This window comes from Rhizobium leguminosarum bv. trifolii WSM2297, from assembly GCF_000271845.1.
The window spans coordinates 2,387,624-2,442,683 of record NZ_JH719395.1; the positions used below are offsets into that span (position 1 = coordinate 2,387,624).

At 55.8% G+C, this 55,060-nt stretch carries 51 protein-coding genes and 16 pseudogenes (1 of these 67 only partly in view); 40 read left to right on the forward strand and 27 right to left on the reverse strand.

Annotated features, from left to right (window positions below; all coding sequences use genetic code 11):
- Positions 1-194: 194 nt before the first annotated feature.
- From RLEG4DRAFT_RS47265 to tnpA, 3 genes and pseudogenes are all read right to left on the reverse strand, one after another.
- Positions 195-314: pseudogene (locus RLEG4DRAFT_RS47265) on the reverse strand (IS66 family insertion sequence element accessory protein TnpB); the annotation flags it as partial.
- Entirely contained in the window at positions 278-550 is a 273-nt protein-coding gene (gene tnpB, locus RLEG4DRAFT_RS47270; RefSeq protein ID WP_003581540.1) for an IS66 family insertion sequence element accessory protein TnpB, read from the reverse strand. The gene tnpB and the pseudogene RLEG4DRAFT_RS47265, both read right to left, overlap by 37 nt.
- Positions 547-927 (reverse strand): IS66-like element accessory protein TnpA, encoded by a 381-nt coding sequence (tnpA, locus tag RLEG4DRAFT_RS26935; protein ID WP_003581542.1) that lies wholly within the window; start codon positions 925-927, stop codon positions 547-549. Before tnpA ends, tnpB begins: the two co-directional genes overlap by 4 nt.
- Positions 928-1,015: 88 nt before the next feature.
- Between tnpA and RLEG4DRAFT_RS39330 the strand changes: the two are divergent.
- The 13 genes and pseudogenes from RLEG4DRAFT_RS39330 to RLEG4DRAFT_RS26995 form a co-directional block, all read left to right on the forward strand.
- Positions 1,016-1,217, forward strand: a pseudogene (locus RLEG4DRAFT_RS39330) (transposase); the annotation flags it as partial.
- Between the two features lie 155 nt (positions 1,218-1,372).
- Entirely contained in the window at positions 1,373-2,047 is a 675-nt protein-coding gene (locus RLEG4DRAFT_RS26945; protein ID WP_003581543.1) for a type IV secretion system lytic transglycosylase VirB1, read from the forward strand.
- Positions 2,048-2,095: 48 nt separating this feature from the next.
- Positions 2,096-2,464, forward strand: coding sequence for a pilin major subunit VirB2 (gene virB2 / locus RLEG4DRAFT_RS26950; protein WP_003581545.1), 369 nt, complete (start codon positions 2,096-2,098; stop codon positions 2,462-2,464).
- The gene (locus tag RLEG4DRAFT_RS26955; RefSeq protein WP_003568051.1) at positions 2,461-2,787 is read left to right on the forward strand and encodes a type IV secretion system protein VirB3; all 327 of its coding nucleotides are present in this window, start codon (positions 2,461-2,463) and stop codon (positions 2,785-2,787) included. Before virB2 ends, RLEG4DRAFT_RS26955 begins: the two co-directional genes overlap by 4 nt.
- On the forward strand, positions 2,787-5,156 hold the full coding sequence (locus RLEG4DRAFT_RS26960) for a VirB4 family type IV secretion/conjugal transfer ATPase (protein WP_003581547.1): 2,370 nt from the start codon (positions 2,787-2,789) through the stop codon (positions 5,154-5,156). Before RLEG4DRAFT_RS26955 ends, RLEG4DRAFT_RS26960 begins: the two co-directional genes overlap by 1 nt.
- Positions 5,157-5,169: 13 nt before the next feature.
- Entirely contained in the window at positions 5,170-5,838 is a 669-nt protein-coding gene (locus RLEG4DRAFT_RS26965; protein WP_003581548.1) for a hypothetical protein, read from the forward strand.
- A 65-nt stretch (positions 5,839-5,903) separates the two neighbouring features.
- Positions 5,904-6,791: a type IV secretion system protein gene (locus tag RLEG4DRAFT_RS26970; protein WP_003581549.1), complete on the forward strand. Its 888-nt coding sequence runs from the start codon at positions 5,904-5,906 to the stop codon at positions 6,789-6,791.
- 31 nt (positions 6,792-6,822) lie between these two features.
- A complete protein-coding gene (locus RLEG4DRAFT_RS39335) occupies positions 6,823-6,981 on the forward strand; it encodes a type IV secretion system lipoprotein VirB7 (protein ID WP_003581552.1) in 159 nt (52 codons plus the stop codon).
- Entirely contained in the window at positions 6,978-7,691 is a 714-nt protein-coding gene (locus RLEG4DRAFT_RS26975) for a type IV secretion system protein VirB8 (protein ID WP_003581554.1), read from the forward strand. Before RLEG4DRAFT_RS39335 ends, RLEG4DRAFT_RS26975 begins: the two co-directional genes overlap by 4 nt.
- On the forward strand, positions 7,688-8,569 hold the full coding sequence (locus tag RLEG4DRAFT_RS26980) for a TrbG/VirB9 family P-type conjugative transfer protein (protein ID WP_003581556.1): 882 nt from the start codon (positions 7,688-7,690) through the stop codon (positions 8,567-8,569). Before RLEG4DRAFT_RS26975 ends, RLEG4DRAFT_RS26980 begins: the two co-directional genes overlap by 4 nt.
- The gene (gene virB10, locus RLEG4DRAFT_RS26985) at positions 8,566-9,654 is read left to right on the forward strand and encodes a type IV secretion system protein VirB10 (protein ID WP_003581558.1); all 1,089 of its coding nucleotides are present in this window, start codon (positions 8,566-8,568) and stop codon (positions 9,652-9,654) included. The genes RLEG4DRAFT_RS26980 and virB10 overlap by 4 nt, the downstream gene beginning before the upstream one ends.
- A gap of 44 nt (positions 9,655-9,698) precedes the next feature.
- Complete coding sequence (virB11, locus tag RLEG4DRAFT_RS26990; protein WP_003581560.1) at positions 9,699-10,739, forward strand: P-type DNA transfer ATPase VirB11; 1,041 nt, start codon at positions 9,699-9,701, stop codon at positions 10,737-10,739.
- A 515-nt stretch (positions 10,740-11,254) separates the two neighbouring features.
- Positions 11,255-12,031, forward strand: a complete 777-nt coding sequence (locus RLEG4DRAFT_RS26995) for a winged helix-turn-helix domain-containing protein (RefSeq protein WP_003581561.1) — start codon at positions 11,255-11,257, stop codon at positions 12,029-12,031.
- On the opposite strand, the gene virD4 is transcribed toward RLEG4DRAFT_RS26995, so the two are convergent.
- Together virD4 and RLEG4DRAFT_RS64490 are read right to left on the reverse strand one after the other, a co-directional pair.
- The gene (gene virD4 / locus RLEG4DRAFT_RS27000) at positions 12,028-13,737 is read right to left on the reverse strand and encodes a type IV secretion system ATPase VirD4 (protein WP_003581563.1); all 1,710 of its coding nucleotides are present in this window, start codon (positions 13,735-13,737) and stop codon (positions 12,028-12,030) included. The two genes, RLEG4DRAFT_RS26995 and virD4, sit on opposite strands and share 4 nt — an antisense overlap.
- 274 nt (positions 13,738-14,011) lie before the next feature.
- Positions 14,012-14,158: pseudogene (locus RLEG4DRAFT_RS64490) on the reverse strand (transposase); the annotation flags it as partial.
- 1,385 nt (positions 14,159-15,543) lie between these two features.
- Between RLEG4DRAFT_RS64490 and RLEG4DRAFT_RS47275 the strand changes: the two are divergent.
- Positions 15,544-16,053, forward strand: a complete 510-nt coding sequence (locus RLEG4DRAFT_RS47275; protein ID WP_141651644.1) for a hypothetical protein — start codon at positions 15,544-15,546, stop codon at positions 16,051-16,053.
- Between the two features lie 332 nt (positions 16,054-16,385).
- On the opposite strand, the pseudogene RLEG4DRAFT_RS27010 reads toward RLEG4DRAFT_RS47275, so the two are convergent.
- The 3 genes and pseudogenes from RLEG4DRAFT_RS27010 to RLEG4DRAFT_RS39355 all read right to left on the reverse strand — a co-directional run.
- A pseudogene (locus RLEG4DRAFT_RS27010) lies at positions 16,386-16,973 on the reverse strand (IS110 family transposase); the annotation flags it as partial.
- A gap of 5 nt (positions 16,974-16,978) precedes the next feature.
- Complete coding sequence (locus RLEG4DRAFT_RS27015; RefSeq protein ID WP_003581569.1) at positions 16,979-17,851, reverse strand: S49 family peptidase; 873 nt, start codon at positions 17,849-17,851, stop codon at positions 16,979-16,981.
- Between the two features lie 90 nt (positions 17,852-17,941).
- Entirely contained in the window at positions 17,942-18,652 is a 711-nt protein-coding gene (locus RLEG4DRAFT_RS39355; protein WP_085061969.1) for a GntR family transcriptional regulator, read from the reverse strand.
- 732 nt (positions 18,653-19,384) lie between these two features.
- Here RLEG4DRAFT_RS39355 and RLEG4DRAFT_RS64495 point away from each other — a divergent pair.
- Positions 19,385-20,058: pseudogene (locus tag RLEG4DRAFT_RS64495) on the forward strand (DDE-type integrase/transposase/recombinase); the annotation flags it as partial.
- Between the two features lie 208 nt (positions 20,059-20,266).
- Here the strand turns inward: RLEG4DRAFT_RS64495 and RLEG4DRAFT_RS39360 are convergent.
- The 3 genes and pseudogenes from RLEG4DRAFT_RS39360 to RLEG4DRAFT_RS27035 form a co-directional block, all read right to left on the reverse strand.
- Positions 20,267-20,392: pseudogene (locus RLEG4DRAFT_RS39360) on the reverse strand (DUF2269 family protein); the annotation flags it as partial.
- Positions 20,393-20,426: 34 nt separating this feature from the next.
- A complete protein-coding gene (locus tag RLEG4DRAFT_RS27030) occupies positions 20,427-21,149 on the reverse strand; it encodes a helix-turn-helix transcriptional regulator (RefSeq protein ID WP_003581574.1) in 723 nt (240 codons plus the stop codon).
- Between the two features lie 190 nt (positions 21,150-21,339).
- Complete coding sequence (locus tag RLEG4DRAFT_RS27035; RefSeq protein ID WP_003581576.1) at positions 21,340-21,993, reverse strand: acyl-homoserine-lactone synthase; 654 nt, start codon at positions 21,991-21,993, stop codon at positions 21,340-21,342.
- Between the two features lie 178 nt (positions 21,994-22,171).
- Here RLEG4DRAFT_RS27035 and RLEG4DRAFT_RS27040 point away from each other — a divergent pair, with 178 nt between their 5' ends.
- The 4 genes from RLEG4DRAFT_RS27040 to RLEG4DRAFT_RS27055 all read left to right on the forward strand — a co-directional run bounded on the left by RLEG4DRAFT_RS27040 (position 22,172) and on the right by RLEG4DRAFT_RS27055 (position 24,683).
- A complete protein-coding gene (locus RLEG4DRAFT_RS27040; RefSeq protein WP_003581578.1) occupies positions 22,172-22,522 on the forward strand; it encodes a helix-turn-helix domain-containing protein in 351 nt (116 codons plus the stop codon).
- A gap of 179 nt (positions 22,523-22,701) precedes the next feature.
- Positions 22,702-23,373 carry a hypothetical protein gene (locus RLEG4DRAFT_RS27045; protein ID WP_003581580.1) on the forward strand — a complete coding sequence of 224 codons (672 nt, stop codon included), beginning with the start codon at positions 22,702-22,704 and terminating at the stop codon, positions 23,371-23,373.
- 169 nt (positions 23,374-23,542) lie between these two features.
- Entirely contained in the window at positions 23,543-24,211 is a 669-nt protein-coding gene (locus tag RLEG4DRAFT_RS27050; protein ID WP_245277988.1) for a hypothetical protein, read from the forward strand.
- Between the two features lie 67 nt (positions 24,212-24,278).
- Positions 24,279-24,683 carry a hypothetical protein gene (locus tag RLEG4DRAFT_RS27055; protein WP_003581583.1) on the forward strand — a complete coding sequence of 135 codons (405 nt, stop codon included), beginning with the start codon at positions 24,279-24,281 and terminating at the stop codon, positions 24,681-24,683.
- On the opposite strand, the gene RLEG4DRAFT_RS64500 is transcribed toward RLEG4DRAFT_RS27055, so the two are convergent.
- Complete coding sequence (locus RLEG4DRAFT_RS64500) at positions 24,650-25,249, reverse strand: thiamine pyrophosphate-dependent enzyme (RefSeq protein WP_125869663.1); 600 nt, start codon at positions 25,247-25,249, stop codon at positions 24,650-24,652. The genes RLEG4DRAFT_RS27055 and RLEG4DRAFT_RS64500 overlap by 34 nt on opposite strands.
- A 43-nt stretch (positions 25,250-25,292) precedes the next feature.
- Between RLEG4DRAFT_RS64500 and RLEG4DRAFT_RS39365 the strand changes: the two genes are divergently transcribed.
- Positions 25,293-25,547: a transposase gene (locus RLEG4DRAFT_RS39365; protein ID WP_125869697.1), complete on the forward strand. Its 255-nt coding sequence runs from the start codon at positions 25,293-25,295 to the stop codon at positions 25,545-25,547.
- Positions 25,480-25,983, forward strand: a pseudogene (locus RLEG4DRAFT_RS38150) (IS66 family transposase); the annotation flags it as partial. The gene RLEG4DRAFT_RS39365 and the pseudogene RLEG4DRAFT_RS38150, both read left to right, overlap by 68 nt.
- 45 nt (positions 25,984-26,028) lie before the next feature.
- On the opposite strand, the pseudogene RLEG4DRAFT_RS27065 reads toward RLEG4DRAFT_RS38150, so the two are convergent.
- Together RLEG4DRAFT_RS27065 and RLEG4DRAFT_RS27070 are read right to left on the reverse strand one after the other, a co-directional pair.
- Positions 26,029-26,345: pseudogene (locus RLEG4DRAFT_RS27065) on the reverse strand (IS6 family transposase); the annotation flags it as partial.
- Between the two features lie 23 nt (positions 26,346-26,368).
- Positions 26,369-26,995, reverse strand: coding sequence for a virulence protein (locus RLEG4DRAFT_RS27070; RefSeq protein ID WP_245277989.1), 627 nt, complete (start codon positions 26,993-26,995; stop codon positions 26,369-26,371).
- A gap of 855 nt (positions 26,996-27,850) precedes the next feature.
- On the opposite strand from RLEG4DRAFT_RS27070, the pseudogene RLEG4DRAFT_RS47285 reads away from it, so the two are divergent.
- A pseudogene (locus tag RLEG4DRAFT_RS47285) lies at positions 27,851-28,153 on the forward strand (transposase); the annotation flags it as partial.
- 183 nt (positions 28,154-28,336) lie between these two features.
- Here the strand turns inward: RLEG4DRAFT_RS47285 and RLEG4DRAFT_RS27075 are convergent.
- From RLEG4DRAFT_RS27075 to RLEG4DRAFT_RS47290, 4 genes and pseudogenes are all read right to left on the reverse strand, one after another.
- Positions 28,337-29,266, reverse strand: coding sequence for a LysR family transcriptional regulator (locus RLEG4DRAFT_RS27075; RefSeq protein WP_003581513.1), 930 nt, complete (start codon positions 29,264-29,266; stop codon positions 28,337-28,339).
- A gap of 55 nt (positions 29,267-29,321) precedes the next feature.
- Positions 29,322-29,555, reverse strand: a pseudogene (locus RLEG4DRAFT_RS27080) (nodulation protein NodJ); the annotation flags it as partial.
- Positions 29,552-29,857: pseudogene (locus RLEG4DRAFT_RS39370) on the reverse strand (nodulation factor ABC transporter ATP-binding protein NodI); the annotation flags it as partial. The pseudogenes RLEG4DRAFT_RS27080 and RLEG4DRAFT_RS39370, both read right to left, overlap by 4 nt.
- 382 nt (positions 29,858-30,239) lie before the next feature.
- Positions 30,240-30,657, reverse strand: a pseudogene (locus tag RLEG4DRAFT_RS47290) (FCD domain-containing protein); the annotation flags it as partial.
- Positions 30,658-31,622: 965 nt separating this feature from the next.
- Here RLEG4DRAFT_RS47290 and fdxB point away from each other — a divergent pair.
- Positions 31,623-31,955, forward strand: a complete 333-nt coding sequence (fdxB, locus tag RLEG4DRAFT_RS27090) for a ferredoxin III, nif-specific (protein WP_037094845.1) — start codon at positions 31,623-31,625, stop codon at positions 31,953-31,955.
- Positions 31,956-32,093: 138 nt separating this feature from the next.
- Here the strand turns inward: fdxB and RLEG4DRAFT_RS27095 are convergent, their stop codons facing one another.
- The 7 genes and pseudogenes from RLEG4DRAFT_RS27095 to RLEG4DRAFT_RS27125 form a co-directional block, all read right to left on the reverse strand.
- Positions 32,094-32,672, reverse strand: a complete 579-nt coding sequence (locus RLEG4DRAFT_RS27095; protein ID WP_003581594.1) for a hypothetical protein — start codon at positions 32,670-32,672, stop codon at positions 32,094-32,096.
- Between the two features lie 32 nt (positions 32,673-32,704).
- Complete coding sequence (locus tag RLEG4DRAFT_RS40475) at positions 32,705-33,316, reverse strand: hypothetical protein (protein ID WP_003581597.1); 612 nt, start codon at positions 33,314-33,316, stop codon at positions 32,705-32,707.
- A 123-nt stretch (positions 33,317-33,439) separates the two neighbouring features.
- A complete protein-coding gene (locus RLEG4DRAFT_RS27105) occupies positions 33,440-33,847 on the reverse strand; it encodes a hypothetical protein (RefSeq protein ID WP_003581600.1) in 408 nt (135 codons plus the stop codon).
- A gap of 713 nt (positions 33,848-34,560) precedes the next feature.
- Positions 34,561-35,466: pseudogene (locus RLEG4DRAFT_RS47295) on the reverse strand (methyl-accepting chemotaxis protein); the annotation flags it as partial.
- Positions 35,467-35,601: 135 nt separating this feature from the next.
- Positions 35,602-35,862 carry a hypothetical protein gene (locus RLEG4DRAFT_RS27115; RefSeq protein ID WP_003581602.1) on the reverse strand — a complete coding sequence of 87 codons (261 nt, stop codon included), beginning with the start codon at positions 35,860-35,862 and terminating at the stop codon, positions 35,602-35,604.
- A 20-nt stretch (positions 35,863-35,882) separates the two neighbouring features.
- A pseudogene (locus RLEG4DRAFT_RS27120) lies at positions 35,883-36,434 on the reverse strand (dihydrodipicolinate synthase family protein); the annotation flags it as partial.
- Between the two features lie 17 nt (positions 36,435-36,451).
- Positions 36,452-37,687: an aminotransferase class I/II-fold pyridoxal phosphate-dependent enzyme gene (locus RLEG4DRAFT_RS27125; protein WP_085061943.1), complete on the reverse strand. Its 1,236-nt coding sequence runs from the start codon at positions 37,685-37,687 to the stop codon at positions 36,452-36,454.
- 81 nt (positions 37,688-37,768) lie between these two features.
- Between RLEG4DRAFT_RS27125 and RLEG4DRAFT_RS27130 the strand changes: the two genes are divergently transcribed.
- The 7 genes and pseudogenes from RLEG4DRAFT_RS27130 (at position 37,769) to dgt (ending at position 45,017) form a co-directional block, all read left to right on the forward strand.
- A complete protein-coding gene (locus RLEG4DRAFT_RS27130) occupies positions 37,769-39,283 on the forward strand; it encodes a PLP-dependent aminotransferase family protein (protein WP_003581607.1) in 1,515 nt (504 codons plus the stop codon).
- 211 nt (positions 39,284-39,494) lie between these two features.
- The gene (locus tag RLEG4DRAFT_RS27135) at positions 39,495-39,986 is read left to right on the forward strand and encodes an MOSC domain-containing protein (protein ID WP_003581609.1); all 492 of its coding nucleotides are present in this window, start codon (positions 39,495-39,497) and stop codon (positions 39,984-39,986) included.
- A gap of 219 nt (positions 39,987-40,205) precedes the next feature.
- On the forward strand, positions 40,206-40,943 hold the full coding sequence (locus RLEG4DRAFT_RS27140) for a PDR/VanB family oxidoreductase (RefSeq protein ID WP_245277990.1): 738 nt from the start codon (positions 40,206-40,208) through the stop codon (positions 40,941-40,943).
- A gap of 14 nt (positions 40,944-40,957) precedes the next feature.
- Positions 40,958-41,203 (forward strand): annotated as a pseudogene (locus tag RLEG4DRAFT_RS27145) (transketolase); the annotation flags it as partial.
- Positions 41,204-41,914: 711 nt separating this feature from the next.
- Entirely contained in the window at positions 41,915-43,330 is a 1,416-nt protein-coding gene (locus tag RLEG4DRAFT_RS27150; RefSeq protein WP_003581614.1) for a hypothetical protein, read from the forward strand.
- Positions 43,331-43,485: 155 nt separating this feature from the next.
- Positions 43,486-43,632: a hypothetical protein gene (locus tag RLEG4DRAFT_RS41025; RefSeq protein WP_171898240.1), complete on the forward strand. Its 147-nt coding sequence runs from the start codon at positions 43,486-43,488 to the stop codon at positions 43,630-43,632.
- Between the two features lie 8 nt (positions 43,633-43,640).
- The gene (gene dgt, locus RLEG4DRAFT_RS27155; RefSeq protein WP_003581617.1) at positions 43,641-45,017 is read left to right on the forward strand and encodes a dGTP triphosphohydrolase; all 1,377 of its coding nucleotides are present in this window, start codon (positions 43,641-43,643) and stop codon (positions 45,015-45,017) included.
- 20 nt (positions 45,018-45,037) lie between these two features.
- Here dgt and dut read toward each other — a convergent pair whose 3' ends face one another.
- A complete protein-coding gene (dut, locus tag RLEG4DRAFT_RS27160) occupies positions 45,038-45,472 on the reverse strand; it encodes a dUTP diphosphatase (protein WP_003581619.1) in 435 nt (144 codons plus the stop codon).
- A gap of 152 nt (positions 45,473-45,624) precedes the next feature.
- On the opposite strand from dut, the gene RLEG4DRAFT_RS27165 reads away from it, so the two are divergent.
- The 6 genes and pseudogenes from RLEG4DRAFT_RS27165 to RLEG4DRAFT_RS64510 all read left to right on the forward strand — a co-directional run bounded on the left by RLEG4DRAFT_RS27165 (position 45,625) and on the right by RLEG4DRAFT_RS64510 (position 50,837).
- Positions 45,625-46,509: a phosphoribosyltransferase-like protein gene (locus RLEG4DRAFT_RS27165; RefSeq protein WP_003581620.1), complete on the forward strand. Its 885-nt coding sequence runs from the start codon at positions 45,625-45,627 to the stop codon at positions 46,507-46,509.
- Positions 46,506-48,377: a hypothetical protein gene (locus tag RLEG4DRAFT_RS27170; protein ID WP_003581622.1), complete on the forward strand. Its 1,872-nt coding sequence runs from the start codon at positions 46,506-46,508 to the stop codon at positions 48,375-48,377. The genes RLEG4DRAFT_RS27165 and RLEG4DRAFT_RS27170 overlap by 4 nt, the downstream gene beginning before the upstream one ends.
- Positions 48,374-49,312, forward strand: a complete 939-nt coding sequence (locus RLEG4DRAFT_RS40480) for a hypothetical protein (RefSeq protein ID WP_003581625.1) — start codon at positions 48,374-48,376, stop codon at positions 49,310-49,312. Before RLEG4DRAFT_RS27170 ends, RLEG4DRAFT_RS40480 begins: the two co-directional genes overlap by 4 nt.
- Positions 49,239-50,327, forward strand: a complete 1,089-nt coding sequence (locus RLEG4DRAFT_RS39385) for a methyltransferase (protein WP_171898241.1) — start codon at positions 49,239-49,241, stop codon at positions 50,325-50,327. The genes RLEG4DRAFT_RS40480 and RLEG4DRAFT_RS39385 overlap by 74 nt, the downstream gene beginning before the upstream one ends.
- Before the next feature lie 65 nt (positions 50,328-50,392).
- Positions 50,393-50,530, forward strand: a pseudogene (locus tag RLEG4DRAFT_RS64505) (hypothetical protein); the annotation flags it as partial.
- 115 nt (positions 50,531-50,645) lie between these two features.
- Positions 50,646-50,837, forward strand: a complete 192-nt coding sequence (locus tag RLEG4DRAFT_RS64510; RefSeq protein ID WP_051040919.1) for a CHAD domain-containing protein — start codon at positions 50,646-50,648, stop codon at positions 50,835-50,837.
- A 152-nt stretch (positions 50,838-50,989) separates the two neighbouring features.
- Here RLEG4DRAFT_RS64510 and RLEG4DRAFT_RS27185 read toward each other — a convergent pair whose 3' ends face one another.
- Complete coding sequence (locus RLEG4DRAFT_RS27185) at positions 50,990-51,178, reverse strand: hypothetical protein (protein WP_037094254.1); 189 nt, start codon at positions 51,176-51,178, stop codon at positions 50,990-50,992.
- A gap of 181 nt (positions 51,179-51,359) precedes the next feature.
- Here RLEG4DRAFT_RS27185 and RLEG4DRAFT_RS27190 point away from each other — a divergent pair, with 181 nt between their 5' ends.
- From RLEG4DRAFT_RS27190 to RLEG4DRAFT_RS27210, 4 genes are all read left to right on the forward strand, one after another.
- Positions 51,360-51,929 carry a PIN domain-containing protein gene (locus RLEG4DRAFT_RS27190; RefSeq protein ID WP_003581630.1) on the forward strand — a complete coding sequence of 190 codons (570 nt, stop codon included), beginning with the start codon at positions 51,360-51,362 and terminating at the stop codon, positions 51,927-51,929.
- A 421-nt stretch (positions 51,930-52,350) separates the two neighbouring features.
- The gene (locus RLEG4DRAFT_RS27195; protein ID WP_003581632.1) at positions 52,351-52,845 is read left to right on the forward strand and encodes a hypothetical protein; all 495 of its coding nucleotides are present in this window, start codon (positions 52,351-52,353) and stop codon (positions 52,843-52,845) included.
- Between the two features lie 26 nt (positions 52,846-52,871).
- Positions 52,872-54,061 (forward strand): IS3 family transposase gene (locus RLEG4DRAFT_RS27205; RefSeq protein WP_088941441.1). Its coding sequence is split into 2 segments (ribosomal slippage): positions 52,872-53,124 and positions 53,124-54,061, totalling 1,191 coding nucleotides; the frame shifts between segments, so codons are not numbered across the junction.
- Positions 54,058-55,060 carry the 5' portion of a DNA cytosine methyltransferase gene (locus tag RLEG4DRAFT_RS27210; protein ID WP_003581634.1) on the forward strand. It continues 1,001 nt past the right edge of the window, so 1,003 of the gene's 2,004 nt are visible here — the first part of the coding sequence; the start codon lies at positions 54,058-54,060; the stop codon falls past the right edge of the window. The genes RLEG4DRAFT_RS27205 and RLEG4DRAFT_RS27210 overlap by 4 nt, the downstream gene beginning before the upstream one ends.

Sequence of the window (55,060 nt, forward strand, 5' to 3'; positions counted from 1 at the left end):
CCGATAATGGAGTCGCGCTTGATGACTTCGGCTTCCTGGCTCTCAAGTTTCGCCGCCTGTTCAGCGACGAGCGCGCGCAATGCAGATAGCTCGTCATGACTGTCCAGCGGCGTTGTTTCCATACCCGCATACATAGCCGATTTGCGCCGGAAGTGCCAGCTTTATGCCCCGGATGTCCTTGCAAAATATAGCTTTTAACCCGTTCGTCCGGGAGCAGAAGTCCACGCAGGTCGGCGCCAATCGATCCCCTCAACAAGCATCGACAACTGAGCTTGCGTCAGATGCGCAACCCCATCTTTCGCCGTCGGCCAGGGAAAGTATCCGCGTTCCCAAAAATTTTTGTAAAAACAGGCAAAAACCCCTTGGCCATCCCACCATAAAAAGTTTTGATCCGATCAGCGCGTTTTCCGCGGAAGCCGAAGATTGCGCCGGAGCCCGGCACCTCCTTGATAGCCGTCTCGACAAGCGCCGACAGTCCATCAATGCCACGCCGCATGTCGGTCACCCCGCAGGCCAGATAAACCCGCACATTCCCCGAAGGCCCGATCATGCCGCCTCCACACAAGCGACCAGTGACGATAGCACTTCGAGATCCATGTCCGCTGCAATTCTCAGTAAGCGGCCATTCCTTAGGACGATCTCAACGTCTTTGCATCTCGACCGAGCACTGCTCCTCTTGGAACCGTCACTCACGCTCTCCGACGCTCCGATAAGCGATACCGGGATGAACGATGCGGCCTGGGGAGATTCGGGTGGCAAGAGCTTCTTTCGCCAGGCGTAAATCTGCTGCGGAAGAACGTCGTGCCGGCGCGCTACATCCGAAACGGTGCCATCCGCGCTGAACGCTTCTTGCAATATCGAAAGCTTCAGTTCCATCGACCAGCGACGTTGTCGCTCGGCACCCGTCAGGATCTCAACCTTGCCCATTCATACCCTGTTACGTCACAAATGAATCATCTGTGTCGTAACTTGCGCCAATCCCGCACCTAACCAAAATCCGATCACCGGACGCTCACAGATCATCAAGCGTTCCGACAAGGCGAAGGGTTTCAAAATCCTGCCGCAACGCTGGGTTGTTGAGCGGACCTTCGCATGGATGGGCCGATGCAGAAGACTGGCCAAGGACTTCGAAAAATCCATCGCTTCAGCAGAAGCATGGATAACCATCGCCCACATCCGCATGCTCACCAGACGCCTCGAGATACGGATATCGTTAAGCCTTTTCGAGTCCGACTCTGAGCATGCCATTTCGCTTCAAATGAAATCAAAATGCAGAATTGAAACATCCTTTCGTAACAGAACATGACCAATAAGCACCAGTGGCAACTGGCGCCGACTCTTTCGGCAACCCGCGACCGTAAGGCGATACGAAATGTTCACTGCACCTTGGCCCCTGACGATGGCCTTCTTGACCTCGAGTTTGCTTTCTACCGAGGCCGCCCAAGTATCCTTCCATGAATTTGATCGACTTGCCCGCGATTGCGCACCATCGGTCGATTCGACCACGTTAGCGGCTATTGCGAAGGTCGAGAGCGGCTTTGATCCGCTTGCGGCACATGACAATACTACGGGTGAGACCCTTCACTGGGATGATCAGACGCAAGCACGCCACAGTGTCCGTGACCGTCTAGATGCGCATCATTCCATTGATGTCGGGCTTATGCAAATCAATAGTAACAACTTCTCGGCTCTCAACCTCACGATTGAAAATGCCCTGCAGCCCTGCAAGTCGCTTGCTGCTGCAGCGTATCTGCTTGAAAGCCGCTATGCCGGAGGTGAGACCGCTGTGGCGAAGCAAATTGCGCTCCGAAGGGCAATCTCCGCCTACAACACCGGTGATCTGCAAACCGGGTTTGTAAACGGTTATGTGCGGAAAGTTGAGGCGGCCGCTCAAGAGATTCTGCCGCGGCTTGTCGAAGTACCCCAAGCGGCCGACGAAAAGCAGAACCCCGATGAGACTTGGGACGTATGGGGTTCATATGAGCAAATGCATTCGCAAGAGGACTCAGCGCGTCTCCCAAAGCTTCAAAAAGGGGCGCTCCCTTGAATTTAACAGCGATCACAAACATCGGGTCAACCAATAGGAGATACAACAATGACGTCATCCGTTAAAAATCGTGCAGGTTTTCGCTCCTCTCCTCTTCAGCTGCGTGAAACGTTGCGTTCTCTAAGTTCCTACGCGCCAGCCGTCGGTGGAGGAGCAGCCTGGAGTATCGTCTGCTCTGCGCCAGCGATGGCACAAGTGACGGGCGGGGCCAATCCCGCCGCGATGGTGGATAATATCTGCGCGTTCATCCTCGGTCCATTCGGTCAGTCTCTGGCCGTGCTCGGTATCGTTGCAATCGGCATATCGTGGATGTTTGGTCGTGCTTCGCTTGGTCTCGTTGCCGGCGTCATCGGCGGCATCGTTATCATGTTCGGCGCCAGCTTTCTTGGTAAAGCACTCATTGGCGCAGGCGGATGAACGAGCGACTGGATGAGAGTGTTCTTTACGTGGCGGCGACACGCCCTGCGTTGTTTCTCGGCGTGCCGCTTAACTTAGCCGGCTTGCTCATGATGTTAGGCGGCCTGATCATCGTCATCGTTCAGAACCCTCTTTATGAAGTTGTTCTTGTTCCACTGTGGTTCGGAGCAAAGGTCGTTGTTGAACGCGATTATAACGCCGCGAGCGTAGCGCTGCTTTATCTGCAGACCGCTGGCAGAAGCGTCGATGGTTCGATCTGGGGCGGGGCAAGCGTCAGCCCCAACCCGATCAAAGTACCAAGACGCGGAAGGGGGATAGTTTAATGTTCGGCACAAGTGGCAAGACCGAGAGGTCCGGTGAAATATATCTGCCGTATGTTGGCCACCTCAGCGACAAGGTAGTCCTTCTGGAAGACGGTTCAATGATGGCCATGGCACATGTCGGAGGTTTGCCTTTTGAACTGGAAGACGTGGCCATCAGAAATGCACGCTGCCGAGCATTTAATACGCTCTTACGCAACATTGCCGATGATAATGTGTCGATATGTGCCCATCTCGTGAGACACAATGACGTTCTTCCACCCCCTGCACGGCAGTTCCAAAGCAAATTTGCGGGAGCGCTTAGTGAAACCTATGAGCAACGTGTGCTGCTCGGAAAGCTCTTTCGCAACGATCACTTCCTCACCTTGATCGTATATCCGTGCACTTCGGTCGGTAAATTCAGGGGGCGGTTTCTCAAGCGCTACCAAGGCAAAGAAAACGATCTCGAGAGCCAATCGCGCAACTTGGAAGATCTGTGGCAAATGACTGCTGGCGCCCTCGATGCTTACGGTCTCCGCCGGCTTGGTATTCGCGAGAAAGATGGCGTGATCTTCTCCGAAATCGCGGAAGCGCTCCGGCTGATATTAACGTGTCGTTTGACTGCAGTTCCAATGGTGAGCGGTTCACTCGGCGCATCAATTTATACTGATCGTGTGATCTGCGGTAAGCGTGCGGTGGAGATTCGCGCCCCCGCAGATAGTTACGTCGGCTCCCTGTTTTCGTTTAGAGAATATCCAGCGAAGACTAGAACCGGCATGCTCTCTCCGTTACTGTCTACGAATTATCCACTTGTTTTAAGCCAGAGTTTCTCGTTTCTGACGCGTGCCCAGGCTCACGCCAAACTTAGTCTTAAGTCCAGTCAGATGACGAGTTCTGGTGACAAGGCCGTCAGCCAGATCGCCGAGCTCGCCGAAGCAGAGGACGCACTAGCGAGCAACGAATTTGTGATGGGGGCACACCATCTGAGCCTCTGCGTCTATGCCGATGATCTCAATAGCCTAGCAGACCGCGCCGCATCCGCCCGCACTCGTTTGGCGGATTCGGGTGCCGTCGTCGTCCAGGAGGGTATTGGCATGGAGGCGGCTTACTGGTCTCAACTTCCGGGGAACATCAAGTGGCGCACGCGACCCGGGGCAATCACCTCCCGCAATTTCGCCGACCTGGTGTCATTCGAGAATTTCCCCAGCGGCAACAGTTCGGGTCACTGGGGCAATGCAATTGCACGCTTCCGAACCAACGGCGGCACCCCTTTCGACTATGTCCCGCATGAAAACGATGTTGGAATGACTGCAATATTCGGACCGGTCGGAAAAGGCAAAACAACGCTGATGGCCTTTATCCTTGCGATGCTCGAGCAGAGCATGGCGGAACGTAACGGCGCGATTGTTTTCTTTGACAAGGATCGCGGTGGCGAACTGTTGGTACGCGCCACCGGAGGGACATATCTTGCGCTTCGCAGGGGCGTTCCCAGTGGTTTGGCGCCTCTGCGGGGCCTTGAAAATACGTCGGCGTCGCGCGATTTTCTGCGAGAGTGGATAGTCGCTGTGATTGAGAGCGACGGCCGTGGCGCAATTTCGCCGGAGGAAATTCGGCGCTTAGACCGCGGCATCTCGCGGCAGCTTTCGTTTGAGCCGGGTATGCGGTCAATTGCTGGGCTGCGTGAATTCCTCTTGCACAGCCCCGCAGAGGGAGCAGGTGCCCGGTTGGAACGGTGGTGTAGAGGAAGCGCACTCGGTTGGGCTTTTGATGGCGAGACAGACGAAGTCAGACTGGACGCTACCATTACAGGCTTCGATATGACGCAGCTCCTGGAGTACGAGGAGGTCTGCGCCCCGGCAGCGGCATATCTACTGCACCGCGTGGGTTCGGTCGTGGATGGTCGTCGCTTTGTCATGAGCTGCGATGAGTTTCGGTTTTATTTGCTAAATCCTCAATTCGCCGCGGTCGTCGACAAGTTCTTGCTTACTGTTCGCAAGAACAACGGCATGTTGATACTCGCAACACAACAACCAGAGCACGTTCTTGAATCGCCTGTGGGAGCCAGTCTTGTTGCACAATGCATGACGAAGATTTTCTATCCTTCACCCACGGCCGACCGGTCAGCCTATATCGATGGCTTGAAGTGTACTGAAGGTGAATTTCAGGCTGTTCGCGAGCAAATGGCAATCGGCAGCCGTAAGTTTTTGCTCAAGCGCGAGAGCGGGAGCGTTGTCTGCGAGTTTGACCTCGCCGATATGCGCGAATATGTCGCCGTACTATCCGGTCGTGCTAACACGGTGCGCTTCGCCGATCAGCTCCGCGAAAAATACGGAGAAGCCCCCGCTGCGTGGATCGATAAATTCATGGCTCGTTACCATGAAGCGCGGGATTGAAGGAGAAACCTTGATGAAAATTGTCCAACTGACAGCAACGGCGCTCGCAACTTTATTAGCGCTGCAGGGACCAGCTCGCGCGCAGGGCATGCCTGTCATTGACATAGCGGCAATTGGTGAGGCCATCATTCAAATTGAAAAGTCAGCTGCGATACTCGAACAGACCATCCAACTGGTGACCGTGTTCTCGTCGTCTTTCGGCGTCACCGGTTTGTTGAGCTCGCTCAACCAGCCAAACCGGTACCCCTTGAGGAATGCGCTAAGCGAGAAAATGTTTGGTGACCCGAAGGTACCAAATGGCACCACTGCGAGAGCGATCATTAGTGAGCGCAAGGTCCAAGGTTCCGACGCGGAAGCGGTGTTGCTGAATCAGCAGATTACCCGCGCTGCCAATGCTGCGGACATTGCGGCCGAAAATCTCGACATGATGGGCAAACGGCTTGCAGAAAACAGCAAGACGCTCGGTCAGCTATCGGGTTCAAGAAACATTATGCAGGCGACCGTCACGAATGGCCTGCTTCTCAAGCAGATCCACGATGCAATCATCCAGAACAGCGAGGCGACGAGCCTGCTTACGATGGCGACTGCACAGGCTAGCCTCCAAGCGGCAGAAGAGGCGGCAACGCAGCGACGAGAGCGGAATGAAACGGCGCGCATGTTTGGGTTTGTCAAAAAAAGGTAACATCCATTGGCAGATATTTAAACTCGGCCGACCTTCGGTGAAAAGAACCAGATGGGGTTAGAGCGATGAACTTCGGCATTCTTACGCCGTTTACGGCTATACATTTGGTTTTTGATCAGGCCTTCACACACGCACTCAATTCTGTGCTCCAGAAGATCCAGAACGCAATGAACGCGCCTCTGGTGGCATGTGTCACCCTTTGGATAATCGTGCAAGGTGTCTTGGTGATGCGGGGCGAAATAGATGCCCGCGGTGGGATCACGAAGATCATCAAGGTGTCAATCGTGATCTCCCTTATCTTAGGTCAGGCGAACTACCATGACTTCGTCGTGTCATTCTTTCATGATACGATTCCGAGCTTCGTTGACCAAATCAGCGGCAGTAAAATTCCACTCATTGATATTCCGCAAAAGCTTGACTTCATGTTCGTTACGAGCCAGGCCGTCTTCCTGAGCATTGCGGCCGAAATCGGACCGATGAACAGCCAAGACATCCTCGCCTTTGAAGGCGCACAGTGGATTTTCTACGGTTCACTTTGGGTAACATTTGAAATCTTCGACGCCTGTGGAATTCTATCCAAGCTACTCATAGCAATTGGTCCGTTAGTCCTTGTAGGTTATCTTTTTGATCACACCCGCGACATGGCTTCCAAATGGGTCGGACAGCTACTATCCTACGGGCTGTTACTTCTTCTTCTGAATATCGTGGCTACTTTGGTCGTCGCAACTGAAGTCGCGGCTCTGACAGTGATGCTCGGCGTAATCAAATTCGCGGGCACGACAGCAGCCAAGATCATTGGGCTTTATGAACTTGATATGCTCTTTCTGGCCGGTGACGCCCTGATCCTCGCTCTTCCAATGATCGCCGGCAATATCGCAGGCGGCACCTTGGCGAGTACAAGTCAATCTCTTAGCAGTCTCACTCGCCGGTTCGCCCAAACCACACGCGGTTGATGCAGTAACACGAAAAATTCAGGCGAATGACATGAAGTATTGTTCTTGGTTTCTACTCCTCACTCTAGCCGCATGCAGCGCAAGTGATACACTCGCGACTTGCAAGGGCGCCGCTTTCCAGCTGAATACGGAGCGGTGGCAGCCCACCACATCAGATCTCGACGTCAATTGTGTGGGAGAGCCCAAATGAAGGCGCCCGAATATAGTCTGCAAGTGAGCCGGGAAACCCTATCCGCGCATTATGAGGAGGTAGAGGCCTTCCAAACTTCCCGCGCGAGATCGGCAAAGCGTCTTTCCAAAGTTCTTGTCGTGATCGCGGCTGCTGCTGTTTTTGGAAATATCGCGCAGGCGTTTACTATCGCCACAATGTTTCCCTTGATCAGGCTTGTGCCCATGTATCTTTGGGTAAGACCGGATGGGACGGTTGACAGCGAAGTGTCGGTATCTCGACTGCCAGCCACGCAAGAGCAAGCGGTTATTAATGCCTCCCTTTGGCAGTATGTGCACTTCCGAGAGGGCTATACGGCGGATACTGCTCAATACGCTTACGATCTCGTATCAGCTTTCAGCGCACCATCAGTTCGCCAAGAATATCAGCAGTACTTCAACTACCCGAGTCCGACCTCGCCGCAGGTCACAATTGGCAAGCGAGGTCGACTTGATGTCGAGCATATCTCATCAAACGATATTGCCCAGGGGGTACAGCAGATTCGTTACAAAAGGACTCTCATTTTGGATGGTCAAACGCCCGTGGTGAGCACTTGGACTGCAACCATCCGCTATGAAAATGTCACAAGCTTACCTCGTCAAGCCAGGCTGACTAACCCAGCAGGGCTGGTGGTTACCTCCTATACGGCCTCGGAAGATAGCGTCTCGAACGCAGGAGGAACGCAGCCATGACAGCAAGAGCTGCTTTGACGCTGGTCTGCTTGATTTCCGTTGCGATGGGCGTTCGTGCGGAAGACACTCCTACTGCCGGCAAACTGGACCCGCGCATGCGCTATCTGGTCTACAACCCCGACCAAGTGGTTCGTATGTCAACTGCTGTCGGCGCAACCCTCGTTGTCACATTCGGAACTGGCGAGACGGTAACAGCGGTCGCCGTGTCGAACAGTAAAGATCTGGCAGCGCTCCCGCGAAGCAACTATCTCTTTTTTAAGGCCAGTCAAGCTCTCTCCCCGCAGCCAGTCATCGTGCTTACTACGAGTGAGGCTGGTGCGCGGCGATATGTATTCAGTATTTCCACGAGGACTATGAATCGACTTGATACCGGACAACATGACCTCTACTACAGCGTACAATTCGTGTATCCTGAAGACGGCGCCGCTGCTCGGCGGAAGGAAATAGAAAAGCGATCACTATTAAATCGGATGCGGGCGACCGCGCAGGCTCAACAAGAAGCTGAAGATTTATTGAGCCAACCAGCTGAGGTCGCCGATCAGGATAGTAACAATTTTCACTACGTCGCGAAGGGCGACCGCTCGCTAACGCCGCTGGAAGTCTTTGATGACGGAGCCACCACGGTTTTCCGGTTTCCAGGGAACATGCGCGTTCCCTCCATCTATATCATCAATCCGGATGGCAAAGAAGCCGCTGCCAATTTTTCGATTAAAGGAGATTACATCACGGTTTCGGCAGTCGCCCGTGAATGGCGGTTGAGGGATGGCCATACAGCATTAGGGATTTTCAACAGCGCATATGACCCCATTGGAAGAAATCCGGGCACGGGTACGGTCAGAGCCGATGTGTGGCGTGTCGTGAAAGGTGCCAGCCGATGAGTGACGTCAAGGAAGAATCGGCGCACGGCGTAGATGTGTCAGGATCGCTTGTTACTGAGCCAGCTCGTCGAAGTCTTTCGGGATCGAAGAAGTTGATGATAGCGATCATGATTCTGGCCTCATCTCTGTCCATTATCTGGACCATCGGATTTTCAAAGAAAAAGGAAGCCCCCCCTCTGCCTCTTGCAACGGTCGATACTAACGCCGAGCCTTTTCGCCCGGTACCGATTGAGGTTGTTCCCAATCCTCCAGCCGAACAGGTTGCTCAACCGTCAGCACGCACGCTAGCAGACAGTTCTTCAGAGGTGGATGATCCGCAGGCCGCGCAATCAGCAATATTCGCCTATAATAGCGGTGATCAATTGGCGAGCCATCCACAAAAAGAGGAACAGAATGGAACATCGTTGCATTTGGACGAAGCTGCACTAGAAAATGATCTTTCAACTCGCATGAAACCCGGTGTGGCGGAGCCAAGCCGAGCTACGCTCCTGCCGCACCCTGATTTCATGATTACCCAAGGAACAATTATTCCCTGTGTTTTACAAACAGCGATAAATACAAATTTGCCAGGTTACGTGAAGTGCGTGCTGCCCCAAGACGTTCGCGGGGCAACGAACAATGTGGTGCTTCTTGATCGCGGTACGACTGTTGTCGGTGAGATTCAGCGTGGTCTACGGCAGGGGGATGCGCGAGTCTTTGTAATTTGGAACCGCGCAGAAACTCCGAATCATGCCCTCGTTTCGCTCGTGTCACCGGGCGCTGATGAACTCGGCCGCTCCGGTATGCCCGGTATTGTTGACAACCATTTCTGGCAACGGTTTGGAGGCGCAATGCTCTTGAGCGTGGTTCAGGGTACGTTCCAGGCCGCCAGCCAGTACGGTGAGAGTTCAGGCGGGCCCAAAGTCAACATCCAAGGGAACGGTGGACAAACGGTTGATACTGCGCTTGAGGCGACCGTAAATATTCCGCCGACTTTGAAAAAAGACCAGGGGGATGCTGTATCAATTTTTGTCGCTCGCGATCTTGATTTCTCAGAAATATACGAACTCAAGGCGACCACTGCTCCGAAGAGGAGAAGTCGATAACCTGAGCTCCGACAAATTAATGAAAATGAAGACTGGAGACTTCAGTGCAAGCTGCAGCACAACCACAATTGTATTTCCTCCTCAAACCCGTTTTAAAATGGCTTGAGGATCCAAGGACCGAAGAAGTAGCGATCAATCGGCCTGGGGAGGCATTCGTCCGCCAAGCCGGCGTGTTCACCAAATTTCCTTCACCTCTTTCATACGAAGACTTGGAAGACATCGCGATATTGGCCGGTGCGTCGCGAAAGCAGGATGTAGGACCACGGAGCCCACTTTGCGCCACCGAGTTGCCGGGCGGAGAGCGACTGCAGATCTGTTTACCTCCCGCGGTGCCGTCAGGTACTGTCAGTCTGACAATTCGGCGCCCGTCCCCTAGTGTTCCCGAACTCGAGGAAGTTTCAGCCCGCTATCAAGCATCACGCTGGAATAAATGGCAGTCGCGCAACGAGCGCCGTGCTCATGAAGATACGGAAATTCTGAAGCACTACGCTCGTGGTGACTTGAAAGAATTCCTTCAAGCATGCGTGACCGGGCGACTGACAATGCTGCTTTGCGGACACACAGGAAGCGGTAAAACGACGATGAGCAAGACGTTGATCAACGCTATTCCACGGGAAGAAAGGCTAATTACTATTGAAGATACACTCGAACTCGTAATCCCGCACGAGAATCATGTCAGGCTGCTCTATTCGAAAGATGGAGCAGGTTTAGGTTCGGTAACTGCAGAGCAGCTTTTACAGGCTAGTCTACGCATGAGGCCGGATCGAATATTGCTGGGCGAGATGCGGGATGACGCGGCTTGGGCGTATGTGAGCGAAGTCGTTTCTGGCCATCCAGGATCGATTTCCACTGTTCACGGAGCAAATCCTGTCCAAGCCTTCAAGAAGCTCTTTTCGCTCGTCAAGAGCAGCCCCCGAGGATCTTCAATGGAAGACCTTACGTTAATCGATATGCTGTCTGCGGCAATCGACGTTATAGTGCCATTCCGGACAAGCGGTGACGTGTACGAAGTTGGCGAAATATGGCTGGCGGCAGAAGCCCGCACACGCGGTGAGACAGTGGCCGATCTTCTAAAGCAGCATTAACGTCTCGACCAGAACAACGGCCGCTGGCATCCATTCTCTCGATGGTGATTATCAATATTATCAATTTTACAAATGTACGTGACCTACTAGGAAAGGGAGCCCGGCGGGAATGACGGAGGTACGATGCTTCAGAGCGGTTGAAATTGCCGCACCCCCCCTCTCGACATGGATGTCATCATTGGTCCATGTCAATCACTGCTCAAGCTTGCCTGGAAAGCAAGCCCGTTTCGATTGAACAAGCACCGGAACGGAACTTCAAGCTCCAACCCACACGCACCAAGATCCGCCGTATCCGAGAGGCGCGCCTCAGACAAACCGCGTCGCTCATACCGATTTGCTAGGAGTGCTCTGGGCACTGTGGTTGCACTAGATCGCCAGTCAGCGTCTCTCGCTAGCTAGAGTGCGAACTTCTCCGGGTCGCCTCGTAAGTGCCGAGAGCTACCTGCGCGCCAAGGGATTGATGCCACACGATCGCCCGGAGGCTCCAACTCAATTCTGAACTGAAAGGTAAGCTGTTGAAACACATTCTTGTCGTTGATAAGGACGCTGCTATACGGCATCTCATTGTCGAATATCTCAGTTTACACGCCTTTAGGTCGACCGCTGTCAGTAATAGCCGGCAGCTGAATCGTGTGCTGGCGTGTGAGCCGGTCGATCTTGTGGTTCTTGATCTTAATCTGGGTCGTGAAGACGGCTTGGAGATCCTACGTGACCTCACGACAAAATGGGCAATTCCCATCATCGTCATCAGCGGAGATCGCCTTGAGGAAGCGGAGAAAGTGGTGGCACTGGAGCTCGGGGCAACTGATTTCGTTCCAAAGCCTTTTGGAATGCCTGAATTCTTAGCCCGCATCCGCGCGGCAATGCGGCGCCGGACTATCAGTCCAGGGGCAAAAGATCGGCGTTCCTTTTATTTTTCAGGATGGTCATTGAACCTTAGACAGCGTCGGCTGATGTCCAGAAAAAGCGGCGAGGTCAAACTTACCTCTGGGGAATTCAATCTTTTGGTTGCCTTTCTGGAACACCCACGTGACGTGTTAACGAGGGAGCAACTTCTGTCGGCGAGCCGAGTGCGTGGAGAAGAGGTGTATGATCGCAGCGTTGATGTTCTCGTTTTGCGCCTGCGTCGAAAGCTTGAGGCGGATCCCGCCAACCCTTGTCTAATCATAACGGCAAGGGGGGCAGGTTATAAGTTCGAGGCTGACGTGGAAATCCATTACGGTGACAACCGGTCTCTTAACAGTAATCTCTACGAGGACCGGGGCCGTGGCTCGCAGGACCCATTCGTCTAAAGCGGCGATCCAGCGTCCGGCGCGACTTTGTCTTCTTCTACCTCCGCCAAGGCCGCAGGCTCCGGCAGGGGGCCCCTCTGGCTCTCGAAGATGCGCTTCAGTGCGCGATCAGAGTAATACCGGACTTTTCTCAGCTTCAATGGCGCGAGACCCTTTATGAGAACGATCTCGTTATCGTCATCTAGCAGCCGAACCTGCTCAGGCCGCAAGAGAGGGGCACCTTGGTTCGAATTTTGAATATTGCGATCGAACAGCTTACCTTGGCTATAGGAGGTGGAGCGCGCTACAAACGTATATTCACCAATTGCTTTCGAAATGTAGAGGGGTGTCTCGTCGTCAGCAGTTGCCATGAAGACTTGCACGCCCGTATTGCTCAGGAAGTTTTGCTTGCCGGCCTCGTCGTAAGTTCCAGACAGCGCTGAGAGGCTTTGGATTATGAACATAAAACGGCCCCTGTAGCCAGCGATCGTCGTGATCGCTGTCTCAATTGTTTCGAGTTTGCCGAGGTGCTTGAATTCATCGAGAAGGAACAGCACCTCGTGCTTCTCGCCATCGTCCGGCAGGGATCGCTGCAAAACAGAAACGATCTGCTGGAAGAGGAGCCGCATAAGTGGTGCGACAACCTCTAGATCGTTCGGGCTGACGCAAAGATAAAGGCAGGTCCGCCGACGGCGAAGATCATAAATTGAAAAGTCAGACCGGCTCGTCGCCGCTTTGACCAAGGGGTCCGCCCATAAATTGAGGCCGCCGTCGCCCAAAACAGAGGTGTAGGAGGTGAGGATTTTTGTATCGTTGCCTGCCATATCGTTGAAAACCCGCTGAGCTTCCTTGCTCATAGTCTCTTCCGCGAGACGCCCAAAGAGCTGATATTTCTCACCTGGTTGAGCAAAGAGATCGTAAACAGCGCCAATGGTCGGCGTACCGCGCTCGATACAAGCAAGAATTCCAGCGACAAATAAATCCCGTGCGCCGTTGATAAATCCCTCCGCCCCCTCACCTTTCGCCGTGATAAGATTTGCAGCCAGGCGACGCGCTTCGGTGAACTGCCGACCTGACGGTAACGCCGCGATATCTAATAGCGGATTGTAACAAGACGTCCGCCGTTCTGGGTCTAGCGGTGCAAACTTAAACACGATGTCTCCGGAATTTTTCCGCGCCCTGGACGTGAGCTCAAATAGCTCGCCCTTAACATCTAGGGCTATAATTGAGCCTTTGAACGTGAGCAGCGTTGGAATGACAACGCCCACGCCTTTTCCCGCTCTGGTAGGGGCAACGATAAGACTGTGAGGCTGCGCGCCATTGGTGAGATAGTAGTCAGACCAGAATGGGCCGCCGGTCTTTCCGAATACTGGGCCACTGATGCAGTTGTACCGCTGGAAATAACCAGCCCGTCGCATCTCACCCACATGAGCCCAACGCGCTGTGCCGTGATGGTCGTGCTCAGATCGGCATAAGACCTGCTGCGCTAGCAGAACGATTCCCGACGTTGCAATGATGATAGCCAAACCTTGATAAAAGATTAGCGTTGTGTAGCCAAGAAAAAACGGCGTCTGGTACCAAAAGGCGAATATATCGAAAGTCATCAAAGCACGGCCGCTAAAGCCGGAATCAAACGTTGAGTAGATACTAGCGGCACAAAAACCCACCGCCAGTGAACACACCGTACTCAGTGCTATCTTCAAGAGCGTTGTTCTTGTTGGTATCATCGGTCCACCATATATCGTTCGATGCCAATACGGCACGCTACCCCATGAATCGATCGCACATCAGGCGATTTGCCGTCAGATCGCGGCGGCACCTCAAAGGAACGAAAATGTCGAGCATGCCTTGCGAAATCGGCGCGGAAAACTGCTACGCGCCAGAAAGAATTGAAGCAACTAATAATGCTGGCATTAGTGTTAGGGGTTAAATCGCTTTGAAATGATGTTGTAACACAGGGTAGCATGGCAGCCCGGACCATCCGACGTGCATATCCCGATCAATCTGAACCGGAACGAACGCCGAGACCAAAGGCAAAGAACGCTCCTCTCTGGCCTTCTTCATCCACTTCCGAACGAGATAAGCATTGACGCCGTGCTCCAGCGCCAGCCGCGAGACCGAAACGCCGGGCTCTAAACACGCTGCGACTGCGCTTCAGAACGTGTGACCCTGCCACTGCGAATTTCCTCCAGAACTGATTAGAGTCCGTCCATCATGTTGAACCGCTCCCAAACGTTGGACCAACGGAAGGTAGAGTTTTCCGCCTTCATTCAGGGAGGCGGGCTGGTTGCGCCTCCGGAATTCGTCAGCGAGATCGGCGGCTTATTACCGATTGCACCATGAAGCCGTTCTTCGTTGCACAACACGACGACAGAACACCCACGGGACCAAGGTTCGCGAGCTTCTGTATCCCTGGCATCCCTGGTCGGAGCGGATCGTTCACGTCCATAAGGCGCTGTCCAAGGGGATACGTTTTTTTCCGCTGCAGCTTTTCTTGTGCTGCCTCTGATCGATTTTCTTGAAGTCCCGTGGTGGATGTTCGACCGATGGGCGAGTGGTTGTTGGCGCAGCCTGGCGGTTCCGCACGTCGATCTCGCAAGCCCTGCATACTTTGGCAAGATTGCTGAAGGACACTGATGCCTCATCACAATCTTTGGTAATGGGCGCATTGGTCTCTCACGAAACGTGTCGGAGTGCAGCGCGACAAAACAAACTAAGACGCGTATTGCCTCATCCAGATTGTCGCTTCAAATCGGAGAGATGTCTCGTTGGAATTACAACTGTAACCCAATATCGGTTCAGCAGAGCCACTGTCCGATGCTAATCTGTAGCTGCAAAAACAACGTGAGATATGATGACCAACAACGCTACAACGCAGCCGCCAAGCAGGCGACTGCTAATTTATTCGGCCACTCAAATATTTTGCCGTGACGGTTAGGCGGCTTCTCGCGTACCTCACCCTCGGTGATCAGAAAAGGTGAAAAGATATGGGAATTTGCTTCTCCAAATCCTCCGGATCGCCTCCACATGTAGCGCAGACGGTCTCCCTGGGCACGCCTCCCGAGAGGTTGCAATGGCCCCCAAGAGAGGCTCTCGAGCAATATCAGATCCAGCAGGCCGCCTACCACATGGGGGCGTCTGTCCTCGGCGAGCCGGTCAGTAGCCCGAGAAGACTTGCGACAGCCGGGCAAACGGTTCACGACGTCCGCCTGCTGCTCAAGCATGGCCGGGGAAACGTTAAGGCGGACGACATTCCCTCGCATGGCCACAACGGCATCGGATCGTCGGCTGCATCTTATGCTCGCAGCTACGAACACCAGGCTGCGCGGGCCGTGCTCGTGGGAGCGGGAATCTGCGATCAGCACGCTCCCCTTTGCGCCATCGTCCACGCCCCACACATGGCGGTCGGCGAGATCAGTACCGTCACTGCTTCTAGCGCAGTTCCACTGAGAGAGATAACGGACGAAGGTGCTACGAACGACGTCAGTGCGGGTCACGTCTGGAGCGAACTGCGGCGCGGAGACCGCGACCAGATGTCGACCGTGGTCATGGATGCCTGGGCCAACGGTCCCGCTGTTCGGTTGCAAGACAGCGCGTGGGTTGCAGCGCCTATCCAGGACAAAAGGTTAATGGACAAAATCACTGCCCAAATCGAGAAAAACGGTGTTGAGGAAATGGCTCCGTTGCAACGTCAGCTAGTTGACGAGCGGGTGCGGGATAAGCTGGAAGCACCCACTTCGTGGACAAAATACGCAGAACCACAAGTGATCTCACCGGAGTTCGCCGGAAGGGTACGCGAGGCATTGGGGCGTTGTTCTGAGGACGAAAAAGAGAAAATCGCATCAGATATGATTCGCGATACATACGGAATCGAACGTGGATCGCGCAATCACCGATCCGCAGTGATATCCGTTCTGCAGGCAGTCAGCCGACTGGACGCGCTGTCCCGGCCTGACGTCGTGCCGTCGGAACACATAACGGCAATAGGATCTAGTTTACCGTCCTCCTCGAGAAGCAGAGCACGCTCAAGTCAAAGTCGATAAGCTTTAACGACGATCGTTCTTTGAATATGGCCACGTGAGGACGAGCGTGCGCTTTTCAGGCAGGCCGTGCACTACGGCTTCCCACGCGGCCATTGCCTGGCGTCGATGGGTTCGAATTTGTGCTGCGGAGCGGTCGGTCTGGGTCAACCGCTCTCCACAACCAGATGCGCACCACCGAAACAACGAGGTCACCACAACCACCGTCCCGGCGGGGACATCGCAGGCCTGTGTTACAGACCTACAAAGGTGTTGCGTTGATCAGGCTTCCTTCCCGGTGCAAAATTGGATGCCGACATGGGAGGTGCGGGGGTGAATTTTGGGACGCCGATTGACACGGCGGTTAACCCGACGACGAGGAGAGCGCGGAGTTCCGGATTTCCCATCTTCGATATTCGTCCCAGCCTCTCCTTACCTCCGCTTGAATGAGGTCGCGGTGTCAATCCGAGCCAGGCGGTAAAGTGGCGCGCCGGGATCCGGTACAAGCGCCTTCATGGTCGCTGCCGTAATGGCACCTACGCCAGGAAATCGCTGTCAACCGACGCATGTCCTCGTCGCGCTTGGCCTCCACGAGAATTGCGCGCTCGAGCCTGCCGATCTGGTCGGCTGAAGCTTCAATCACATGGGCAACAGCCATCACAGCGAAGCGCGCTGCTGCAGGTAGTCGAGTATCTGTCTCATCCGGCACGATCGAAAGCAGCGCCTCAACCTTTGCCACGCCGGTGGTGGCGATGATGCCCAATTCGGCCAGATGCGCGCGCAGGGCGTTGACCGCCTGCGTTCGCTGCCGCACCAGAAGCGCGCGGGTCTTCAGCACCATCGCGGCGGCCAGCGGCTCGGCCGTCTTGATCCGGACGAAGCGCATGGTCTCGGACTACCGCTTCGCTGATGGCCTCCGCGTCAGCCGCATCCCTTTTACCTCGCCATTTCATTCTTTCGCTGAAAGCCCGAAGCGGCTCCACAATGCTCTCTCTTCCGCCGCTTCGACAAGCCCTGTCGCGAGACCGGATGCGGCACTTTCGAGCGAGACCGGCGACACGCCCGGAACACGGCGGCCGAACAGGCCGCGGCCGGCGGTGACAAGCTCCAGCTTGGTCTTCTGGCCGTAGCGCCGCTTCAATTCCTGGCGCATGTCGCCGAGGCCGTCGATGAGGCCGAGTTCGAGGCCGCGAGTGCCGCTCCAGAACAGGCCAGAGAAGACCGCTGCATCGTCCCGCAGCTTGCCGGCGCGGCGCTCGCGTACCATCGAGATGAAGACCTGGTGGATTTCGAGCTGCAGGCTCTTCAGGTACTCTATGTCCTTTTCCTTTTCCGGCTGGAACGGATCGAGGATCACCTTGTTTTCGCCCGCGGTATAGACGCGGCGCTCGACGCCGATCTTCTTCAACAGTTCGGGAAAGCCGAAACCGCCGGAGACGACGCCGATCGAGCCGACGATCGAGGTGGCGTCGGCGATGATCTCGTCACCGGCGAGCGCAATCATATAGCCGCCGGAAGCCGCCACATCCTCGACGAAGACCAGGACCTTCTTCTGCTTCTCGCGGGCGAGTTCGCGGATGCGGTTGAAAATCAGGCGGGACTGGACGGGCGAGCCGCCCGGCGAATTGATTGTTATGGCGACCGCCGGCGCGTCCTTCATGGCGAAGGCCTTTTCCAGAACCGGAGCGACATTGGCGAGATTGAGAGCCGGGCGGAACGGACCGCCGCCGCCGACGATCGCCCCCCGCAATCTGACGACCGGGATGGTAATGCCGCCCTTGCGGAACCGTTTCGGCAGCAACTTTCTCAAGAATCCGGCCATCTCTCATCCTTCGCTTCGGGTCGCGCGATCTTCACCGCAACGAAAATTCGCATTTGCCCCCGTCGGGCTGGCTCTCAGTTTTCTGCTCTATCACGAGCTCCACGGCGGCCGAGTTACCCCTGTGAATCCACGTCCATTCACTTCTTGAACGACCCTTGAGACGGCACCCTCTTCTAGATCAAGGTGGTTCATCAACGCAGACTGCACCCGGTCCGTTGCCATGCCCTCTTCAGACATTGCGGCACTTAGTTTTTCGAGGCTTTCGACAAACGCTGATCGAAGATCCGACGCAATGATTTCCATTCGTATGGGGTGAGTACGAAAACAGAATCGTTGGATGGATTTGCAACCCTCACAGCTGGCCCCTTCTTTGGCGATTTTTAGGAACATCGCTTTTGCCATAAAGGCCGGCTCATCAGGGGACGACTCGTCCAACACTGCCCAGCTTTCTGTGACCCGCGGTATTCTATTTAGTGCCCAAGTTAGGGTCTGGCGTCCGAAAGAATAAGAATCCAGCTGATCTTCTTCCAACATCGGCCTCGTGAAAAAGCCTCTTTGAGGGATGCATTTAATGTTCCCTTCCGCTGCTAGTCGCTGCAGTGCTTCGCGGACAGGCGTTCGACCAAGACCAAGTCTTGACGCGAGATCCTGTTCCCTGAGGTGTTGCTCAGGCACACGGCAATGAGCGTAGAGCAATTGCAGAATATCTTCGTACGCAATGTCGGCCTTTGCAGGCTCTGGTTCAGTAGAAAAATTTGTGTCAGGCCCACCACGTTGGGGTGCGTTCTTACAGCAAGGCAATTGATCGTTTTCCTCCCGGTGTAGGACTTCAAATATTTTCGGTTCTAGATCGCGCATCGAAAGAGCACGCGTCTCGGCACGATCGAGATACCGACCTGCATTACAGCCGCAGTTGGCTGCTATCGCATTCTGTCGCCGGTGGCTTTAGATGCCATTTACAGGAGGTCGCTGTCACTTCCCCAAGTAGGGGCCGACCTTCATTTCTGGCACTTAAATTCTGGCGTCGGGGTGTTAGGTCGGATCATTTGGCCTCTTGTCGCTACCCGGGGGCACACTCCGGCCGCGCGTGTGCCACATCTAAACGGCACCTTGGCGTAGATCAATATACCGCAATAATATATTTTTTGATATACATGATTGCTGCGCGGGGATGCGATTTTGTATTCTAGTCGTCCACGAAATACTCAGGATTGTTCAGTTATTTAAAGTATTAATCCAACTATGGCGAACATTCGCGCGGAAGAGCAATAGTTGGTCCGTGGGAAATTTTAAAGCGATTATGTTCGCTTACTAACCTTTCAAACAGCCCGATGAGTTTCCCCCACTTGCTAGACAACGCCCACAAATTACGTGGATAGATTAGATCCTCACCTCGGAAAAGATGACCAATATCGAAGAACATTAAAACCGCAATGGAAGTGCAGGCGTTGTCACGTGTCTGTGGCTTAACGGTTGGCGAGATAGTTGCGGGAGATGAGCGCCTCTTCCGTCAGCTAAAGGAACTACCGCTCTCCACCACTGATCATCGCCAGTGCGGTCTGGCTGTATTTCCGGTTCCCTACAAGCCTGCGGATGGTCGGGAAATGCCGTTGGAACGCGGCATTGTGGTCGCCTCTGAAACGATCCGGCGATGGGGCCGCAAATCGCGACAGGGCCAGGCAGTTGCGCGGAAAAAAGCCGTCGCGAAAGGACTCTGGCATCCGGACGAGGTGGTGATTTGTATCGGCGGCCAAATACATTGGCTTTGGTGTGCCGTTCACCAAAACCGTGATTTTCTCGAGGAGATCTCCAGGCCCGCCCGATACAAAGCTGCCAATCGATTGCTGATCAGACTGCTGAAGAAACACGGCCTGACGCCAAAACGTATATCATGACCTACAACCTGCGCTCGCATAGCGCTGCAAAACGAGATGTCATGCTCGCTTTTCAAACATTAATCCCATAGGGCCTGAACCATCGTCCGGAGAACTTACGTGGACTTCGAAACAAGAACGGGTGATGCTTGATCGATCTTTTCAGCAATCCGAAATCGCTTCGTTCTCTTGCATTGGAAACGTTCAGCCCTTTCCACTCACATTCGTCGGATCCGCGCGATGGCGCAGCGGAAAGCTGTGACCGGGCGCAACATGAAACAACGCGACATCGCTGATGAAAGCCTTCGCGAAATGGGGAGTCGCCGAGCATGAGGATCGCCGCATCCGGAAGTCCATGGAATGGGGAAAGGCCGAGCACCGAGCATCTGAGCGTTACGAGGCTCACCGTGGCCAAATCAAGGAAGCATATCGACGATCTCGACATGCAGGGAGATGGCACGCGCGATCAAAAGCACCGCGATGCCGTCGCCGGCCCTATCCCTGAGGCAGCGTTTCTTGCGCTCGACTATAGACTACGGTGCACGAAATCAGCAGTCACCACGATGCGAGCGATGGCGGCCGTGATCGTGGCATTGCCGGCGCGGTGCGCGACCAACATGAAGAAAGCGATGCCCGCGCCGGTCCCGACCAGACGAACACTCGTCATCGAGCTCCTCGTAAAAGATTCGCCAGCCGCACGCTCATATCAATTCAAGAGCGGTGGCCTTGGCGACTGCTTCACTCGTCGTGGCGACGGTGAGCTTCCGGCGTGCGGAAGCGAGATAGAGCTGCACCGCACTCACGGAAATTGACAGGCGAGCGCAGATCTGCTTTGCCATTAGGCCGCTGGCCGTCATTTCAAGACATTGCAGCTCGCGGCCCGACAAATTCGCAATCGCAGGTTTTCTTAAGCCCGATAAAATCATGGCCCTGTCGTGGAGATGGTGCGCGAGAAACTGGAGGTCGCGCATACTGTCCGTACGAAACTGCCGCCAGTAGAGGTCAGGGTGGTTGGACGTGACCGTAAACAGCGATCGCTCCCCATGAGGTCCCCGCACCGGCAGAGTCACACCTTGACAGCCGATACCGAAGCCCATGGCCTCCTTGAAGAAGCCATGGGCACGGCCTGAATCCCATTTTGAGGCGGACCATTCCAGGGGTAAAAAGCCGCGCCGACCGAGCCGCACGACGGGATCGATGCTGAAGTAATCGCGGTCGAGATATTGTTTTACCCACTCTGGCGGGTAGGTCAGCATCAGCAATGGGTTGTTGTCCGCCCCTGCCGATGAACGGGTCACATGCAGAACCATATGCGATATCGCATAAATATGGCGGACTTCATTCAGCGTTGTTTCCAGATCCTGCAACGTCGGCGATGCGGAGATCCGGTCCAGACAGTCGAAAAAACGAGAACTGCTCTGCATGAGATGGACTCGTGGTTGCACGGTACATTTTGTGCTCGCAATGCTATCATTTAGCGATTGCTGATAATAGCCTGTTCCGGGCATGACGTGAAAAATAAGTTAAGGCTCGGCGCCGCAAGTCGACCGCCAAGGGATAACCACTTTTCAGGCCAGATTGCCGGGGTGGCGATCGGGCGGCCGCCTGCTGCGTTCACCGCATGCCGCCATGTCCTTCAACGATGACCGTTGCCGCAGGAGTGGGGGACACCTTAGCCAGAAGTCGGGACAGGTTGGCTTGGAGTATCCTGCTATTGTCTCCCGTCACGTCCCATAAACCGACATAAAGGTTGCCAATCTCGGGCCTCGATCGGGCTAGCGGCGTCGGTCTCCAGCCGATCCGGCGATAGACGCCGATCATGGCGGCGTCATAAACGCCGACGACTCTTTCGATACCGGTGTCGAGCGCCAGGTCGGAAAGCCCCGAGAGCAGTTCAGTCGCCACCGTGCGCGCCGAATGTGGATCGGCGTCTTGGGTAGGCGGATGAACGCAAAAGCGGGTACACTCCCAGCATCCCGGGCTCTCGACGTCGATGGGCTGATCAAAGAAACCCCGGAACTCGCTTTTAAGCATCGTTGCCCCCGTGGTCGGCAGCAGGCGCAGCGAACCTGTCAGTGTGCCGGAAGGCCGTTGCGCAACGAGGTAGACGGGGTCTTCCGTCTCGTCGTACCGGTCCCTTTCGCACTGGTCCCTGACATCGACCTGCCATCCCAGCCGATCGCGAAAAACGGCGGCGCGTGCTCGAAACATCTCGTCGAAAGCCCGTCGATCGGTCTCGAGCATGTCTTTGGTGAGTATCCGCAACATATCCGTCCCTCCTGATGTGGCGACGTTTCAACAGGAGGTCGATTCCCAGCAATCTGGATATTTCACCAGGTTGACTAGTGCTTAGCTTTGCCGTCCCTTCCATAAGACGTTTCAGATATTCGTCGATCCAAAGCTCTTGGTAATTGCCAATTTTGACGCAACGACGGGAGGATTCTTGATGACCCACGACATGGCACGCGGCAAACGTATTCGAGAGGCGATATCCCGGGGCAAGTTCCGGAAAGTGCACGCTCTCGCGGTGGAACTGAATGTATCAGTAGCGGCCGTCTCACGCTGGCAAAATGGCGGCCACACGTCCTTGGAAAGCGCCTGCGCTCTCGCGCGCCTTCTAGACGTCTCCCTCGACTGGCTACTCCTCGGGCGGGGGGCCATAGAGGCACATAAGAACAGCACGATTTCCGCAACGGAGTTGCTGTGGGTTATGGCTCTACGCGAACGGTCTGCGGCCGCCCAATCCGATCTCATCGGGCCGCTCGAATATATCCCTCGGGAGCATTCATTAAGCTAAGCAAACATCCCCACGGTTTTTTACCTTGCGCTCAACAACTTCAGATTGCCTATTTCTGAGGAATAACGGATATTTCTAGTCAGGGTTTCAATGACGCTACCGTTAGGAAGGCAGGCAAACCTACCCTCGCCGCGCCGAAGACCCTCGTTTTCACTCTCGAACCAGAAGAGCTGCCGACCATGTCTACAATGCTGACCATCAACGTAAAAAACTACGAATCTCAGACGCAAAGCTTCTACTTCTTTCAGCAGCCGGCGATCTATACCGGCGGCGGGCAAGTCTATTCGAACAGCCTGTTCTCGCAGTCGCTCGGAAACTACGATAACACTGGCGCGATCCTGACCTTCCAGGTCAACCTGCAATACTTTGCGGGCATTCAGCAGGCAAATACACCGCCACAGATCGGCGCCTCATCCGGCTATTCGTCAGCCAGCCGCGCCATCGATCTTGCCCCGAGTCCAGGAGGCAGCGGTAAACCGAACGACTGGACGACCGCGACGGTGAACCCGCTCGGTCTTTCCTCGCCGATCTATGGCGAAGGTGTGCAGCCTGGCGCGTTTCGCATCACCACGCCGGTCTTCAACTCGCCGCCCTATTTCAATGTCGGCTCGGCGGTTGCCGTCAATGGCGGCATCGTGCTGTCCAACTTCGTGCAAGCGAACCCGGCCAGCAACACCGATTGCCAGCCGATCCTGAAATATTATGTCCAGACCGGCGCCTACACCCCAGGTGTCGTCATGAATTTCACCCAATCGAGCGTGAACGCGGCGCTTTCCGATTTCACCGGCGGCTATTCCGTCTGCAACGTCAGCTTGAAATCTGACGGGACCTGGACGACGCAGCTCCAGTAACCACCCAGCCGGCACGCAGGTGAGGAACCGACCTTCTTCACCTGCATGCAAACATCCGCGCGATTGCCACCGCCCGTCCGGGCGACCGGGAAATTTGGTCTCAGAGGGGATTGTCACACACATGACGAGTTCGTCCTACCAGATCGTCGTTCGGAACTTTTCGCAGACGATGCAATATTTCTATGTCTTCCAGAAGCAGGCCGCATTTCCGTCGCTGCCGAGCCCTGTCCCCATCCTCAGCGGCAGTCTCGGCTGCCAAAGCGTCGGCAATTACGCAACTACGGGAGCGCAGATCAATTTCGGTTTGGACGGTCAGGTCTATGCAGGTGCGCTCAGTACCAAACCGGTGTCGGCCTGGCAGCTTATCGCGCTTCTCGCACTCAATGCCGCCACGCTATCAGTGGTCGGCAGCACCTCGGCGTTCCGACCGGTTATGCTCACCACGGCCGACGGTTCGCCGGACAATTGCACGACCTTGACGCTCGACCCGATCGGACTTTCCGCGCCGGCCTATCAAAGCGGAATTGCGATCGGAGGGTTTGGCGTGAACGTACCGTCCTATACGCCGTTGCCGCGTCCCGAACTCTATTGCGGCGTCGTCGCCCTGAACGACAATCAGGCGATCATACTCTCCAGCTTCGTCGCTCCTGTCCCCAATGCCGTCGTGACCTGCATACCGAAGCAGATCTTTTTCGTGAAGTTGGGCTACCAGCCGGTCGGAAGCATCGTGGGATATGAAGAGAGCAACGCCGCCTGCTGCGATTTCACCACCGGCTATGTGACCTACACCGTGACTTACAACGCCGACGGAACGTTTTCGGCGACGGGAGGACCATAAACCCAGTAGTCCAGAGTATCCAGACGCTTGACCGAACCTCTCAATCCCTGCAATCAGGAGAATAGCCATGTCAACCACAAAGACGTTTACTGGCCAAACAGCACCTAGCGGCAAAAAGATCGTCGCAAGACTTGTCATTGCGATCTCGTCCACTATCGCAACCGCGCTACCCGCCGCCGCACAACTCGTCTTTTCGTCCGATTGCCGGAACCATCAGCCTATCGCAGTCGTGCCACCACATAATGCCATCCTGTTCACCAAGCAGCCTGTGCCCCATCCGAATGGAACAGCCTCGGTCTTTGCGATCAACGGATTGGACACCTACGTCATCCCGGCTGGGGCCAACTCGTGCGTCGTTGCAGCTCCCCATGCCAATGACAGTTACTGCTTCATCGCTCGCAACGACAACACAATCGACGGTGTCGGTTTCGCCCCCATTCAAAATCCCGGTGGCCTAACTGCCTGCCAATGAGGGAGATTACCTGGGCCGAACGAATCCCTCCCCGTACATAAGGGAAGGTGACGAGCACGACATGGACGGCCGTGCATCCCGTCAGCAGGGGCGATCTTGCTGGACCCGCCTGCCGCGAAAGGGATGTTGGGCGAGGTATAGAAGGAAAATGATTTCATGTTGCAATCCTCCTTGTTCTTTCTCGGGGGGCAGGGCGACCTGCTCCCCGCTCCGAAATCCCCATCCTTGCTGTTGGCGCCCCCCGCGCCGAGACGGTCTATCTCGGGGCGCTGAGGCAGTTTCGCCTTGCCGAATGCACGCGTCGAGCACTGAGTTACCGGCATCTTTTTCACTTCGATCAACTGCACTCCGCCTCCTTGGATAGCGGCTAGCAGTGCCGGCACCAGATCGTCCGGCTTTTCAACGTGAGTGCCCTTGCCGCCATAGGTCGGCCAATTCCACGAAGTCCGGATTGCCCGCGGTGGTGCCGTAATTCGCGAACCTTCGGCGGCCTGCTTTTGACGGATCATGGCGTAGCCGCTGTTATTCAGGGTAAGCGCTGTCCTAATCCCCACCTTCCGGATCATCGCTTGATCATTGATGTTCCACCTCGAAAGAGGGCTTGGACATATGTGGATTTCAGAGCTTACGCTTAAAACCAAGGATGAGCCGGTACGCCGGTTTGAGGTGTTGACTGGCAATGGCCGTCGTCGCGAATGGAGCGACGATCAGAAGGCGCAGATCATTGCGGAGAGTTGCGAGCCTGGCGTGACAGTGTGCTCTGTGGCGCGGCGTCATGGGTTGACCCCGCAGCAATCGTTCATCACGAACCGGGTTCGCGCCAGCACACCTGCCTCGCATCGAGGTCGTGGTCGATATCGATGACCATGCCTGTCCTTGCTGCCGCCATAACCTGCATCGGATCGGCGAGGATGTCAGCGAGAAGCTCGACATTGTGCCCGCCCAATTCCGCGTGCTGGTGGTGCGTCGCCCAAAGTGCGCCTGCCGATCCTGCGAGGAGGTCGTTGTCCAGGCTCCGCCGGCAAGGCTGATCGAGGGCGGCATTCCGACAGAGGCAACCGTTGCCCAGGTTCTGGTCTCTAAATATGCCGATCACCTGCCGCTGTACCACCAGGCGCTAATCTACAAGCGTCAGGGCATCGACCTCGACCGTTCGACGCTCGCCGACTGGGTCGGTCGCGCGGCAAAGAACACCGTGTCGCTGGCCTTCTGCTGGTCTCACGTTCGACGCCGCTTCGATGAGCTGGCTGCCGGCGGTCCCGCACCCATCGCCAGCGAGGCGCTCAGACGCATCGCAGCTTGGCCCCGCCGTCTCGGAACTTCTCACGCCTTCGTCGCACGGCATCGGCAAGAACAAAAGCTCGTCCTTCTTACGGAAGAAGCGCTTGGCGGCATCTAGATCGCGCTTTGCATTCAGAACGAAGTCGATTAGGTGACGCCAAGAGCCTCGGATGTCTCGTCGATCATGACCGAACCGCAATGCGGGCGCCAGAACTGGCGCAGCCGCTTCTCGATCCTCGGAGCATAGGCAAGTACCCAGCGGATAACCGTGCCGTGGCCCAGTTCAAAGCCCCGCTCTTGGAACATCTCCTCAAAGCCTCTTAAGCTGAACAGATAGCGCAAATACCAGGCCACCGCCTGCACGATGAGCCATGCCCCGAAAGCCGGACTTTGAATGATGAAGTTCATCGCCCCCGATCTGAACGCTCTCTGCTCCTGAAAGATGCTAGATCTGCTCGTGCTTCATTCTCGGCCCTGTTGAGATGCTCTGCTGCCGAACGCATCGCGCCTAGGTGCGCAATGGGGCCGCCCTGTCCTACTGTGTGGTTAAAAGGCGAGGGCTCTACTACGTGTCGAGCTGTAGATGGCGCAAGCGGCTCCTGACCGGAAAGCGCGCTGACGCTCTGCAAATAGTCGACCGTTAATTGCGCCCGTTGCTGTGTGTTCAGGAGATAGTACCCCTTTAAGAGGGCATTGGCAGCATTGCTCTGAGCAAGATCGTCTGGCGGATCTCTGACGAACTCGACTGCCCGATTGATGACACGAGCTCGATTTCCACTGTCCAGATCGCCTAGGTAGTTTGCTACCCTGGAGAGCGCCAACGCTTGTAATCTGGGGGGATCTATGGCCAAAATTTCATCGACGGCATGCGTTTTTCTCTCGAGAGTTTGGAATTTGAATGTTGGCGCGATTACGGGAGCTACAAACCGGGCCAGCATACGGTCGTACTGGCCCTGGCTTTCGCTAAACGCAATCGCGTCAAAGGCCATGCTGTGCAATACCGAGGCACCGCTGCCGATACTATTGATCATCTGGTGAAACTCCCCAACGGGGCTTTCCTGAACCGCCTCTCGCATGGAACGGTTCGCTAGTTCAAAGTTTGCGAGGTTATGAGCCGTTTCCACTGTCTCGTGGGTCACTAATCGGGCCGCAATGTCAGCTATTAACCCATTTGGAAGGTCACTGCTTCGTTCAGCGCTGTCGCTGCTTTGGGAGTTGCCATCGATACGTCTTCGCTGCCTGTCGCGTTCCATTGTCAGATCTCACGTTGTTTTTACAGCTACAGGTTAGCATCGAATAGTGGCTCTGCTAAACCGATATTGGGTTACGTTTGTAATTCCACCGAGGTTTGAAGCCGTGGCCGCTAGAGGAATACCGTCCAAAGTACAACGCCTATGTGATCGAGGACGACTACGACAGCGAATATCGCTACGACATCAATCCGGTCCCTCCGCTGCACAGTCTCGAGGATGATGGATACGGAGCGCTGTCGCGCAGGACGTCAACGATATGCTGCCCGGAATAATCGGAACAGTGGCGTCAGCGCTTGTGTCGTCATCGTGCGCAGCCGCAGGTTTCGTGATCTCTCGTTTGGTGCCCAGGCTTAGGGTACCCGGGGTCGGTTCTGAGCGGGTTGGCCAGCACCGTTCCGTCGATTTGCCGGTCTTGATCTTCGCATCGGCGGTTGCTTTGACTTGTTGCGTTCTATCTCCGAGCAATTGAAGCTTCAAGCCGCGACGCTTGCCCCATTGGCTTGCGGTCGGCGGGGCCCCCAAGACGAGAATACTCTTTGAAGAGACCACGGGCGACTGGATCGGCTGGTCGTTGGGGTTGGACGGGTAACTTGCAGCTTGGCGACCCCTCGATGAACGGCGTGGCCTTCCTGGGCTTATCTCGATGAGGTTCTCGTTCCGAGACTTGGTCCGGGTGACATTGTCATCATAGACAACTTGCCTGTTCAGAGGGGTACGCAGGCTATCGAAGCTGCGGGCAGTCGGCTACTTTAACCTTCCGCGCTACAGTCCAGATTTCGACCCAATAGAAATGGCATTTTCCGAACTGAAAGCGCTTCTGCAAGCAAAGGCCGAGCACTCCTTAGGATGCGCTGTGAGATACCGTCGGGAAATATCGTTACGCTCTTGCCGCAGGAATGTGCAAACTATTTCGCAGCAGCTGGATATGAACCCGATGAGTGGACGCCCTCTTTGTCTTTGAGCGCGATCACGTTTGCGAGCTGTAACTGCCCACTGCCGCTAGAATAAGCCTCTCGGAAACATTGAAAAGGATTTAGCAATCCACCCACGGCAGAGTCCCCGCTGCCTAAATCGAAAAATTCGACGGCAGCTCGACCGGGATTATGTCGCTCCGGTCTCTTAAGAGTCACCATCGGCAGAGGCCTCGATGCGCGAAGCCTCCTCGAATATTATCGTGCGCATCCAGATATTCCCGGGGTCGGAATTGTGAAGCGACGGCCACTGTATAGCCTCTGTAAACGAAAGAGGAGGTAGCGGATGATCGACGGTCTGGAGGGGGATCGTAGTTGCGAAATGTCTGACCAGCAGCGAGGGAAGGGTTGCTATCCGATTCGTCCCCTGTAGTAGCATCGGGATTGAATTGAAGCCAGGGACCACGATTTCGATACGCCGTTTAAAACCGTGCTCCAGCAACAGCCATTGTTCAACGGACGGCTTCAGACTACGGCCAAACATCGCTGCGACATGTCCCATCGACATGAACTGCTCGAGAGAAAGTTTTGCGCGCAGCTGTTGATTATTAGGGCAGCCGACACATACGAGTTTCTCCTCAAATAGCTTGGCACTGGGATGGATGGCTAACATGAACTGCTCTGGAAGGATAAGGAAATCCATGTCTCCGCGGCAGAGACGTTCGTCCGGATCATCATCAATGGGGAGCAATTCAAAGCTGACACCCGGTGCCTCACGCGCTACGCGTTTTATCACCTTTTCGAAAAAGACGAGCGTCATGAAATCGGAAAGGAGGATTCTGAAGCGCCGGTCGGATTCTGCGGGAACAAATGGATCCGAAGCAATGACAGTCAGCTGGATATGCAAAAGAGCATCGCGAACTGCAGGGGCAAGCGCTTCGGCTCGCGGCGTTGGGATAAGCTTGCGCTGCTGCATCACAAACAGTTCGTCGTTGAAATAAGCGCGCAGTCTGCCAATGGCTGCGCTCATGGCTGGTTGGCTGAGGTTAATGCTGCGGGCTGCCGCGGTGAGCTTTCGTTCGGTCATCAACGCATTGAGCGCCACCAGAAGATTCAGATCCAGGCCCTTAAAACGCATACTTGATCCATCCGGTAGATGATGGTGATCCAACAATCAATTGTACCGGTGGCGTCGCGCTCGTTGCGACCATTCCAGCAGCCAAGAAAGCAGTATAGGAGACGCCATTGACGCGGCCTACCATCACTCCCAAGCCAGCGCCGAGGCCAAACAGGTAGATCAAGGGTTCGGCCAAATGACCGAGAAGCGACGGCAGCGCCGCCTTCTTCCATGCAAGATAATTTCGGCGCCAGACAGCAATCCAGTTCAAAGTGCCACCCGTCAATGCCGTTAGGTTGTCTCCACTCATTGGTATTTCTCCATCTCGCGTCCGGTTAACCGCAAGAAGACGTCCTCTAGGTTCGGCGGCCGCTCGAGGAGGCACAGACCCAAGTGTCCGCGCAATTCCGCCCGAACTTGTTCTGGGTCGGGGGTGTAGCAGAACAGCGTCTCGCCGCTAATCTCCGCTCGCCGCGCGTTTGGCTTTAGCAAAAGGCTGAGCTCCTATGGGTCTCCTCCATAGATCTCGATGACGGGGCAGCCGATCTGCTCGTCTATCAGGTCTAAGGGACGGCCCTCGGCGATCTTGATTCCACCTTCGAGTACACATAAAACCCCTGCCCCGCCCAGGGTTATTCACGACCGCGAAGGCCAAAAACAGCTCAGCGGCACGGCCGCGGCTTTGCCGCGCTCATAGCGTCGTCTCGATCAGCAAGTCCCGCCTTGCGAATTTGAATGGCCATCGAAATACCTGAATCCGTTACTAGGTATTATGGTATACCATAGTATCGAAGTGTCAAGCTAGTTCTGCGAAGACGCAGGCCGAGTTTGTCACTCCAGATAAAACAGCGTTTTAAGGACATTTCAGCCGCCTGCCGCCCGCCTGCTTTCGACAGGGCGGGTCGTGATTGCAAATTTAGAACAGCAGCAATAGGCCGCCGGTGGAGCAGCCTTTATGGGTCGCATCCACAGGCAGCAGCGGTCTACGCCCGCTTTATTCGGGGGGCTTCTGGGCGAACAGCACCGCCTCGGCAGTGGCACTCGCCGCCGCGACATGATCATCGCCGCCGGGCTCCCTCGCCCTCACCGCGGCGGATGGCGTCGACAATCTTCGCCATCTGCGCGGGCCCCTCAATGCAGCGCCTTTCCGGCTTGATCGTCATCGCAAGTGGTTTATGCGCACCGTAACAAGATTGACGACGTCCCAGGCAGCGTGTCGGTCGACCATTGTGAACAGCGTCTGGTAGAAGGAAGAGGTATTTGCGAGCACGGCCGCCATGTGGATGTCGCGATAGCTGTTGCGTATCCCAGCCAGGGATTCCTTTCAGGGCTGTGGCGATCTCGGGGCTGCCGCGTTCGGCACACAGCCGCGCCGCCATGCCCTCGAGCGCACCGCGGATCTCGCAGAGCTGCAAACTCCCGTTCCAGCCGGAACCATCAACCGATCGCAGTCGTGCCACGCCATAATGCCATCCTGTTCACCAAGCAGCCTGTATCCCATCCGAATGGAACAGCGTCGGTCATTGTGATGAACGGATTGGACACTTATGTCATCCCGGCTGGGGCCAACTCATGCGTCGTTGCAGCTCCCCATACCAGGCAGTTATTGTTTCATTGCCCGCAAGGACAACACAATCGACGGCGTCGGTTTCGCCCCCATTCGAAATCCGGGTGGTCTGACTGCCTGCCAGTGACGCGGATTACCGAGCGCAAGCCGCCACCCCTGTCGCAAACCTGACTGTCGATATCCGGCGAAGTGGACTCATTCAAAATCCCAAAGCTAATCAACGCGCGATCGGCTCGGCACGGCGAGTGCTAGGACCAAGAGAGACATAAAAACTGCATTCGGTTGGAGGCTAGGAACAGCGTAAATATCGTGGTCTGCACAAAGCAAGTGCCTGACTCCGCACAGATGCGGGTTCATCCGGTTGCGAACACCATCACGCGCCCGAAGCGCCCTCAAGGAAAGGCTGATCGAATGACCAACATCGTCTATCACTGCAAGCACCGGCTTATGGCCGCTGTCAGCCGCGCCAGTTGTGGCGACAGCCGTCCGATCGGCAGAAGATTCACCCGGTCGCCGCAGGGCAAATCAAGGGCGCGCTGCTCGGCGTCCCCCAAAGATCCCGGTACAGCTGAATGGTTCAGGGATTGGGTGCCAGCGGGCATGAGCGCGGAAGCGTTTGGCACGAGCGAACGCAATTTTGAGGAGCTCTTCGCAAAGGTCGACTGCCGCGCTGACGTGATTGGCGCCGTCAATGTGGCTATATCGTGCGATGTCTACAGCGGGCCTCCTTTTGTGTCATTGCACAGCGGTACCCCCGACGCCAATCAGCCGTGCGTTACCGGAAAAGAACTCGCTGCATCGGAGAACACGATGGTGGATTCATTCGTAAGTCGCGACGGGTCTAGTTGGCTCTCAAAATATCTTAGCCTGATAGACGCAAGCTGCATCGGCTGCGGCCGCTGCTTCAAAGTCTGCTCGCGTGACGTCATGCATCTTGGCGGCATCACCGTTTCGGGTGAAATTGTAGGTGCCGGAGATGGAGCAGATGACGAGGAGGTCGATCGAATGCTAATGATTGTCGATCATCCGGGGCGTTGTATCGGCTGCGGCGCGTGCGCCCGTGTCTGCCCGAAAAATTGTCAGACCCACATTACGTCATTCGACCGGAGCGGCAAACACGTTGTGTCTTTCACGCCTGGTTGATCGCGCGATCAACACACGCGGCCACCCGTTCAGGCACAGCGGTTCGACAGAGCAATTACGCTATCGGACCACCGAACAGGCTTCCAAACAATGAGCTAGCTAGTCAAGACGCGTCAACACGAGGCTATGTTGCCGAATTCACTCAGCGCCGAAGCGGCGCAACATCATTCGAAGCTGCAGATTCTGTTGGCGAAGGCGAGCAGCCAAAAGCGTCTTCAATCGGCGATTTTCGGCTTCGAGAGCTGGTAATTCATCAATTCGAGCTTCGCTCGGAGCCAAGGGGGGAGTTACTGAAATTTCGACCTTATCGCCGCCTTTGGGCATAGTTGTCGACTGACGGCCTATCACTCCCGATCGACGGGGCTTTCTTTTCGCGACCACGGCTTTTGCAACGACTTCGACAGCGGGCAGATCTTGAGGCTCTGGCCGCTCTTCTACCGTAGAAACGGAAATCGCGGCGATCGCATCAGAAGTCCGGGCCAGCTGCGCGAGAACCGGTTCTGCGACTGGCGCATATTCTGCAGCAGGCGCGACGATAATGTCTTCGACCGTCGATTCAGCTTGCTGCCCGTCCTCGAACAGCTGCGGCGCCACGCTGGCTGCCTGACGGGCAAATGCCTTCAGATCTGTGCTGCCCCAGATGGATCCTCGCCGGTCTGCCGATCGGCGGCCCTTCGACTTGATCTCGACAACGAAATTTCTCTGCGGGGTCTTCATGTCATTCCAATCATAACAGCCTGACCGGCAGGCTATCGAATATCGAAGCGCTCGAGCATCTTTTTCAGTTGAGCGTTCTGCAGCTTCAGCTTGAGCGCCAGGCCAGCCTTCAGCGCCGCGATTTCTTCGTCGAGAACCACAACCTCCTCAAGAAATGTCAGAGGCTGCGCCGGAGGAGATACGGCCCGGGGGTCATCGCTCGGCTTTGACCGAAACTGCGTCACGACTTGAACCGAACCGGGCTTTATACGCTTCGACCGATTTTTGCTAGGTCTCGACAGTGCTTCCACTTCGCCAAGGTTTGCCGGTGCTATTGCTACCGGAGTTGGAGCTGGTCGCTCGATCGCGACGTCCGGCTCAACTATGTCAACCGCTGATTCCGACGTTAAACGGGAGGTGACTTCGCTCGCTTCGACTACGGTACCGACCACCGATGATGACGTAACCGGCGAAGCGGCGGCGCTGTCTGTCGTTTCGACTAGATGACCAGTCGGCTCCGCTATCGTTACCGACAGCGCCGGCGCTACGTCCTGATCACCTGCCTGGTCCTCGGCCGGTTTCTCCGGAGCGGCGGGAACCAACGGTGACACTTGCGTTTTAGGGCGCGACGTCAGGTCCGCGAGAAATCGCCATGGTGACTTCATAGTCCTTTACCCCCTGACTGAATGCGCAGTAGCGCTGCGAGATCCTTGCAGATCCCGCTTGCCAAATTTCTTGGATCGGTATGCTTGCCGCTGTCAAAAGGCAGAACGACAGCACTCTTCGCGTCAGACGCGATCGAGCCGCTTGCGCAAATCGGCGTTTTCGTTGCGGAGCTTTTCCGCAAGCAACTTGCGAAGGCGCTGGTTTTCTTCTTCCAGCTTGATCAGATCTTCAATCTCATCAAGCGCTGCGACAGGGGTCGTTTGCGGCTGAACAGCCTTGGGCGCGCGCTTGGCTCTGGTGGCTTTGGCTGCAACGTCGGGCTTTGCAACGACCGCTTTGGCCTTCCTGCCACGGCCGCTGGCAGCCTTTACGGACTCCAACGGTGCAACAGCAGCCTGCGACGGGACGACCGCCGGCGCGGCAACACCCCTCTTCTGGCGAGGTGCCCGCGTTTTCTTTACAGCGGGCGTCTCCACCGGCGCCGCTACGCCCACGGCAACAGCAGGGGCGGTGATATTCTCTTCAGCCATCGATCATCTCCTTTACAGCCGATACCTTTTCGGCCGGGCGAGATACTCTGTCAACAGACGCTTGCGCGGGCCTTTCATCGCTTTGGTCCGCGTGTCCGCGGACTATTGGGGGGATATCAACAGCGACGTGAATGCTAGAATGGCTCAGATTTGTACTACTGCCTTCCTTCTGATCGCATCGGTGTCCACGATACCGGTGGACTCCGGGCAGTTGTCGGCCGTGCGTCGGTTATCGATGGGGACACATCGAGATTGCCGCCCAGCGGATCCAAGCTGAATGCGTTGATGGGGACACAGACACTGCAGGTGCCGGCGCCGTGCAACGCAATTCACGCAGGCGTCGGGAGCCAAACCAACGTCCAGGAAACTTTGACGCGATTGAGTTCATCGGTGACGATCCTTCGGCCGTGGGCCTTCGCCCCTTGTGTGAGGACGGCGTAGCGCCGCCCCAACGCACTGGCGACACGGCGTGCAAAAAAGAATTGTGCGGATTGCAATTCGGGCTTGCTCCTCGTGTATCGAGGGTCGAGCAAGCGTTGCGCGCGATCGCCTATTAGAGAGCGGTGCCGGCACAGCTGTGGCCAGGATACCATTGCGGAAATGCTCTCAAAGGAGCAAGGCAACTCCAGCTTTCTGGCGCTACTGCAACGGCTCGCCCCCCTGAGAAAACTCGTCAGGTGCGAGAGGGACCGGACGAAGTTCCTGGTGGCCGATCACAACTCCTCCCAACTGTCCGACGAGCGGGAACCGCCACTCGCGGCGACCTTGAGCTTGGGAGCCGCGTTCACGGACGGGGCATGCGAGGACGGAAGCGCCATTGCCCGTCACACCTGCCGCAGAGCCGAAGTCTGGACCGTGCCGACACTGAACTGCGCGATCAGAGTACGAAGGCGGCCCGCTTCCTCGGCAAACGCATTAGAAGCTGCATTCGATTGCTCGACCATGGCGGCATTCTGCTGCGTCGTCTGATCCATGGAGTTCACGGCGGAATTAACCTCGGCAAGGCCGGTCGCCTGTTCGTTGGCAGAGGTGGCGATTGCCTCCATGTGATTGTTGATCTCGATGGTGAAGCCTCCGATGGTTTTCAGCGCTCACTGACATCGCGCACGAGCTTCACGCCGCTCTCGACTTCCGAAGTGGAATTCTGGATGAGGCCCTTGATCTGCTTGGCGGCCTGCGCCGAGCGTTGCGCCAGCTCCCTCACCTCCTACGCGACGACCGCAAAGCCCTTGCCCGCCTCCCCGGCGCGCGCAGCTTCCACGCCGGCCTTCAGCGCCAGCAGGTTGGTCTGGAAGGCGATCTCGTCGATCACGCCGATGATTTTGGAGATCTGCTGTGAGCTCCCTTCGATCTCTCGCATCGCCTCTTCGCATGCGACACCACTTCTGCGGACTTTGCCGCGCATTGATTAGCCTGGCTTGCGACACTGTGCGCCTCTTCCGTTCGCTTCCGTCGAGAGCGGCTGCCGCCTCCTCCAGGGAGGCCGCCTGTTGCTCTGTCCGCTTAGACAGTGCAATCTCGCGGGTGCCGGAATCTATCCGTACCGCCGTGTCAGCCACGGATTCGAGCGCCGTGCCGAGCTTGCCGACAGCCTCGTTGAAATTGCTCCTGAGGGCTTGCGTTGCAGCAATCAACAGCAGAATGCTTCCGCCGAGCCACAGAACATCGCTAAGATGCTCCCGAAATGAAGCCACGACGCCTGCTCTTGAAGCCATCCGCCAGTGGAGCGGCAGCCAGAGCGCATTGAGGGCGAGTTAGAAGAAGCTGGCGTTGACAGCAAGCGCCGTCGGATCAGTTCTCGAGAAGGCGCGCCGGCGACATATGCACGATTGCCCATGCCACAGGATCGTCGTCCGGCTCAGCAGGCTGAGGGCCATGAGGTAGACTGGCTCTAGGTCGAGCCTGCGCAGCAACAGCATCGTCCCGACGATCCCGACGCCGGAACCGGTTGCTAATTCAGAAAATGGACCGATCAGGAAGCACGATGCAAACAGCAAACGCCGCCTGGCCTTCATGTTGGGCTGCAGGTTTGGTGCCCTGCGATCTCTTCGGAATTTTCCGTCGGGTTGTTGATCGCTACCATGCCAGACACTTGAGCCAAGCGTTCCACCAGGTTAGCGGTGAAGCGAAAATGGGTGCTCCCCGGATTGTCATAGATAACAATCGGAAGGCCGCTCTCGCGAGCAACGGTGGAGAAGTGCTCGAAAACCTCATCTTCCGCGAGCGGCGCATACGAAACAGCGGCCAGCAGGCCCGCGGCGGCGCCTGCGGCTTTCGCGTCCTGCGCCAGCCTCACCGCCTCATCCATCCGCATGGCCCCGACGCCCACCACGACCGGTATGCTCCCGCCGGCTTCCTGGATGGTCGCACCCAGAGCCCGCCGCCGCTCCTCGCGAGACAGATGCATGTAGGTTCCGGTGCTGCCGAGAAGACCAATGGAATCGACGCCCTCGGCGCAAAGCTTGGCCACAAGCCTTTTGAGCGCGGCAACGTCGACGTGACCATTTCGGTCACTCGGCGTGACGGGAAATGCGGAAGGTCCGCTCAGGAAGGATTGATACTCCGAGTCCGGTCTTTCGGTATTCATAATCGTCGATAGGGGCATCACAAACCCCGGATGGCCTGGTGCAGGTCGCCAATCAAATCATTCACGTCTTCAAGTCCGACCGACAGGCGGATGAGGTCGTCTCCAACGCCCGAGACCATGTGGGCGTCTTTCCGGATCGATTGCCGCGCCTTTGTTATGCTGGCCGGATGATAAATCAGTGTGTCCGTGTCGCCGAGGCTCACTGCGCGTGTCATCAGTTGCAAGCGGTCCAGCATTGTCCTCGCGCCGTCAAAACCGGCATGAAGTCCAAAAGCCAGCATGCCCGACCCTTGCGCCATTTGCTTACGCGCGATGGCGTGATCGGGATGTGAATCCAGGAAAGGATAACTTATCCAGGAGACAGCTGAATGGCCTTCTAGCATTCGAGCGATCGCCAGAGCCGAGGCGCTATGCCGGTCCATACGAAGCGACAGCGTCTTCAGGCCGCGCATAATCAGGAAGGCCGAGTGAGGGGCCAGGGTCGCGCCGGTAATGTAGCGCAGGCCCGTTTCGTGCAAGCGGTGGAGCGTTTCCGCGTCGCCGAGCAGCGCTCCACCTAACGTATCGCCGTGCCCGTTGATGTATTTCGTGAGCGAGTGCAGAACGATATCGGCGCCATGTTCGATCGGCCGCTGAAGTGCGGGCGAAGCAAAGGTACTGTCCACGGCGACTTTCACCCCATGCGCGTGTACGCGCTCTGAGATTGCCGTAATGTCGAGAATGCTGCTGAGCGGGTTCACGGGTGTCTCGAAGTAAACGAGCTTGGTCTTTTCTGTAATCGCCGCTTCAAGATTCGACGGATCAGATAGATCCACGGGAACGACCTTGATGCCGAAGCGCGGCAGCCCCTGCTCCACCATCGCGACAGTATTCGAATAAAGCGTCTTGTGAACCACAAGCTCGTCGCCCTGCGACAGCAAAGAGAGGATGAGCGTGCCGAAAGCGGCCATCCCGGTCGAAACGACAAGGCCCGCCTCAGCCCCTTCCAGATTCGCAAGCCTCTGCTCGAGGATCTCTGTGGTTGGGTTGTACTCTCGCGCATAGAGTCTACCGCCGAGTGCCGCTGCGGCATCATTGGCCTCGACGCTCTCGAAGCCGTAGGTCGAGGTCAGGAACACCGGTGGCTGAACCGCTCTCTTAAAATCTACCGGGTCGAACGCGTGGTGAATGGCGCGTGTATCGAATCCGAGGCTTGCCGTGTGAGAGGGGTGAGCGTGTCCCTGACTCTTGTCCTGTTCGCTATCGCCCATCATCGCTCGATCGTATCTGGTTTGCTTTGGCCCAGAGTTGCATCATACTGGTCGACAACAAACATCCAGTTCGGCAGAAAGAAGATGGTCCAGTTGGAGAAGAAAGCGGCGACCGGTAATGCCCCCAAGATGGGCGCGCGCGGGATCTACGAGGCGCTCAGTGATCAAATCCTTAGCCGCGTTTATGAGGCGGGAAGCCAGCTGCCATCCTCACGCAGCCTGGCAAACGAGTTGCATGTGTCGCGAACGACGGTCACGGTTGCCTATGAACAGCTTGCCGCTGAAGGTTTCGTGGAACTGCGCCAGGGCGCTCGTCCGCGGGTGACGGCCTTGCAGCTTGAACAGCGCCCCCGAGCAGCTAAGCCTTCGCGGGATGCGTGTGGGCCGCTCTCGGCTTACGGCGAAAGACTTCGCGCGCTTCCACCGTGGCTCGATTACCTGCCCAATGGGCTGTCGGTGGATTTTCGGTACGGCGATCTTGCCCCATCCGATTTTCCGGCGTTGGCGTGGAAGCGCGCTGTCAATTCGGTGATTGGTCAAAGACCGGGACGGCTGGCCTATGAGGACCCGCGAGGATCCCGGCGCCTGCGGCAAGCCCTTCAGGGTTATCTTTGGCGGGCACGGACATTGCACTGCGATCTGGCGCAAATCATCGTCGTCAATGGCTCCCAGCAGGGCCTGGACCTCTGCGCGCGGATCCTCCTCGACGCTAACAGCGCATTTGTGATGGAAAATCCCGGCTACCGGATGGCTCGCCAGATCTTTTCGAGTACCGGGGCATACCCCGTGGCAGTGGAGGTGGACGCGGACGGCTTGAAGACCGCGGATTTGGCAGGTATCGACGCCCGGATGGCCTATGTGACGCCATCCCATCAGTTTCCCTTAGGCGGCGTCATGCCGATCAGTCGTCGCCACCAGCTTCTCGATTGGGCTCGGGATCGAGATGCCTATGTGGTTGAGGACGACTACGACAGCGAATACCGGTACGATATCAGCCCGGTTCCGCCGCTCCAGAGTCTGGATAACGGGCGTAACGTCATTTATCTGGGCACTGTTTCGAAGACACTGTCGCCGATGATGCGCATTGGCTACCTCGTGGTGCCAAAGCATTTGCAGGAGGTGTTCGCAACTGCCAAGCAATTGATCGACCGGCATACACCAATGACCGAGCAGGAAGCGCTTGCCTCCCTTATCGAAAGCGGCGCCTATGAGAGCCATGTGCGTCGTGTCAGGCGAATCAATCGAGAGCGCCGCGAGACGTTGTTGAGCGCCCTTGAGGGTGCATTCGGCGAACGGCTCACCGTAGAGGGTGCCGATGCCGGATTGCATGTCGTCGTCTGGTTCAATGAGCTGCCGGGATCGGCGGAGACCGCCCTGATCGATGTCGCGCGCCAACGCGGCGTCGGCCTCTACGGTATTTCAGCGCTCTACGATTCAGCACCCGGAGCAACCGAATCGCCACAACAGCGGCTTGGATTGGTGATGGGCTATTCGGCTTTGACGCCGAAGCAGATCGACAAGGGCATTCAATTCGTCGCCGCAGCCGTCGATGCTGTGAATGCACGCGCTGACATACAGACGGAGATCGCGAGCATCTGATTGCATCCCCTCGTGCAAAATCTCCGGCTTCTTCTCCAACTGGACTAGATACATGCGGGCAAACTGGCACTATCGAGGACGCCAGTTTCAAGGCAGATTTCCCAAGCAGCTGGGACTGGCGTGGCATGGGATGTTCCCTGAAGAGCAACAAGGCACTGGCGTAACCCCCATCTTCGATCGAAGGCAAGACGGGTACCGCGGAGGCCGATACATGACTTGGCAGGGAAGTTTGCTCCACATTCATTTAGCGCCGGCCGCTTCCTATGAAATGGAAGAACTGGCTGAAGCACAGCTCGTTGCCGGGCGCGGCATAGTTGGTGACCGGTATTATCTCGGCACCGGCACCTATTCGCCCAAGCCTGACGTCCGCGAGATTACGCTGATCGACGTTGAAGTTCTTGAAGCGATTGCTCAAGGAGAGCCCAAAATTCCCGGGTTCAAGGAAACGCTCAAACCCGAAGATCACAGGCGCAATCTGACGACCCGCGGCGTTCCGCTCGCTCATCTCGTGGGCAAGCGCTTCCGGGTCGGAGAAACCGTCTTGCGGGCGGCGCGAATGAATTTCCCCTGCAAGTACATCGAGGAACTCCTCGGCATGCCGGGCCTTTATGAGGGACTGCTGAACCGCTCCGGTCTCAACTGTTCGATCGAAATCGGTGGCGTTATCCGCCCCGGCGATCCGATTCTGCCAATGGACGAGTGACGCGACATGGGATCTCCACGTATCATCATGAAACTGGTCGTTACCGGCGTCCACAACGAGCCCGGGGACGTCCGGGTGATCGAGCTGAGGCACCAGCGCAGGCCTCTTCTGCCGGCCTTCGGACCAGGATCGCATGTCGACGTCCACCTACCCGACGGGAAGGTACGCCAATACTCGCTCTGCGGTGATCCAGAAGATCTCAGCCGCTACACGATAGCGGTGAAGCGCGAGACCGGCGGCCGGGGCGGCTCGGCATGGATCCACGAAACTATTGCACCGGGCGCCGAGCTGCCCGTATCCGCCCCGCGCAATCATTTCCCGCTCAAGGATAGTGATGGACCGGTCCTTCTTCTGGCAGGGGGGATCGGGATCACGCCGATCCTTGCAATGGCTCGGGCTCTCTATCGTCAGGGCAGGCCCTTCGAACTCCATTATTTTGCGCGGAGCCGAAGCCTTGCTCCGTTGCTAAGGACCTTAGAGGAAAGCACCTGCGCCGATAGCCTGAGGCACCATTTCGACGATCAAGTCGAAACCCAACAAGACATAGAGGGCCTGTTGTCGACAAGGCCGGGCGAGGCGCAGCTCTATTACTGCGGACCGCCGGGCTTCATGGCGGCGATCGCAAGGGCTTCGCAACATTGGCCGGATGGCACGGTCCATTTCGAGGCGTTTCAGCCGTCGGTCCATGACGATACGCCACCCGTACCGTTCACAATCGTTCTTCGCAACGGCACGGTTGTTCCGGTTACTGCAGACGAGTCAGCGCTATCAGTCATTCGCGCCGCCGGCGTGTTGCTGATGGCATCTTGCGAGAACGGCGTCTGCGGAACCTGCGAGTGCGGGTTTCTGGAAGGGCAGCCGATCCATCGCGATGCGGTGCTCTCGAACGAGGCTCGCAGCCATCGATTTATCCCGTGCGTATCGCGCGCGACTGGCGTTCTGAAACTTGACCTGTAAAACTGGGGGGAGATATGAACTCCAAGATCAGCTTCTTGAGCGAAGTGGAACGCTGCGTTTGCTGGCTTGCCGCGTGGACGATCCACCACGCCAACCTTATTCGCGAGGGAGACGAGGTGAAGGTCGCCGGGCATCAGGCTTCGTCCGCTTCTCTGAGCACGATCATGACCGCGCTCTACTGCTTGGTGCTCCGTCCGCAGGACCGGGTCGCGGTCAAACCCCACGCAGCGCCGATATTCCATGCTCTCCAGTATCTGGCAGCCTTCAACTACCCATGATTTTGGCCTTAGGAACGAAGGCGAAGATGTCAGGTCGAGGCGGGAGTTTTCAATTTGCCTACTAGTATTGTTCTCAATGAGGATCGATCGGATGACCGGGATGGCATTTTGGTAAGATGCTTAGGTGAAGCTGGCCGCAACATCGACAACAACGACAGGGTTGTCGGATTTTCGGCTTCCTGTTCCTCGGTACTATTGTTTTCGAAAACCTGCATCGCTGTCTCCTCCTCGCGGAGACTAGCGGCGTTTCTCAACTTTAAGAAGATCATTATTGGCGTTGGGATGAGTTTTCAGGAGGTTTTCTGTGAGCTAGCTATCATTTCTATTTGGATCAGCAGCTTGTCAAGGTCATTCGCCGCTGAGGACACGAAGATAAGAAACTCAGAGAAAAGTATTCGCCTTGATGCGAATCAAACCTGGGATGTATCTTGAGCACAAGCCAAAAATTTCACATGGATAACAAAGCCGGTGTTTTACGGGGGGTGCAAGAGCTTGACGAATAAGGGTCTCAACGGTCATTCGCTCACTCGAACGTTCGCTGACCGTCTCTGCAACCGGTATCCGGTATGCCTCTTAGCTGAATGGAAAGACGAATTTGTTGGGGACTGATTTCTAGTTCCCCACTATGTATCCCGATTGTCATTTGCCACCGGCGTATCGTTTGTGGAATGTTGCGCGAGAAGCACGTGTTTAATGCGTATATCAAGAAGGTGGCCAACGTTGACGGGAATACCAGCCAGCGGCGAGGATCCAATTCCGGGTTTTCGAAAGGACCAAAAGCTTGATCGACTCGCAGAGCGGTTCAATGTTGCTCAATTCGTGAGTTTCGGTCCGGGTAGAAACGGACCCACGCAGCAGTACGCTCGCTTAGCTGGAGCTTCGCCAAACCCCGCGTTTCCGACCGTCAATGCGGCTATCGAAGCTCTCTTTGCTCGAAGCGTCGACGGTACCGTCAATATCCGGAGTTTCAGCGAAAGCGATTCCCAGAGCCGAGAGTTCCTGTACGCCCTTGCAACTATCGATGACGTCGTATCTGCGATCCATCGGATCTCTTCAGAGGGTGCTTACACAATAGCGAACGAGACTATTGACGTTTCCGACGGCGGCGTCTCTGGGGTTGCCGTGGACGGCCTGGTAGAATTCCGGCCGGACGCGACCCCGCGCGGTGTCGAAGCTCCCGGTTTCGCCAGTCTTCCTCTCGATTGGGCAGCATCCCTGTTTAAATCGGTATACGGCGTCAATGCCTCCTTGGAGGAAGCTCGGCATGCTCGTGTGGAGTTCAGCCTTCACCCCGTAAGAAGAGGTTGGCGGCAAAGTCATCTTATCTTCTGGGAGTATGGCGAAGTCGAACATTTCGATCGTAGCGCCGACGTGGTGTGGCCAAACGACTTCAGCCGTATGATAGGTGACAAAGCATACGGTCTCCTGATCGCGAACTTGATCGGCGTTCCAGTGCCAAAGACGACCGTCCTAGGTCGAAGGGTCGCGCCTTTTTCTTTCGGGACGGATACTGGCTCTGCGGAACGGTGGATCCGAACGAGCCCAGTCGTTCAGGTGCCAGGTAAGTTCACGACGGCCAAAGGTTGGCTCGATCCGTTTAAGTTGGTTCAGGACGAGGATCCCGACGGAACAGCTTTGGCGTCGATCCTTTCACAGCACTCCGTGACAGCGGTTTACTCCGGTGCTGCGATTGAAGGAGCCGACGGCGAGTTCATCGTTGAAGGCGCAGCGGGTTGGGGCGAAGGGTTCATGCTCGGAACGACTGCGCCGCAGGTTATGCCGGAGGATGTGGTCAAGGCTGTTTCCCAAGTTCGCCAACAGCTTAACGCTCGGCTTGGGAGTGTTCGGTTTGAGTGGGTGTTTGACGGCGTTCAGGTTTGGGTAGTGCAACTTCACACCGGAGCCAGCCAATCTGCTGGCCGCGCCCTGGTGCCTGGCGAAGCTGAACAATGGGTGACCTTCAACGTTTATCAAGGCTTGGAGGCACTTCGAGACCTTATTCGCACCCTTCCGGTGAATACCGGCATTCAACTGGATGGTGCCGTGGGAAGGACCAGTCATATCGCCGATGTCGTTCGCAAGGCCAATGTCCCAACAAGATTGCTTTGAGTGGTGGCCTCGTCGCCACACCCAGTTCGCGAAAAGTGATTTGCAATTTCACCCGATTTGCAAGAAAACGTGAACGAAACGTAAACAAATACGTTGTAAGCTCTAAGCAAGGCTTATTTGATGAGTCTTGCAAACCGCGCCAAGGAGGATTCGAAATGGCTTATGCTGCAGTCCTGGAAGCTAGACAAATTGCTGAGACTAAAGTGGAGACGCTTCGCGCTGCTGTCAGGCTGAGCGAGGAGCGTGCGAAAGCAGCGGCTTCAGACGCTCAGAAAAAGGCGCCAGAAGGCAAGAAGGACTAATATGTAGGATGATGTATTCTGCTGGCGATTATGAGCGTCCGGTCCCAACTTCGGATACTGAGAATACTGAATGGCGCCCGCCCTTCATCCGCGACTACGGTCGGATTATTCACAGTGCAAGCTTTAGACGCCAGCAGGGGAAGACGCAGGTTTTTCCTGGTCATGAGTCAGACTTCTTCAGAAACAGGCTGACCCACTCGTTGGAGGTTGCCCAGATTGCGGAAGGCATCGCAGACCGTCTGAATGTCATTTACAAAGATGTTCTAGAGAGGAATCCGATCAGTAGCAGATTATGTGCTGCTGCTGGTCTGGTTCACGACATAGGCCATCCGCCGTTTGGTCATAACGGGGAGCGGGCGCTCGACGATAAGATGAAAAAGTATGGAGGGTTCGAAGGGAACGCTCAAACGTTGCGTATTCTTAGTCGACTGGACAAGAAGGCGCTATACAAAGAAGAGGTTGCAGGAGACAATCGGGCAGGGATGAACCTCTGCTATAGAACTCTCGCCGCCATCTTGAAATACGACAGGGCAATCCCCCTCGAGCGAGAAGAGGGGTCGAAGCTCACAAAGGGCTATTACCTATCTGAGAAGCCGATAGTTGATCGCATCAAAGAGAAGGTGCTCAGGGGAAAGAGCGGCCCCCTGGAAGGCGAGTTCAAGACCATTGAATGCGCGATAATGGATATCTCAGATGATATCGCCTATTCGGTTTACGACCTTGAAGACAGTCTCAAAGCCGGATTTCTTACGCCTGCAACGATCCTAGCTACGGATGACAAGCGTCTCGACGACGTGGCCGCTGATGTGACAAAGCAAATGGGGCGGCCTGTCGATCGGGGCGAGGTCATGTCGGTGTTCGTTGACCTCTTCAAGGGCATGATCCCTGAAGTGTCCGAAGACCATGCCAGCGCAGTCGTGAATTTCGCGAAGGCTGTTCAGGGGTCGCATGAGCTAAGTTCGAACGGTTATACCCGAACGAAGTTGTCTTCCCAGCTCGTCCACGAGTTCATAAATGGCGTCGAGTTCAAATTCGATCCAAATCGGCCAGCACTTTCTAAGGTGTGGCTTAAGGCGGAAATCAAGCTGAAGGTCGAGGTCCTCAAGCAGTACACCTATAAGTCCATCATCTATTCGCCACGAGTTAAGCTCGGAGAGTTCCGAGGAACTCAGCTAGTTAAGGAAATATTTGAAGCGCTGGCAGGAGATAAGGGGGAGCTCCTGATGCCCGATGATGTCCGTGAGAGGTTTCTGGTTTCCGAAGACAAGGGACATAGGGCACGCACAATTTGCGACTTCGTCGCCGGAATGACAGACCGATACGCGATGGAGTTTTGGGCGCGACTGAAATCCGATGGCGCGGAAAGCATGTTTAAGGACATATAGTCTGGCCCCTGCTGTAAGAACTAGCTACTACTGGTCGAACCGAAACCGCCGGATCCTCGATCCGATTGGGAGAGGTCATCTCCGAAGCGTACTGTCGCCTGAGGCGCCGAAGCTATAACCAGCTGCGCTATCCTCATCCCCACCTCGATCTGAAAGGCTTCCTTTCCGAAATTGACAAGCAGCACCTGAATCTCGCCGCGATAATCGGCGTCGATGGTGCCTGGGCTGTTCAAAACCGTCACGCCATTCCGCGCAGCATGTCCCGATCGAGGGCGCACCTGCCCCTCCCAACCCGGCGGGATTTCAACAGCAAGTCCGGTGGGAATGACCGCATAGTTGCCCGGGGAAATCGAAGAAGCGGCAATCGCCGCCAAGTCCATTCCTGCTGCGCCGGGAGTCGCGTAAGAGGGCAACCGAGCGTCTGGATGAAGTCGTTGAAAGACTATCTCGATCATTGGAATTCCTTTCACTGACGGCAGGAGGTAATGATACCCTCAAGGAAATGCTTGGGAAATAGGCGATGCCGACCTTGAAAGCGTACAACTTACCTGCGAGAGTCTGGACAGTTTAACGAGCGACTCTTCATCGTCTACTGGCAAGAATACGCATGTCTTCAGAAATCTCACTAATATTCGAAAAAGAAAAGAAGTTCAGGGAGTTTCATATTTGGCCTTTCTCGTCGGAACTCGACGTTCGCCAGTGGCTCAGCAATTTCGATGAACACCACAACGAATTTGCGTTGAGGCTGCTGGACGGATTCAACTACATCGCGGATCCGCTCATCAATGCCATGCTCGCCGGAGCGATGCAGCGCATGGTAACACACGCCGCAGGGTCGGCCTTTATGCCTGGCGCCGATTTTTTCAATGAAACCATCTTCGTGCTTGTGCAGGGCGAACAGCCCAGCGCCTCCGACAGCGGCTATATGTATGCAAGGAAATTGCGGGATAAGCTTGCAGTTGAAGAAAAGAGGATCAAGGATCCCGCAAGCGCGCTGAAGGTTATTAGTCAATTTCGAAATGTCGTGTTCGTTGATGACTTCATCGGGTCTGGGCAACAGATGCTGCATACGTGGCATGGCAAACACGAGATTGCGCCCGGGCAGATAACCTCATTCGATGGGGTAAGCACTCTTGGGAGCCATAGGTTTTACTATTGTGCTACGGTCTGCAGCGCTGTCGGGCACGCGAACTTAGGTCAGCTTCTGCCGGACCTGCGGTTATTCGCGGCAAATGTGCTTCGCGAGGAAGACAGCCTCATCTACCCAGGCCGTCCTATCTGGCGGGGTCGATATGACGAGAGCATGGCCTTGCTGAAGCACTATTCCGAGAAAGCTGGGTATCAGGCGGAGAATGGTGGCGAAAACGACTGGCGGGGCTTTCACCGACAAGGCCTGGGATTGGCCTACTGGCATGGGGTGCCTGATGCCACGTTGCCCGTGTTCCGATCAACGCGAAACAACTGGAAACCGCTAGTGAGGACAAAAGGATGAGTGACTCCTCGGGAAAGACGGAAGAGCTGAGGGAGTTGTTCGGGAGTTTTCGCGCGGAATGGCTGCGGGAGCGGCTTTTCTCGCTATTCAATGAACCAGAATATTTCCCATCTCTCAGAGACCGCCGTCCTTGCGTCCTAATGGGAGGCCGGGGAACAGGAAAGACCACCGTCCTGCGTTGCATGTCGTACCAGGGGCAGGCGGCCTTGAGCGGGATTAGAAATGAAAGTCCTGAAAGCGCGTATATCGGTCTTTATCACCGGGTGAATAGCAATCGTGTGACAGCGTTCCAGGGACCAGAGCTATCTGACCTTGAATGGCGCAAGCTCTTCGCGCACTACATGAACCTGCTGATCGCCGAGATGATCTTTGAGTACCTCGACTGGTTCGCTGTCAAACGGGGCACGAACATCGCCGTTCCTCCTGCAGCTTGCGCTCGGATTGCCAAAGCGTTTGGCGTTGGAAAGGTTTCTACACGAGAGGAACTGGCCGAAGAGGTGGCAACAGCGAAACAGGCTTTGGAACTTTACGTCAACAATCTTGATGGCGAGCCGCCGCAGTTGTCGATGCTCCAAGCTCCCATCGACGATTTAACGAATGAACTCTCGAAGATCGATGAACTGGATGGGCCGTTCTTCTATATCCTTTTTGACGAGTACGAGAACTTCCTCGACTATCAACAGATAGTGGTGAACACGCTCATCAAGCACTCAAGCTCCAACTACGTGTTTAAGGTCGGTGTTCGAGAGCTAGGGTGGCGTGTGCGATCCACGCTGAATGGCACTGAGCAGCTGATCCATCCGGCCGACTATGAATTGATCCATATTGAACGCCGCCTTGGTGCAAACTTCACTCAGTTTGCGCGGGATGTCTGTGAGGCGCGGCTGAGAGAGTGGTCGTCACGGACGAACAGCCCGCACCTCTCCCTCGATGACTTGTTGTTGGATCTGCCATACGAGAAGGAAGCCGAGCTTCTCGGCGTATCCGATCGGGTTCAGGAAATCAGACGCCGTCTCCAGGGTGAAGACGACGCTACCGTCCTGCGCAAGGTAGAAGACTTTCCGCTCTATGTGTTCTGGTCTCTGGAGAACCGGAGTTACGATAAGACACTGAAGAGTGTGAGGGAGTACGCCGCAGGAAGCACGCATCAAAAGGACAGGTTTAGCAATTATAAATATGCGATGCTGTTCACGATCGCGTCGAATGGAGCGAAGGTGTCGAAGTATTACTGCGGGAATAGAGTTTTCTCGACGGTTTCTCGCTTTAATATTAGATTTTATCTTCATCTCGTTTCTGCAGCAATTGATTTCCACCATGCGCGCGGGCGAAATTTGGGCCAGCCAATCTCCCCAACTGACCAGACGTTGGCAGCCCGAGAAGTTGGCCTGCAGTACCTAACTGAGCTTGAGGGTGTGACGGTTCAGGGCGTCCAACTCGTTAAATTGATCCTTGGCTTCGGCAGGTTGTTCCAGATACTCTCTCGGAACCCCCAAGGAAAAGCTCCTGAGACGATGGAGTTCGCCATTAAGAAAAAAGGCGCATCCGGGAACACTACAGAGTCGGTAAGGCAGTTGATCACAAACGCGGTAATGCATCTGGCGCTTGTTCGTTCGGAGGGAACGAAGCTTGCGACCGAGGCAGATATCAAAGAGTGGGATTACTCGCTCCACCCAATCTTTGCCCCTTACTTCAATTTCTCTCATCGTAGGAAGCGTAAACTCGACATAAGCGAGAAGGAGTTCCTGGGCATGGTCGAGGCGCCTCAGGAAACGATTAAGCTTCTTCTAAAGGAAAAGGCCTCCCTGATCGACGATGAGCCGCCGCTGCAGCTGCAGCTATTCAACGAATATTATGCTGGTGCAAAATGATTGCGCCGCTACCAATCGAAGTGACAGCCAGCGCCGCTGAATTCATTCCACCAAGCGGAGGAGTGCTGCTTCACGGTACATTAGAGGAGCGTAGCCTCGTCCCCGATCCGTGGCGAACCGTCGCTGGGCTGGAGTTTATTGAGATTTTCGAGAGCGATCATCTGAGTTCATTCCGGGTTGGCTCGACTACTGGAGCCGAAATCACATTACGACGGCGGGGTGCACTCGAGCGTTTCCTCGATCAGTTCGACGGCCGCCAGCTGTTGATCGACTATACCGGTCTCAGTCATCACGTATGGATGCCGTTATTGAAGGTGGGGCTCGAATCGGGCTTCGATATGAAGCTGATTTACTCTGAGCCAGCCGTTTATCAGTTCGTACCAAACCCTCGTCTCAGCGATTTTTTCGATCTGAGCGAGAAAATACGCGGTATAAGTCCTATTCCCACCTTTTCGAAGCTGTCAGATCCTCGAAGCAAGGCGCCCGTCCTCGTTCCTCTGCTTGGATTTGAAGGTACCCGGTTCAAGCACGTAATCGAGACCCTTCAGCCAGAGGGACAAGACATATTCCCCATCGTTGGCATCCCTGGTTTCCAGCTTGATTTCCCATTTCACAGCTATAGGGGCAACGCTGATGCGCTCAGCTTCAATAGGGCTTGGGAGAATGTCCGTTTCTCTGATGCGGCTTGTCCGTTTACGCTCTACGGCACTCTTTCAGACATTAAGGACGCGAGAGCTGCCAACTTTTTGCAGATATCCCCTATCGGGACCAAGCCGCACGCTTTGGGCGCAGCGCTTTTCGCGATATTGAATCCGGAAACTGAACTGGTCTATGACCATCCCGTGCGCAAGAAACAGCGGAGTGTCGGTGCTGGAAGATGCCATATCTACAATGTCAGCGAGTTCGTCCGTCGGAGAAGAGCGTCCGGACCTTGATAGGTTCTACACCCCGAGCCTCCTTGCGGATGAGCTGGTGAACTTAGCGACTGTCCACCCTTCGTCCGTGGTGGATTTCGCAGCTGGCACCGGCAACTTGCTCGCCGCCGCACTCAAAAAATGGCCGAATGCGTTGCTATATGCGAACGACGTTGATGCCGATGCGATCAAACAAGCTGGCGAACGCCTTCCGTTAGCTGAGGCCCGGAGCGCCGATTTTCTCTCGTCACGGTTCCACGTACACAATACTGGCGAAGCTCAGGGTTGGTCCATAATATTATTAAATCCTCCTTTCTCTCAGCGGGAGGCACCTGTTCATGTTCCACTGGGGCGTCACTCCGGACTTCGTTGTAGTCGATCGATGGCATTCGTGATGACCGCTGTTCAATATTTGTCTGCCGGCGGACAATTGCTCGCAATTCTCCCAAGTTCAACGCTACTAAACAAGATCGACCAAACCGCAAGAGAGGTGTTGCAATCGACCTATTCGGTCGAAGTCGTGCGGGAACCCGCGTATGGTTTATTCGAAGGTGCTGATGTTTCCACGTATTTTCTGCGGATTTCTGAAAGTGATCGGCCGGCTTTCCCTTCTGTAACTCGAAAGGCCGATCTGCAGTCTTGGAAGATTATCAGAGGCAGTATTTCCATTGCTCGGGCTCACCGCCGGAACGCAGGAACTCGTGGCTGGGTGCATACAACAGGTTTGAACCAAGGGGGAATATCACACCGATATGAGTTTCCCGGCCAAGCTTACGGGAAGATCGCTCCTTCAGGATCGATACTGCTTCCTAGGGTGGGACGCTTTGGTTCCGACAAGATCGTACTTGTGGAGCGTGATGACGGTGAGCATCTATCAGATTGTATATTGGCAATTCAACATTCTGCACTGGACCCTGCAGTCATAGCCGATCTACTGAAGTCTAATTTTTCACAACTACAAACCTTCTACGGGGGCACAGGTGCACCTTACATAACGCGAGATAGGCTATACGCCTTCCTCGCCGAAATGCTGTAAGCACACTCGTCTTCCGTGACGACGAACCCCGGCGGCTGACCGACGAACTGCGGTGGTTCGCAGGTATGCTCGGCGAAGCTAGTAACATTGACGTCCTACTCGTCAAGGCGACCGGCGCCGACCGGCGGGACAGGCTGAAGGATATTCGGGTCAAGGCTTATGACGAGGCGATCGAGGCGTTGGGGTCGTCGCGAGCCCGAGCGCTGATGCTGGACGACTTCACTGAGTGGCTGCATTGCGGTGACTACCTGACACGACAAGGTCAGTCCCACAGTAGAGCGCGACGCGGCAACATTCGCCGCAGCCGCTCTCGAGAAGATGCGCAAGAAGCATGGCCGGGCACTTGTCGAGGTCGACGACGAGCACCGCCATCAGGTTCGCAAGGATGCGAAAAAGCTCCGGTATGGAGCGGAATTCTTCGCCACGCTATTCGACGACAAGCCCCGGGCGCGGCGCCACAAACGGTTTTTGGAGAAAATGAGCACGATGAGGACCATCTTGGCGATTTGAACGATCGCTCCTTCTGGATTGCTGTGCCGCGTGGTGTAGGAGACTGGCGCAGCTGACCGCTTCGCAAACACGTCAAATCATGGGGTAGAGTCGGCCCGCTCATCCGAGACGTCATTTGGCATTATTGCATACCCGCAGCAGCAGAGAACGACCTAATCGAAGCGATGACCTTTGGTCAAAAAATCGCGCCCTTTTAGAGAGACGCGCTCTGAACTGACTTTGACCACCAAGACTTCCCCACCAACAAGGACACGCAGAGAGCCAGACGCACGCGCCTTTTCAAGGAAATCAGCCACTTCCTTATCTTGCTCACCAATAAGAATAATTTCTCTGGAGGGCATCTGCGTGAATCATCTCGAATTTCAGAGACTTTCCTTAGCACCAATATTCAACGGAATGTAGATCCCTCATCCGAATGTTGAGCTCGATGTTCCCAATAGGCGCGAACTGCGAGATTTCGCCTAAATCTGTCAACGCATCGTTAACCATGTCCTCTGCACGCTTTGAGCAGAGGACCACGATATGACCACAGCATTTGTGCTTGATACGTGCGTGATCAGTGAGACTGCGCTGCCCCGCCCGAGAGAGCCCGTCATCAGATTTCTGGCGACGGCTGAGAAATACTTCATCCCGGCTGGCGCCTTGATGGAGTTGCAGCTGGGGATAACTAAAGTCTGCGCCACTAACCCCATCAAGGCAGTCAAGCTCAGCGCTTGGTATCATGAGTTGGTGCGGGCTGGCATCCCAATCATCGAGACCGACCGAGAGGTCAGCGAGACCTGGGGCGTATTGTCCGCTGATCCTCGACTCCAGGGTCTATGTCAAAGCGGCAGGAAGGCGATCAGAGGGGGGCAAGACCTACACATCGCTGCCGCCGCCCTGGTTCGACGACTGCCGATAGCGACAATGAACGTCACCGATTTCATGCTCATCCACGAATGCTATCCCCTGCCAGGAGTTTATGATCCGCTGGAGAGCCGTTGGCACACTCGCATGGAGCCACTGGCAGACCAGTATCCGCTATCCCCTGCAAACAAGGACGAAGAAAATCGCTTGCCCGTGCGCCATTTCGCGGGTTCTACAATGGTCTAGTGGCCCGTCTAGTCGGGAATTCAGCCCCGTCGCCGGTCAGAAATTTGCGGCCAGCTTTGGACACTGAGTTCGCGCTGATCTTCACCGTGAATGTTTCGTGGCCCATTTGAACTGACAGCTCCCAACATGGCGAAGCTTTGACATAAATGCCCGGAGCTCAGTTCAGCGTATCGACTACAAGTATGTTTTCGGTTCCATTCCAGCCCCGAGCCGTTATCCGATTTGAGGAAGTCAGCGGCTTCCCTACCCCAAGGCTAGCCTCACTGCCCATCCAGTCAAGTTCCCAAAGGACGGCGGGTGACCGGCCCAAACTCTGGTCCCGGCGAATTTTCTGAAGATACTTCAAATTTTAAATAAGCCATTCGCCGATCCCAAAGTTTCGCGTGGCATAGGTACGCCATTGATCTGGATGGATATTTCGATGGCAAAGCCGAAGACAACCGAAAAACAAGCTTGGAAGACGCCGGGAAAGGCTCGCCAGCACATTTTAGAGCTCCGGCAGAAAAACACCTGTAGCGCGTTCATGCTGGTAGACAGCATCGTGCAGCTCCGGAAGCTTGGCCAAAATCCTGAACCGTTCCTTCGTGCGCAGGGCGTCTCCCCGAACGAGTATCTGATCCTAGAAAAAATCTTGAAACTCTTGTTCCGTCATCGCGCAGCGCTCGAAGACCGGCGAACGGATTTTGAAACGCTCACGGTCTTGGTCGAGGTTGGCATGAGAAGCCGCGCCATGGCCTTGCGGCAAGTTTCCAAGGGGATCGCGATAGACGCAGCAACGGTCCGCAGTTACGAAACCCAACTGCGAGAGAGACGGATGTCTGGTGTAGGCCGGGTTCGTGAGCGCCTTCAAATCGCGGTGCTTCACAAGGCACGCGAGACTGACCTGCCACTGAGAATTTCCTCCAGAATGGATTAGAGTCCGGCCTATTAAGGGACGGACGAATGAAGAAGCAGAGATTTACGGAAGAGCAGATTATCGGTGTGCTGAAGGAGCAGGAGGCTGGCGCGACGGCAGCCGACCTCTGCCGCAAGCACGGGATTTCAGAAGCAACGTTTTATAACTGGAAGGCCAAATACGGCGGCATGGAAGTCTCCGAGGCGAAGCGGCTGAAGGCGCTTGAGGACGAGAATGCCAGGCTAAAGAAGTTGCTGGCCGAGCAGATGCTGGATGCGGCCGCACTCCGCGAGCTTCTTGCAAAAAAATGGTAGGGCCTGCCGCCAAGCGTGAAGCCGTCACGCATCTGAAGGCCGTCATGGGTCTTTCGGAACGGCGGGCCTGCCAGATCGTATCCGCCGACCGCAAGACGATCCGTTATCGGTCCAATCGACCGCCGGAGGTCGATCTGCGAGCGAAGCTGCGTGACCTCGCTAATGAGCGACGGCGTTTCGGCTACCGGCGGCTATTCATCCTGCTTCGGCGAGACGGGGAGCCGTCCGGGGTCAATCGCATATACCGTCTTTATCGCGAGGAAGGGCTTTCCGTTCGCAAGCGAAAAGCCCGTCGGCGTGCTGTCGGCACGCGTGCGCCGATCCTGGTCGAAGCGAAGGCCAATGCCCGCTGGTCGCTGGATTTCGTCCACGACCAGTTTGCCTGCGGTAGACGCTTCCGGGTGCTCAATGTTGTCGACGACGTGACGCGTGAATGCCTGGCGGCAATCCCCGACACGTCGATCTCCGGTCGCCGTGTTGCTCGGGAACTGACGACGCTGATCGAACGACGCGGCAAGCCTGACATGATTGTCTCCGACAACGGCACCGAATTCACCTCGAATGCCATTCTGGCCTGGTCGAAGGATCACAAGGTCGAGTGGCACTACATCGCGCCGGGAAAGCCAATGCAGAACGGCTATGTGGAGAGTTTCAACGGTCGGATGCGCGACGAGTTGCTCAACGAGAGCCTCTTCTTCGGCCTCGATCACGCCCGCAGCGCCATCGCTGAATGGGCTGAGGACTATAACCATTTCCGGCCGCACTCATCGCTCGGATATCAGACCCCGGCAGACTATGCCGGGACCATCGCCGCAACCGGCTCCAACGCTGCGCAAGATGAAAGCTTCGCGTTTCCGCCGGTTGCTCACACCGCGCCATTTGGCGTATTCAAAGCCGCCGAGGCTCTAACCGCCGCTGGATGAAAGTTCAGTGGCAGGTCAAGACCGAGACACTCTTTGTTGAAGACGCTACATTCTTGCTTGATGAAATGCGTGAATACGAGCGTAATTCCCGTTCCACCTTGGTTCGCGATAACATTATCAAGTTCGCAAAGCTCCTTCTGGATGACTTCGAATACCTTTTCGGGACCAAGTTTGCCCCGGTCGAGCATTGGGAGACGATCGGCGCAACCGATAGACTCGAAAAGCAAATGGCGCAGGCGCACTTCGCTTTGAAGCAACTCGCGGAAGGATCATTTTGCAACAAGTTACCTTTCATCGATCCAAAGGACTTTCGGACAAACTACAGCTTCTACGAAAGCGCTCTGCCAAAATGGAGTGCATTGCATTCTATCGAGTTCCTGGCAGGCATCACGCCGCCACGCGTTCGCAGGCCTCAGTCTAAAGGCCGGCGGCGGTTGGTGAAGCTCAACGCAGTTGAGCTATGTGCGGGAATTGGTGGCCAAGCGATTGGTATTCAGGACGCGGGATACAACCTGCTAGGAGTGTACGAGAGGAACGAGGCCGCCGCCCAAACCATAGCGGTAAACAGACCGAGCTGGCTTCCTACCCGATGCGACATCCGTGTCGATTATGAGAAACTGCGCGGAGATATCGCCCAAAAACTTTGCTCGGCAGACGGCCAGCCTGACAAGCAGCTGGATCTTCTTTCAGGTGCCCTCCCCTGGCGAGCCTGGGATGGCCATGGAAAGGGGCTGAAGGATGACAAAGACTTATTCGGCGTAGTAAGAAATTTGATCGAGGAATTTCGTCCCCGATCTTTCTTCTTTGAGACGGCCGAAGAGTTCGAGGAACCTCGTTACCTCAAGGACGTCGACTTCCTGCAGGCCGAATTCGCTGGGCTAGGCTACCACACAGAGATCTTCAGGCCGGAATTTTCAGATTTCGGAATCGTACAAATGCGCCGCAAGATCTATCTTGTGGGCATCCAAAAGCAATTTGCCGGAAAACTCCAACTGCCAG

Bases quoted from the DNA above. Each gene is read 5' to 3' on its own strand.
- RLEG4DRAFT_RS27030 (WP_003581574.1), bottom strand. From the start codon at position 21,149: ATGCAGAGCAGTTCTCGTTTTTTCGACTGTCTGGACCGGATCTCCGCA.
- RLEG4DRAFT_RS40475 (WP_003581597.1), bottom strand. From the start codon at position 33,316: ATGAAGTCACCATGGCGATTTCTCGCGGACCTGACGTCGCGCCCTAAA.
- RLEG4DRAFT_RS27165 (WP_003581620.1), top strand. From the start codon at position 45,625: ATGTCTTCAGAAATCTCACTAATATTCGAAAAAGAAAAGAAGTTCAGG.
- virB2 (WP_003581545.1), top strand. From the start codon at position 2,096: ATGACGTCATCCGTTAAAAATCGTGCAGGTTTTCGCTCCTCTCCTCTT.
- RLEG4DRAFT_RS64500 (WP_125869663.1), bottom strand. From the start codon at position 25,249: ATGATCCGGAAGGTGGGGATTAGGACAGCGCTTACCCTGAATAACAGC.
- RLEG4DRAFT_RS27190 (WP_003581630.1), top strand. From the start codon at position 51,360: ATGACCACAGCATTTGTGCTTGATACGTGCGTGATCAGTGAGACTGCG.
- RLEG4DRAFT_RS27045 (WP_003581580.1), top strand. From the start codon at position 22,702: ATGTCTACAATGCTGACCATCAACGTAAAAAACTACGAATCTCAGACG.
- RLEG4DRAFT_RS41025 (WP_171898240.1), top strand. From the start codon at position 43,486: ATGGCTTATGCTGCAGTCCTGGAAGCTAGACAAATTGCTGAGACTAAA.
- virB10 (WP_003581558.1), top strand. From the start codon at position 8,566: ATGAGTGACGTCAAGGAAGAATCGGCGCACGGCGTAGATGTGTCAGGA.
- RLEG4DRAFT_RS27125 (WP_085061943.1), bottom strand. From the start codon at position 37,687: ATGATGGGCGATAGCGAACAGGACAAGAGTCAGGGACACGCTCACCCC.
- RLEG4DRAFT_RS27195 (WP_003581632.1), top strand. From the start codon at position 52,351: ATGGCAAAGCCGAAGACAACCGAAAAACAAGCTTGGAAGACGCCGGGA.
- RLEG4DRAFT_RS27185 (WP_037094254.1), bottom strand. From the start codon at position 51,178: ATGCCCTCCAGAGAAATTATTCTTATTGGTGAGCAAGATAAGGAAGTG.
- RLEG4DRAFT_RS27130 (WP_003581607.1), top strand. From the start codon at position 37,769: ATGGTCCAGTTGGAGAAGAAAGCGGCGACCGGTAATGCCCCCAAGATG.
- RLEG4DRAFT_RS27015 (WP_003581569.1), bottom strand. From the start codon at position 17,851: ATGGCCGGATTCTTGAGAAAGTTGCTGCCGAAACGGTTCCGCAAGGGC.
- virD4 (WP_003581563.1), bottom strand. From the start codon at position 13,737: ATGATACCAACAAGAACAACGCTCTTGAAGATAGCACTGAGTACGGTG.
- RLEG4DRAFT_RS27050 (WP_245277988.1), top strand. From the start codon at position 23,543: ATGCAATATTTCTATGTCTTCCAGAAGCAGGCCGCATTTCCGTCGCTG.
- RLEG4DRAFT_RS27070 (WP_245277989.1), bottom strand. From the start codon at position 26,995: ATGATCAATAGTATCGGCAGCGGTGCCTCGGTATTGCACAGCATGGCC.
- RLEG4DRAFT_RS27040 (WP_003581578.1), top strand. From the start codon at position 22,172: ATGACCCACGACATGGCACGCGGCAAACGTATTCGAGAGGCGATATCC.
- RLEG4DRAFT_RS27095 (WP_003581594.1), bottom strand. From the start codon at position 32,672: ATGAAGACCCCGCAGAGAAATTTCGTTGTCGAGATCAAGTCGAAGGGC.
- RLEG4DRAFT_RS27075 (WP_003581513.1), bottom strand. From the start codon at position 29,266: ATGCGTTTTAAGGGCCTGGATCTGAATCTTCTGGTGGCGCTCAATGCG.
- RLEG4DRAFT_RS27055 (WP_003581583.1), top strand. From the start codon at position 24,279: ATGTCAACCACAAAGACGTTTACTGGCCAAACAGCACCTAGCGGCAAA.
- RLEG4DRAFT_RS26980 (WP_003581556.1), top strand. From the start codon at position 7,688: ATGACAGCAAGAGCTGCTTTGACGCTGGTCTGCTTGATTTCCGTTGCG.
- RLEG4DRAFT_RS27035 (WP_003581576.1), bottom strand. From the start codon at position 21,993: ATGTTGCGGATACTCACCAAAGACATGCTCGAGACCGATCGACGGGCT.
- RLEG4DRAFT_RS27150 (WP_003581614.1), top strand. From the start codon at position 41,915: ATGCGTATATCAAGAAGGTGGCCAACGTTGACGGGAATACCAGCCAGC.
- RLEG4DRAFT_RS27115 (WP_003581602.1), bottom strand. From the start codon at position 35,862: ATGAAGGCCAGGCGGCGTTTGCTGTTTGCATCGTGCTTCCTGATCGGT.
- RLEG4DRAFT_RS26960 (WP_003581547.1), top strand. From the start codon at position 2,787: ATGTTCGGCACAAGTGGCAAGACCGAGAGGTCCGGTGAAATATATCTG.
- dut (WP_003581619.1), bottom strand. From the start codon at position 45,472: ATGATCGAGATAGTCTTTCAACGACTTCATCCAGACGCTCGGTTGCCC.
- RLEG4DRAFT_RS27135 (WP_003581609.1), top strand. From the start codon at position 39,495: ATGACTTGGCAGGGAAGTTTGCTCCACATTCATTTAGCGCCGGCCGCT.
- RLEG4DRAFT_RS40480 (WP_003581625.1), top strand. From the start codon at position 48,374: ATGATTGCGCCGCTACCAATCGAAGTGACAGCCAGCGCCGCTGAATTC.
- dgt (WP_003581617.1), top strand. From the start codon at position 43,641: ATGATGTATTCTGCTGGCGATTATGAGCGTCCGGTCCCAACTTCGGAT.
- RLEG4DRAFT_RS39365 (WP_125869697.1), top strand. From the start codon at position 25,293: ATGTGGATTTCAGAGCTTACGCTTAAAACCAAGGATGAGCCGGTACGC.
- fdxB (WP_037094845.1), top strand. From the start codon at position 31,623: ATGGTGGATTCATTCGTAAGTCGCGACGGGTCTAGTTGGCTCTCAAAA.
- RLEG4DRAFT_RS27105 (WP_003581600.1), bottom strand. From the start codon at position 33,847: ATGGCTGAAGAGAATATCACCGCCCCTGCTGTTGCCGTGGGCGTAGCG.
- RLEG4DRAFT_RS47275 (WP_141651644.1), top strand. From the start codon at position 15,544: ATGTCGACCGTGGTCATGGATGCCTGGGCCAACGGTCCCGCTGTTCGG.
- RLEG4DRAFT_RS26965 (WP_003581548.1), top strand. From the start codon at position 5,170: ATGAAAATTGTCCAACTGACAGCAACGGCGCTCGCAACTTTATTAGCG.
- RLEG4DRAFT_RS26975 (WP_003581554.1), top strand. From the start codon at position 6,978: ATGAAGGCGCCCGAATATAGTCTGCAAGTGAGCCGGGAAACCCTATCC.
- RLEG4DRAFT_RS39335 (WP_003581552.1), top strand. From the start codon at position 6,823: ATGAAGTATTGTTCTTGGTTTCTACTCCTCACTCTAGCCGCATGCAGC.
- RLEG4DRAFT_RS26955 (WP_003568051.1), top strand. From the start codon at position 2,461: ATGAACGAGCGACTGGATGAGAGTGTTCTTTACGTGGCGGCGACACGC.
- RLEG4DRAFT_RS64510 (WP_051040919.1), top strand. From the start codon at position 50,646: ATGCGCAAGAAGCATGGCCGGGCACTTGTCGAGGTCGACGACGAGCAC.
- tnpA (WP_003581542.1), bottom strand. From the start codon at position 927: ATGGGCAAGGTTGAGATCCTGACGGGTGCCGAGCGACAACGTCGCTGG.
- RLEG4DRAFT_RS26970 (WP_003581549.1), top strand. From the start codon at position 5,904: ATGAACTTCGGCATTCTTACGCCGTTTACGGCTATACATTTGGTTTTT.
- RLEG4DRAFT_RS26945 (WP_003581543.1), top strand. From the start codon at position 1,373: ATGTTCACTGCACCTTGGCCCCTGACGATGGCCTTCTTGACCTCGAGT.
- RLEG4DRAFT_RS27170 (WP_003581622.1), top strand. From the start codon at position 46,506: ATGAGTGACTCCTCGGGAAAGACGGAAGAGCTGAGGGAGTTGTTCGGG.
- tnpB (WP_003581540.1), bottom strand. From the start codon at position 550: ATGATCGGGCCTTCGGGGAATGTGCGGGTTTATCTGGCCTGCGGGGTG.